Here is a 53,865-nt window from a genome sequence, read left to right on the forward strand (position 1 = left end):
TCAGCTTGGCCCCGTATTTGATGGCCTGCCCGCGGCGTTCGAAGCGCCAGACCATCGTATCGCGGGTGTCATCCAGAAAGGAAATGACATCGATGAATTCGCCCTTGAGGAAATCGAATACCATGGCAGTTCTCCGTTGTTTCCGGTCGGATCGTCACACCGGGAGGGGGTCAGCTTTCACCGCCCAGAAGGGCGCGTGCAAGGGATTCGACAATGGGCCGCGCCTCGGCTTCGGCCATGCCGGTGCGCAGGGCGGGGTTGTAGAGCATGCGCAGCATCAGTTCGTCCTGCCCCGTCAGCAGGGCGAATTCCTCGTCATCGTTGAAGATCGAGGGGCGCGCGCGCGGGCTGTCATTGGCAAGGCCCATGGCTTGCGCGATTTCTTCATGCATGCAGGACAGGCGCAACAGGTCGGGGTGTTCGGCCCGGATCACCGCAAAGGCGCGGGTGTAGCGGCCCGAATTGCCTTCGGACATGGCATAGACCAGACAATAGGTCGACAAGGGCATGTCGGTGATGCCCGCTACCTCTGCCCCGGAGAGGCCCGGCAGGGCGGCGGCGGCGGTGGGGCCAAGCGCGCGGCGTTCATCCTCGTTCACGATGTAGATAAAGAAGTTCGGGGCGGCATCGTTCAACGCGATCGGGTGCCCGGTCAGCCGGTTGAGGCGGGCAAGGTAGGACCGGACCCGCGCGGTATCGGTGGCGCGGGCGCTGGGGCTGACCGAGGCACCAAAGCGCAGCCCGACGCGCACCGGGGCTTCCCAGCGGCGCAACCGGCTGGGCGTTTCGCGCTGTACCGGGCCGCCGCTGCCGCGCACATATTCATCATAGAGCGCGATGCGGATGAAGTTTTCGGCCAGCATCCGGTCGGTGAAGGGCGTGTCGCGCCCGCCACCATCGGTGCGCAGCAAGCCGTTGGACAAGAGATCGGCCTGAACCCGGGCGAAATGCTGCCGCACGGCCTGACTGGCGGCCGAGGGTGCTGTTTGTGGCACGACCACCGCGGCCGGGCGTGCGGGTGCTGTGGGCGAGACGCGCGGGGCCTGCGGGCTGGCCACGCAGCCCACAAGCGCCAGACCGCACAGGGCGGAAACGGTCAGACGGAAAACGGCGGAAACGCGCATTGGGTGGGGCTTATCCTTGGGTCGGCGGAACGGGGCGGCGGGCAGAGGCCGAGGCAAGCGTATCGCGCAGGTCGGCCTCCATCTTCTGCAATTCGGCTTCGGCGGCGGCGCGGCGGGCCTTGCCTTCATCGGCGATCTGCAGACTGTCGTTTATGGTGGCGATCAGCTGATCATTGGCCCGCTTGACCGAGGCGATGTCGAAGACGCCACGCTCCATCTCTTCGCGCACGACGCGGTTGGTTTCGCGCAGGTTGTCGGCGTTTTTCGTCAACAACTCATTGGTCAGGTCATTGGCGCCGCGCACCGCATCAGCCGCCTCGCGCGAGCGCTGGATGGTGACGGCCTGTGCCAGCTGGGTTTCCCACAAAGGCACGGTGTTGACCAAGGTCGAGTTGATCTTGGTGACAAGCGATTTGTCGTTCTCCTGCACCAGCCGGATCGAGGGCAGCGACTGCATGGTGACCTGACGGGTGAGTTTCAGGTCATGCACCCGGCGTTCCAGATCATCGCGTGCGGCGCGCAGGTCGCGCAGGTCCTGCGCGGTCTTGACCTGATCATCCGGCGCGGCCGCGGCCAGCTCTGCCTCTTTGGCGGGGATGGCGGTGGTATCCATCTCGGCCAGCTTGGCTTCGCCCGCGGCAATGTAAAGCGCCAGTTCGTCGTAGAAGTTCAGCGTCTTTTCATAGAGCACATCCAGCGAGCGGATGTCTTTCAGAAGCGTATGTTCATGGCGCAACAGGTCTTCGGTGACCTTGTCGATCTGGCCCTGCACGGTTTCATAGCGCGACACGAATTTGGCAAAGGGAGCCGCGCGGCCCAGCAGCTTTTCCCACCAGCTGCGGTCGCGGCGCAGGTCCAGCTCTTCGGCCCCGAAGCCGCGGATGGTGGCCACGATCTGGCGCAGACTGTCGCCGGCCGGGCCGGCGTCCTTGCTTTTGACATCGGCCAGCATTTGCTGGGAAATCACCTGCAGCTCGGCCTGCGCCTTTGACCCGAACGAGAGGATCGACTGGGTGTTGTCCATCTCGAGCTCGGCCATGCGACTGCGGATTTCGGTCGCCTTGTCACCTGTGGCCTGGGTCAGCGGCACGATCTCGGTTCCCGGTTCGGGCAGGACAACGGCGGTGACTTCCTCGATCTGGGTCAGGGTCTGGGCGGCCTGTTCGCGGGTGGTGGTTTTCATGGCGCTACTCTCAATGGGGGGCGGAGAATGGGTTTGAACTATGGTCTGTCAGGCTTCGGTTTTCAGCCGGTCGCGGAGCACGGAAATTTCGACATCAAGATCGCTGCGGTTGTCGCTGAGCAAGCGGCGCGAGCGGTCGGCAAAAGTGGTTTCAAGGTCGTCCAGCAGGGCGAGGTAGTCGCTGCGGGCCTGCGTGTCGCGCGAGCGGGCATAAAGATCGGCAAACTTGACCGTCGCATCGCGGGCCCCCATCAGATAGACCGACAGGTACTTGCGGGCAGCGGTCAGGTCGCGCGGGTCATCCTCAACCGTGCGGAACAGCTGGCGCGCGGCGGCGGTGAAGCGGTCCACCCGCATCTCCAGCTGGCGATCAGAGGCGCGCAGGATGGCGTCGCGCATCGCGGCCAGATGCTTTTCCGCCTCATCCACGGCGCGGGCGACGCGGTCGGTCTGGAAGGTATCAATCCCCTCGCTGCCCTTGTCGCGCAGCGGGTCGGGACCAAAGGTGTTGAAATGCAGCGCCGCCCCGGCAAGCCCGAACAGGAGCGGGTAGAGCAGGCCCTCATGGGTCATCAATCCGCCGGCCACCAAGGCGGCGCCGGTCAGCACCGAGCCGAAGATCTTGCGGGGAAAGGCCGGACGGCGGGCGATCTTGCGCGTATCAAAGGCGGCATGGGCTTTGAGCCCTTCGCGGGTCAGGAAAGCGGCGGCAAGCATCAGGGCCGTTGCGGCCAAACCGAAGACCAGTTCGCGCGGCGCGCCGGTGAAGGCGGCAGGCAGGAACAGCAGGCCCGCGATGCCCATAAAGCGGGCGCGGCCTGCGCCCCGCAGCGGTTGCTTGCCGTCAAAAGGGTGGGCCGGAGGCTGAGTGCCCTTGGCATCAGGTGATGCCCCCGGGCTGAACCGCCCACCAAAACGCCGGGCCATCTAGAGCCCCCCGCCAAAGGCAACATAGCCCACAAGGCCGATCAGCAGAATGAAAGACAGGGTTTGCATCCCGTTTCCGGTCATATCAGCCTCATTCTGGCGGCAGCGGCACGGCGACGGGCGGGCCTGTTTGCTTAGTATAGGCGAAGGATCAATCGCTTGCCAGAGGTGACACGGGGGGGAGGGGTCTGAAGGCAATCCCCCGCCAGCGTCACTTCCGGCGGGGTGGAGGCTTCGGGCCGGGCCCGCGCGGGGTTGCGGGGCCTGCGTTGCGGGTGCTGGGCTTGGCCGCGGTCTTGGTGCGGCTGCGCGGTCTTGGGGCGGCCGTGTCGCCTTCGATCTGCAAGGGGGCAGGGCGGCGGGTGGATTTGGCCTCTGGCTTGGCGGCAGCTTTGGCTGCGGGCTTGGTCGCGGCACCCCAGCTGTCGGCCAATTGCCCCAGCGCCTTGCGGCCACGGGGGGAGGTCATGGTGCCGGGGGCTTTGGCCACTGCGGCGCTGCGGTTCTGTCTGCCTGTGGTGGTGCGGCCCGGCTTTGGGGGCTCGTCGCGCGCGGGCGCGGCCGCGCTGCGCACCGGGCGATCGCCGGGTGTGGCGCGGGCGGGGCGGGCACTGGCACCGCGCGCCGGGCGGTCATCATCGCCTGCGGTGCGGCTGGTGGTGCGGACTCGGGATTTGGCCTTGGTCGGGATCTCGGAGGCATCTTCGATCTGGCCTGACAGCAGGGCACCCAGCTGGTCGCGCAGGATGCGGGCCTTGATTTCCTCGACATCGCCCGGTTCCATTTCGTTCAGGCGGAACGGGCCATAGCTGACGCGGATCAGCCGGTTCACGGTCATACCGATGGCGAACATGGCGCGGCGGATTTCGCGGTTCTTGCCTTCGCGCAATCCGATGGTCAGCCAGGCATTGGCCCCCTGATGGCGGTCGATCTTGACCTCCATCGGCTGGAACCGTTCGCCATCGATGGTGATGCCTTTGCGCAGCGGCTCGATTTCAGGTTCGGTCGGGTTGCCCTTGACCCGCACCCGGTACTTGCGCAGCCAGCCGGTGGAGGGCAGTTCCAACTGGCGTTTGAGCGCGCCATCATTGGTGAGCAGAAGCAGGCCTTCGGAATTGAGGTCAAGCCGGCCGATCGACATGACGCGGGGCATGTCTTCGGGCAGGTTGTCGAAGACGGTGTCGCGGCCCTTTTCATCCGAGGCCGAGGTCACCAGACCTTCGGGCTTGTAGTAGAGCCACAGCCGCGCCGGTTCGGGCGCGCCGACCGGCTGGCCTGACACGGTGATGCGGTCGGCGGCGGTGACGTTCAGGGCTGCAGATGTGATGACCTTGCCGTTGACGGTGACTTCGCCCGCCTCGATCAGCCGTTCCGCCTCGCGCCGCGATGAAATGCCGGCGCGCGACAACACCTTGGCGATGCGTTCGCCTTGTGGTGCGGCGGCTTTGGGGGCCGCTTTCGGGCGGGCGGGCTTTTCATTTGCAGGCATGACTGTCATCCTTGGCTCCGGGTGGCCAGCCCCGGCGGCTGTCTGCCCCGGACCCCCGAGGATATTTAGAAACAGATGAAAGAGCAACGCGGGTTTATCTCCTTCATGGATCTGGCGCTGGAAGAAGCGCGGGCGGCGGCCTTGCGCGGCGAGGTTCCGGTGGGGGCGGTCTTGGTGGCGCCGGGTGGCAGGATAGTCGCGCAGGCCGGCAACCGCACGCGGGAATTGTGCGACCCCACGGCCCATGCCGAGGTGCTGGTGATCCGCGAGGCCTGCGGGCGGGTGGGGTCGGAGCGGCTGCTGGGGCATGATCTGTACGTGACGCTGGAACCCTGCCCGATGTGTGCGGCGGCGATCTCTGCCGCGCGGGTGGCGCGGCTGTATTACGGCGCGGCTGACCCGAAAAGCGGGGGTGTCGCGGTCGGGGCGCGGGTGTTTGCCCATCCGCAGTGCCATCACGTTCCCGAGGTTTATGACGGCATCGGGGCAGGGGAGTCTGAGGCGCTGCTGCGGTCGTTTTTCGCGGGCAGGCGGGGGTAGGTTCCCACTGTGTTACATTTTGAATAGTCTTTTTATAACAATGGCTTGATTTGTGATGTTAGGGATTTCTTTACACTTGCGGGCGCCCCTTGCCGGGCAGGCCCGTCTGGTGACGGGCCTGCGGGTGGGTCAGAACCGGATCGGCTCCATCACCTGGGGCTCGATCATCGACACGCCGGGGGGCAGACCGGCCTTGAGTTCGGACGCATCCTGGGCCAGCAGGCCGAAGGTCTTGTAATGGCAGGGGATCACTGTCTTGAAGTTGAAGTAGCGCCGCGCGGCATAGGCGGCGCGGGCCATATCCATGGTGTAATGCCCGCCGCAGGACAGGATGCCGATGGTCGGTTTGTGGTAATCGGCCATCCAGTCCATATCGGCCATGATATCGGTATCGCCCGACACATAGATGACCTGACCTTCGCCGGCGATCATGAAGCCGGCTTCCGACCCGCCAACAAGGGGCGTGTCGCCGGCAAAGTCGATGCTGGAGGAATGCGCGGCATTGACCATGGTGACCTTGGCCCCGTTCGCGTCAATCGTGCCGCCTTTGCCAAAGCCGATCACGGTTTTCGCGCCTTCGCGGGTCAGGTAATTGGCCAGTTCGTGAATGGCAGCAAGGGTGGCCCCGGTCTCTTGTGCAATCGCCACCGCGCTTGACGCATGGTCACCATGGGCATGGGTCAGGAAGATATGGGTGACGCCCGCCAGCGCATCGGCGCGCTTGTCTGCGGGGAACATCGGGTTGCCGTCCAGCCAGGGGTCGATCAGCAGGACCGCGTTTTCAATCTCGATCCGAAAGCCGGAATGGCCAAGCCAGGTGATATTCATGCAGATCTCCGATATTTTTTAGTGTCGGAGCTAAGTTAGCATGGCAGTGCGGATTTGGAATGGCCGTCTGCCTGCAAGAAAACCGGTATGACTGTGCAGGGCAGAACGCCACGGCCTGTTCGTGCGCCTCTGACGTGACGACAGTTTACTGCAGGGGCGCAAAGCGCGCACCGGGGATGGTTCCCGGAGCGCGCGTTTTTTGGGGGCAGATCAGGCTGCCTTGCGGCGACGACGCAGGGCCGCCAGACCGCCGATCCCCGCCAGCATGAGCCAGCCCGCTGCCGGAAGTGGCACGGCCGAGACATCACCGGTGACGAGCACCGAATAGCCGGTGGAACCGCCGTGGTCTTCGCGCAGGACCTGCAGATAGTTCATCCCCACGCCCAGGCTGCCAAGGTTCAGCACGAATTCATTCGCAGCCACACCGCCGGACCGCAGATGCCCGCCCTGGAACACCCCGTTGAGCCAGACGAACAGCCCGTTGTCGACCCCAAAGCTGGCGATGACATTGCTCAGACCGGTGGCCCCTGCATCAATCGCATAGATGATTGCGGTTTCGCTGTTGATGCTCCAGGTGCTGGGGATGTTCACCGGACCGCCAGACCAGGTGCCGCCGGGTGTCGTCGGCGTGGTCAGCCAGTTGCCAAGGGCTGCGCTTGTATTGACGATACCGTTGATCAGGGCTGCGTCACCGGGACCATAATCAACATTGGGATCGCCACAGCCTACGTTCGGGCAGGGAAAGGGCGCGCTGCCCACGTTCAGGTCGCCGATGCCACTGTTGTACAGCCCCTGCGTCGTCCCGTCGATGATGGTTGCTGCAAAGGCAGCACCGGATGACAGGCTGACAAGTGTTGCCACTGCCAGACCTGCAACAAAGTTTTTCATGAAATGTTCCTCCGTTCGTAACGACCTGCCTTTGACGTGCAGGACGAACGGATTATGGCATTTTTATGCCTTTTTCAGGGACAGAAAACCGCCGACGACCGGGGAATCGGCGCTCTTTGCAACTCCGGGTTGTTTTCTTTCTGTTCGATCATCCACGCGTCGGCGTCAGGCCATGCCAGACGGGCAGAACTGTTAGGAAAATGGAAACACTTGTTTGGTCGGATGTGGCGCGGCGCGAATCATCCCCACTGCGCCTGTCGGCTTGCAGTGAGCCGGCGGCACGGATAAACCCGGGCGCAGATCTGACGGAGCGCCAAATGTCCATTGATAGCGATACTGCCCGCAAGGTGGCGAAATTGTCCCGTATCCGGGTGGAAGAGGGCGATCTGCCCGAACTGGCCCAGAAGCTGTCGTCAATCCTTGGCTTCATGGAGCAGCTGAAGGATGTGGATGTCACGGGGGTGGAGCCGATGACAAGCGTCACGCCGATGCGGTTGAAGCGTCGGGCGGATGTGATCAGCGATGGCAACCAGCAGGCGGCCGTGCTGAAGAACGCGCCCGATGCGCGTGAGGGGTTCTTTGCGGTGCCGAAGGTGGTGGAATGAGCGCGGATATGAGCGGGGCCGCTTCGCGAGCCAATGGCTGGACAGTTGCAGAGGCGCGCGACGCGCTGCGCAAGGGTGAGGTGACGGCGGTCGATCTGACGATGGCTTGTCTGACGGCAATAGACGCCGGGGACGGGCTGAACGCGTTCGTGCACAAGACACCGGAGCTGGCGCTGGAGCAGGCGCGGGCGGCGGATGCGCGGCTTGCAGGCGGCGATGCGCCCGCCATGTGCGGCATTCCGGTTGGGGTGAAGGATCTGTTCGCGGTCAAGGGCGTGCCCACACAGGCCGGGTCGAACATTCTGCGCGGGTTCCGGCCCGAGTACGACTCGACCGTGACGGCAAAGCTGTGGGGGGCGGGGGCGGTCTGCCTTGGCAAGCTGAACATGGATGAATTCGCGATGGGGTCATCGAATGAATCCTCCTGCTATGGCCCGGCGGTGAACCCGTGGAAGGTTGATGACCGGCAGCTGACGCCGGGCGGGTCTTCGGGCGGGTCTGCGGCGGCCGTGGCGGCGGACCTGTGCCTTGCGGCGCTGGGCACCGATACCGGCGGGTCGATCCGCCAGCCGGCGGCGTTCTGCGGCATCACCGGGATCAAGCCGACCTATGGCCGTGTCTCGCGCTGGGGCATTGTGGCCTATGCCTCGAGTCTCGATCAGGCGGGGCCAATGACCCGCACGGTGCGCGATGCCGCGATCGTGCTGGAGGCCATGGCGGGGCATGACCCCAAGGATTCCACCAGTGCCGAGCTGGCCGTGCCCGATTTCGAGGCGGCACTTACCGGGGATATTCGTGGCAAAAAGATCGGCATTCCGCGCGAATACCGTCTGGATGGCATGCCGACCGAGATTGCCGCCCTCTGGGACCGTGGCATGGACATGATGCGCGATGCCGGGGCCGAGATCGTGGATATTTCCCTGCCGCATACGAAATATGCGCTGCCGACCTATTATGTGATCGCGCCTGCCGAGGCGTCGTCGAATTTGGCGCGCTATGACGGGGTGCGCTACGGCCACCGCGCCAAGCTGGCCCAGGGCGATGGCATCACCGAGATGTATGAAAAGACCCGCGCCGAAGGCTTTGGCCCCGAGGTGCAGCGCCGGATCATGGCAGGCACCTATGTGCTGTCGGCAGGATTTTATGACGCCTATTACAACCGGGCCCGCAAGGTGCGCGCGCTGATCAAGCGCGATTTCGAGCTGGCCTTTGCGGCGGGGATCGATGCGATCCTGGCCCCGGCCACGCCGTCTTCGGCCTTTGGTCTGGGCGAACAGGGCGGGGCGGACCCGGTGGAGATGTATCTCAACGATGTGTTCACCGTGACGCTGAACCTGGCGGGTCTGCCGGGGGTGGCGGTGCCGGTGGGGCTGGATGCCAAGGGGCTGCCGCTGGGTCTGCAACTGATCGGGCGGCCCTGGGAAGAGGCGGATCTGCTCAATCACGCCTATGTGCTGGAGCGGGCGGCGGGTTTTGTGGCCAAGCCTGGCAAATGGTGGTAATCGCCGCGTTTGAACTTCATCTTGGATCTGACTGATCATGCGTCTGTCGTTGCTTTTGCTCTTGCCTCTGACCCTTTCGGCCTGTGTCGGTGCTGTGCCCGACAGCGGGGCCGGGGTCGGGTTTCAGGATTACGAGTCTTATGTCCGTGACCGCGACGCGGCGGCCGGGCGGCCACAACCGATCGTGACGCCGGGGTTTTCGACGGACCAGATCGGGGCGGCGATTGACCGCGCCGATGGCCGTGGCGGTATTCTGCCCTCGGGCGGACCGGCAACGGGCCCTGCAACCGGGGCGGTGATCGGCGCGCCGCCGGTGGTCACGGGCGAGATCCGGCCGCGTGGCAATGCCCCTGCCGGTATCCGGGAAGAAACCGGCGAGGCGGCGCGGATCGCGACGCTGGGAGGCGGGGCGGGCGGCGGGGCGCAGATTTCGGACGAAAACGATTTTGATGCCGTGGCCAGCCGTGAGACCATCGAAAGCGACCGCGCCCGGATCGAACGCAATCGCGCCCAGTATCAGGTCATCCAGCCCGGCGCATTGCCGGTACGCACCGGCGAGCAAGGGCCCAATATCGTGGATTATGCGCTGGCCACCAGTCACCCGCGCGGCACGCAGCTCTACCGGCGCTCGGGCTTTGGCGCGGGCAATACGGCGGCAAAATGCGCGGCCTATGCCTCGCCCGATCTGGCGCAGCAGGCGTTTCTGGAACGCGGCGGGCCGGAACGTGACCGTCTGGGCCTCGACCCGGATGGCGACGGCTATGCCTGCACCTGGGACCCGAGCCCGTACCGGCTGCGGTGAGCGCCTTGCCGGGGCCGCCTGCGCCGATGCCCTCACCGAATTTCGGCGCGCGGCGGGGCGGGCTGCCCCCCTCATTGATCGTGATCCACTATACGGCGATGGAAAGCTGCGCTGCGGCGCGCGCGCGGCTGTGTGATCCACAGGCCGAGGTCTCGGCGCATTGGCTGATCTCGCGCGATGGCGCGGCAGAGGCGCTGGTGGATGAGGCCGAGCGGGCCTGGCATGCCGGTGCCGGCACATGGGCCGGCCGTTCGGATGTGAACAGCCAGTCCATCGGGATCGAATTGGACAATCGCGGCACGCATCCCTTCTCTGCGCCACAGATGGCTGCGCTCGAAGATCTGCTTGCCGGGATCATGGAGCGCTGGTCGATCCCGCCGCATCGGGTGATCGGGCATTCCGACATGGCACCCGACCGCAAATCCGACCCGGGCCCGCGCTTTGACTGGCGCCGGCTGGCCCGGCAGGGGCTGTCGGTCTGGCCAGAGCCGGATAAGGCGGTTCCGGCGCAGGATTTCTTGGAGCACGCCTGTCGCTTTGGCTATCCGCGCCTGAGCCCAGATCTGGTGTGTCGTGCCTTTCGCTGGCGCTTCCGGCCCGGCGTGACCGGCCCGGTGACCGGCACCGATGCCGGGATGGCCGCCGATCTTGCCAGACGCTTTGGCGTTGACGCCCCCGACGCAGAGGCGTAAGCCCCGGCTCGCGCGGATGGCTGGATGACCGCGAGGGTGCAACCCTTCGAGGAAAGTCCGGACTCCATGAAGCAAGGGTGCCGGGTAACCCCCGGCGGGGGCAACCCCAGGGAAAGCGCCACAGAGAAGAGACTTCCCTGCTGTCAGAGAAGGTCCGCCTTCGGCTTGGCAGGGAACAGGTGAAACGGTGGGGTAAAAGCCCACCGCGGGACTGGCAACAGGACCGGCACGGCAAGCCCCACCCGGAGCAATGCCGAATAGGGGCCTTGTGTGGAAAGGTCTGCGACGGCCAAGGGTGCAAGCCCGCGGCGACAGCAGAGACCTCCACAGGGACGCTTCAGCCCAGAGGCCCGGGTTGGCAGCTTGACTGCATCTGGCAACAGATGTGGCAGAGGAATGGTCATCCAGAGGCACCCATCGCAAGACAGGGGCTTTGGACAGAATCCGGCTTACAGGCCATCCGCGCGTTTCTTGCCAGCGGTGCAAGGGGGCTTTGCCCCCTCGGCTGCGCCTCACCCCCAGGATATTTGAGAACAGATAATGCTCATTTCCTGTTCTCAAATATCCCCGCCGGAGGCTCTGCCCGAGCCGGTTGCGGCGCAGCCGCAGAGGCGAGAAAGAAGCTTGCGCGCACAGCGCGCTCAATAAGATCAGGTTGCGCGGCGTTTGGCTGTTGACTCTGCGGCGCGCACGGGTAAAACGCGGGCTTCAAGGATTTCGCGGGGCAACGCTGTTTCCCCGATTCAGGAGAGACGACTATGGCCAAACCGGCGACGATCAAGATCCGTCTGAACTCGACGGCTGGCACCGGGCACTTCTATGTCACCAAGAAGAACGCCCGGACCATGACCGAAAAGATGACGGTCCGCAAATATGACCCTGTCAAGCGCGAGCATGTCGAGTACAAGGAAGGCAAGATCAAGTAAGATCCTGCTGACTTTCGTATGAGGGCCGCCTTTGGGCGGCCTTTTGCGTTTCATCCTGTTGGAGCTGGCCATGCAGCGGATCATGTCATGACGCGGATCATGATCGTCGGGCAGCCGGGGTCGGGGAAATCGACCCTCGCACGGGCCATGGGGCAAAAGACCGGCTTGCCGGTGGTGCATATTGACCACATCCACTGGATGCCGGGCTGGGTGGAGCGTCCGCGTGACGAGAAGACCCGGCTGTGTCACGCGGCGGAGGCGGGCGAGGCCTGGATCTTTGAGGGTGGGCATTCGGCGACCTGGAACAACCGGCTGGCGCGGGCAGAGATGCTGATCTGGCTGGATCTGCCACTCTGGCTGCGATTCGGCCGGGTGGTGTGGCGCACGCTGCGCTGGCAGGGGCGCAACCGCCCCGATCTGCCACCGGGCTGCCCGGAGGGGTTTCACCGTGAGACGCTGCCCTTCTGGCGCTTTATCTGGCGCACAAGGCACACGTCGCGGGCGGGGATTCAGCGGCTGTGGGACAGTGCCCCGGCAGAAAAGCAACGGCTGCGGCTGACCTCTGCGCTTGCGGTGCGGCGGTTTCTGCGCGGCTTTGGCGATCAGTCCGGTTTGCGGTAGGGCGAGTCTGCGGGCTGGCCCTGCAGGTCGGTATAGCGGCGCTGGAGCGGATTGCGGTTAAAGTGCAGCACGCGGTCATGGTCGGGGTAGGTGATCACGTCTGATGGGCCACGGGTGCCGATCACCAGATAGCGGGCCTCGGCGGTGCTGTGGTTGTGCAGGCAATGGCCCAGTGCCATGCCTGCCTTGAAGGTGGCGGTGTCGCCGGGGCGCAGGATTGTGGAGGTGTCGCCCTCCTGCAGCGTCACCTCGCCCGCCAGCATGTGGATCATTTCATCCTCGTTCGCGTGCCAGTGTTTGACCGAGGAGCCGGAGCCGGGTGGCAGGATCTCGATAAAGGCGCCGAACTGGGTCAGGCCGCCGGTGTCGGACAGCAGATGCGCGCGGTAGGGGCCAGTGGGAGAGTCGGTGCCGTCTGACTCGTCGGTCAGGGCGTCGGCGAGCGGGAAGTGGGGCATGGCGGTTCTCCTTTGCCGCGCAGGATGGCCGGAGCGCTGGCAAAAGAAAAGGGCCGCCCGGAGGCGGCCCTGTCGTGGTTCTGGTTTTATGTGCGATTACTCGCGGTTGCCCATGAAGGACAGCAGGAACATGAACATGTTGATGAAGTCGAGGTAGAGCCGCAAAGCGCCCATGATGGCGGATTTGCCGAGCCACTCTTCATCCATCGACGCCGCATGCTGGACATATTCGTTCTTGATGCTTTGCGTGTCATAGGCCGTCAGGCCGGCAAAGATCAGGATACCGATCACCGAGATGGCGAATTGCAGCGCCGAGGAGCCGAGGAAGATATTGACGATCGACGCGACAATCAGGCCGATCAGACCCATCATCAGGAAGGTGCCCATGCCCGACAGATCACGCTTGGTGGTGTAGCCGTAAAGCGACAGGCTGGCGAAGGCGATGGCGGTGGCGAAGAAGGTCTGCGCGATGGACACACCGGTGTAGACCGCAAAGATAAAGCTGATCGACAGGCCCATCAGTGCCGCGAAGGTGTAGAAGAACAGCTGTGCGGCAGCAGCCGACAGCTTGTTGATCATGGCGCTGAACGCAAAGACCATGATCAGCGGTGCGAACATCACGACCCATTTCAGCGGCGTGCCGAAGATGGCCGCCAGCATCGCATCATTGGTCCCCACAGCCCAGGCAACGCCACCCGTCAGCGCCATGCCAACGGACATCAGGCCGTAAACCTTGTTCATATGGGCGCGCAGGCCCTCGTCGATCTGGGCGGCGCGTACACCTGCGCCGGCTGTACGGATCGTTGTATAGTCAGCCATGTGAAAGCCTCCGAAAAATTACCCCGTGCCCCGCGCGGTTGATCCGCACAGGATTTATGGGGTCAATATCGGCAAGGCTTGGCTTGATTTCAAGGATTTCCGGTCTGCTGTGCCGCTTAAATTCTGACATTTGCGCGATACAGGCCGTTTTGGCCTGTATCCAGAAGGTGTCAGATCAGGGCAGCGCCCGGATCAGGCCAGGATGCGGCCGTTCCAATTGGCCGGAATGTCCCACATCGGGCGCTGTGCTTCGGACACGGCCTGATCGCGGGTGAGGCCGATGTCGGCAAGGGTGCGGTCATCGAGCCGGGCGAGGAACTGGCGCTGGCGCTGCGCGGCAAGGGCCGAGCGCACGAGCGTCCAAAGGCGCGGGGCGCTGCCAGCCGACTGCACGCGCCGGGTGGCAAGCGTGGCGGTGTGGAGCGAGGCAAACATGGTCTTTCCTTTCAGGGTCATCATCAACAGCAAGCGGGCGCGGCGCGCCTTCAAATTGCTTGCCTGATCTAGCCGAATCGCGGACATTAGGAAAGTGAATGCTTTTGAAGTCTCGTATCAGGAATTGTGATGTGGCGCGCAATCTGGACCTGACCGCCTTGCGGTCTTTCGTGGCGGTGGCTGATGCGGGCGGGGTGACGCGGGCCTCGGGGTTCCTGAACCTGACGCAATCGGCGGTGTCGATGCAGATCAAGCGGTTGGAGGAGATGCTGGGGGTCGAGGTGCTGGACCGGTCGGGCCGGCAGGTTGCGCTGACGGCGGCGGGGGAGCAGCTTTTGGGCTATGCCCGGCGGATGCTGGCGCTCAATGACGAGGTGATGGGGCGGCTGACCCGCGACCCGCATGAGGGCGAGGTGGTGCTGGGCGTGCCGCATGACATTGTCTATCCGGTGATCCCGCAGGTGCTGCAACATTTTGCCCGCAGCTATCCGCGGATGAAAGTGTCGCTGATTTCGTCCTTTACCCGGGTGCTGAAGGCGCAGTTCGGACGGGGGGAGTGTGACATCATCCTGACCACCGAAGACACGGTGGACGCGGGCGGCGTGACGCTGGCGGAATTGCCGCTGGTCTGGGTCGGCGCGCCGGGGGGTGTGGCGTGGAAGGGGCGGCCCTTGAAGCTGGCCTATGAGCATAACTGCATCTTCCGGCAAGGGGTGCAGGCGGCCTTGGACAAGGCCGGCGTGCCCTGGCAGATGGCGGTGGAAAGCGATAGCACCCGGACGATCGAGGCGAGCGTGAGTGCGGACCTTGCGGTGCACACCGTGCTCGCGGGGTCAGAACCGCCCTATGTGGAACGGATCAGCCATGGCGGTGCCTTGCCGGAGCTGAAACGGATGAAGGTGAACCTCTATGTTGCAGACCCGGCGCACAGTCCGGCGGTGCTGGAAATGGCAGCCATGATCCAGCGGGCCTATCTGTCGCGCGGGGTGGTGAAGGCGGCAGGCTGAGCGGTGGCTGGGGGCGAGCCCATGGTCTTCGGTCAAGTCAGGGGTGGGGCTGCGTCAGGCGATCTGCACCACAACCTTGCCGGTCGCCTTGCGGTCTTGCAGCAGGGCCAGGCCCTCGGGCGCGGCGTCGAGCGGCAGATGGTGGGAGATGTGGGGCCTCAGACCGCCTGAACCATACCAGCCCATCAGGGTGCCAAGGCTTTGCTGCACAAGATGGGGGGCGAAATCGACATAGGCACCCCACCAGAAGCCAATGACGGCGATATTCTTGACCAGCAGGAGATTGGCCGCGGGTTTGGGCACCTCGCCCCCCGCGAATCCGATGCACAACAGGCGTCCATCGGGTCGGGTGGCGCGCAAGGCCGCGTCAAACCCTGCCCCGCCAACGGTATCATAAACCACATCCACGCCGCCGAGCGCCTTGAGCCGGTCCTTCAGATCGGGCGCATCGCTGTCGATCAGGTGATCGGCCCCCGCGCCGCGCGCCACCGCCAGCTTGTCTGGCCCGCGTGCGGTGGCGATCACGCTGGCCCCCATGCGCTTGCCCACCTCGACCGCTGTCAGGCCGACGCCCCCCGCTGCTCCGGTGACCAGCAGCCTCTCTCCCGGTTGCAGGCGGGCCTTGTGCCAAAGCGCCAGATGAGAGGTGCCATAGGCGATCAGAAAGGCCGATGCGTGGTCATAAGGCATGGCATCGGGGATCGGGATGAGACGGTCGGTGGCAAAGACGCCATACTCGGCCAGCCCACCTTGCCCGGCATAGCAGGCAATGCGGGTGCCGGGGGCAGGGCCCTTTGTCTCTGGCCCCAGCGCCACGACCTCGCCGGCCAGTTCCAGGCCGGGGGTGAAGGGCAAGGATGGCTTGGACTGATAGGTGCCGGTCGCCATCAAAAGATCGGCGAAGTTCAGCGCGCAGGCATGGATTCGTACCAGCGCCTGCCCGACCGCCGGAACCGGGGTCGGCAGGGTGATCAGGCGGGCGGGGGTGGAAAGGCTGTCGATCTGCCAGGCGCGCATGCAGGGTGTCCCCATGGTTACGGGCTTAAGCTTAGTGCGGGGGCGCGGGCAGGGCCAGAGCGCAGACGGGCTGGACTGCGGGGAGCTGCGGCATCAGCCCGGACCTGCAAAACTGTTGTGTCAGGCGCAGAAAACCGCAAAACACGCTGTGCGCGAGTGTGTCTTGGGGTGATTCTTCCACAGGTAAGGCTGGAAAACTCCTGTCCGGTTTTGCAAGTGATCCTGTACAATCCCTGTCAGAAGGGTCTGACTGTGTAAGAATCTCACCAATATGGGACATATCCTTACTTTGGCGCGAGAGCTGATTATGTTAACGTAGGGGACTACAGGTTCGGAGATTTAAATGAAACACCCAGTCGACGCTCATGTTGGCAAGCGGATCCGCCATCGCCGTTGGATGGTGGGAATGACCCAGCAACAACTTGCGGACAAGGTCGGGATCAAATTCCAGCAGATCCAGAAGTATGAAACCGGCATGAACCGCGTCAGTGCGTCCCGTCTGTGGGACATTGCGGAAACGCTGGGTGTGCAGATTGCATTCTTTTTCGAAGGTCTGGCGGCAGAGGGTGATGCGCCGGTGGCGGCTGCCCCCAGTGATTTTCTTGCCGACAAGGAAGCGTTGGATCTGGTCCGATCCTATTACGCCATCCCCGAGGCACAGCGCCGCCGCCTGTTCGATCTGGCCCGCGTGCTGAGCGAAGCGGCCTGAATGCCGGGCGGGGCCTGCGGCCCTTGCCCCTTTCCGGATGGCCCATCCGGGTGAGTGACCTTGACCCCGGCTTCGGGCGGCGCTAGCGCTGCGCGGGACCGGGGGTGTTTGGCCCCTGCCGCAGGGGAACACCATGGCAGAGCGGATTGCAAACCTGACCGCTGAGATCCGTGCCGACGTGATGGCGACCGCGCATGCGCTTGCCGATGCCGCGCGCGAGGCAACGCTTTTGCATTTCCGCAAGCCCGGGTTGCTGGCCGACAGCAAGGAAACCGCGCGGTTTGATCCGGTGACAGTGGCCGACCGGCTGGCCGAAGAGCGGATGCGTGCGATTCTGGCGCAGCGCCGCCCGGATGATGCGGTGCTGGGCGAAGAATACGGGGCACGCGCCGGTACATCCGGATTGACCTGGGTGCTGGACCCGATTGACGGCACGCGCGGCTATTTGTCGGGCACGCCGACCTGGGGGGTGCTGATCTCGGTGGCGGATGACAGCGGACCGGTCTACGGGCTTATTGACCAGCCCTATATTCGTGAGCGGTTCGAGGGTGGCTTTGGTTTGGCGCGGGGTCTCGGACCCTCGGGGGAATTCTCGCTGGAATGCCGCGCGGCGCGGCCGCTGGCGCAGGCCATCCTGCTGTCGACCTTTCCCGAAGTCGGCACGGTGGCCGAACACGCCGCATTTCGCCGCGTGGCCGACCGGGTGCAGCTGGTGCGCTATGGCATGGATTGCTACGGCTATGCGCTGCTGGCGGCGGGGCAGGTGGATCTGGTGATCGAGGCCGGGTTGCAGGCCTATGACGTGCAGGCTCCGATTGCGGTGATCGAGGCGGCGGGGGGCGTGGTGACCGACTGGCAGGGCGGGCCGTGCCATCAGGGCGGGCAGGTGCTGGCGGCGGCGAACGCAGGCGTGCATGCCGAGGCGATGGCGCTGCTGAACGGTTGACTGGGGGCTGTCTGCCCCCAGACCCCCGAGGATATTTTTGAACAGATAATGTCAGGGTTGATTTGGCAGAGTCGGTTTTGCTAGCCTATTTTGGCGGTGACCGAGTCCTTTCCCCTTCTGTCGGCCCGCATCTGGTTCCACCGAAGGGGCGGAGGAACCTGTTTTGCGTGATATCCTGATCAAAAATGCTGATGTCGTGGTGACGATGGATGCCACCCGCCGCGAGGTGGCGGGAGCCGATGTTTTGCTGCGTGGGGGCGTGATCGCCGCTGTGGGGCAGGGGGTGCAGGCCCCGGGGGCCGAGGTGGTGGAGGCGCGCGGCTGTGTGGTGACGCCGGGGTTGGTGAACACTCATCACCATCTGTACCAGACCCTGACGCGGGCGGTGCCGGGCGGGCAGGATGCGCTGTTGTTCGGCTGGCTCAAGACGCTCTATCCGATCTGGGCGCGCTTTGGCCCCGAGGAGATGTTCGTATCGGCGCAAGCGGGGCTGGCCGAACTGGCGCTGACCGGCTGCAGCCTGTCGTCGGACCATCTGTATCTGTACCCCAATGGCGCGCGGCTGGAGGATACGATCGAGGCGGCGGCCACGATCGGCCTGCGCTTTCACCCCACGCGCGGCGCGATGAGCATCGGCGAGTCGGATGGCGGGTTGCCCCCCGATGCGCTGGTGGAAGCGGAAGATGCCATTTTGGAAGACATGATCCGGGTGGTGGATGCGTTCCACGATCCGGCGGAGGGCAGCATGTGCCGGGTGGGGCTGGCCCCCTGTTCGCCGTTTTCGGTCAGCCGGGATCTGATGCGGGAGGCGGCGACTCTTGCGCGCGACAAGGGGGTGATGCTGCACACCCATCTGGCCGAAAATGACGAGGATATCGCCTATTCGCTGGCAAAGTTCGGCATGCGCCCGGGGCAATATGCGCAGGATCTGGGCTGGACCGGCCCGGATGTCTGGCATGCGCATTGTGTCAAGCTGGAGGCGGGCGAGATTGACCTGTTTGCCCGCACGCGCACCGGTGTGGCGCATTGTCCCTGTTCCAACTGTCGGCTGGGCTCTGGCATCGCGCCGGTGCGGGCCATGCGCGATGGCGGGGTGCCGGTGGGGTTGGGCGTGGATGGATCGGCCAGCAATGACGCGGGGACCCTGATCGGCGAGGCGCGGCAATCGCTGTTGTTGCAGCGGGTGGCGCGCGGGGCCGATGCGATGAGCGCGCGCGAGGCATTGGAGATGGCCACGCTGGGCGGGGCACAGGTGCTGGGGCGGGCCGATTGCGGGTCTTTGCAGCCCGGCAAGCGGGCGGATGTGGCGATCTGGGACATGTCGGGGATCGAGGCGGCAGGGTCTTGGGACCCGGTCGCGGCGCTGGTGCTGTGCGGGCCGGGGCGGGTGCGCGATCTGTTTGTCGACGGGCGCAGGGTGGTTGCGGGCGGGCAGATGGTTACTGTAGACCTCCCCCTGATCGTCGAGCGGCAGACCGCTTTGGCGCGCAAGCTGAGGGGCTGACATGGCACATGATTTCGAGGCGCAACGGCGCGAGACCTTTGACAGTTTCGACGAGATGAAAAAGGCGGGTGCCACCTTGCCGCAGATGTCGCTGGTGGAATTCTATCTGCTGGCGGAAAGCGATGAAGCGAATTGGAAGGTTTGCGAAAAGGCCTTGCAGGCCAAGGGGTTTTCGACCCAACGCGATCAGGATGAAGACACGCTGATCGTAACCACCAAAACCCCGCTGCGCATCACGCCCGAGGTGCTGTGGGAGGAAGAGCGCAAGGTAAGCGAGATTGGCGTGGCCTATGATTTCCTGCCCGACGGGTGGGAATTCGGTTTCGACTGAGCCGGCAGCGCGCCTTGGCGGGGCCAGCCCTTGATCAGGCCCCGTGAACGCAGACCCCGGCCACCCATGTGGCGCGGATCGCGCGGTCATCGCCCATCATGATGGTCGGGAACATCGCCTGCCAGATGTCATCCGCGCGGCGGGTCGCTTGTGCGATGGCGGGGGTCGAGGCCAGGTCGACCACCACCAGATCCGCCTCCCTTCCGGGGGCAATGGTGCCGATCAGGTGGTCTGCATGCAGGGCGCGGGCCGAGCCTTGCGTGGCCAGCCACCACAGTTCTGCCGGGTGCAGGGCGCGACCTGCAAGCTGGCCCACCTCATAGGCTGCCGCCATGGTGCGCAGCATGGAAAAGGACGAGCCGCCCCCCGTATCGGTGGCCAGGCCGATGCGCTGACCCGCCGCTTTCAACCCGCCCATGTCGAACAGGCCCGAGCCGATGAAGGTGTTCGAGGTGGGGCAGTGGATCAGGCTGGCCCCGGCCTCTTTCAGGCGGGATTTTTCCCGTTCGGTCAGGTGGATCGCATGGCCATAAATGGCGCCTTCGCGCAAAAGGCCCTGCGTTTCATAGGTATCCAGGTAATCACGCGATTGGGGAAACAGATCCTTCACCCAGGCGATTTCATCGGTCTGTTCCGACAGATGGGTCTGCATCAGGCAGTCCGGGTGCTCCTGCCACAATGTCCCAAGCGCCTGCAGCTGCTCCGGGGTGGAGGTCGGCGAGAACCGCGGGGTGATGACATAGGAGGCGCGGCCCAGGTCGTGCCATTTGTGCAGCAAGGCCTTGCTGTCATCATAGGCCGATTGTGCCGTGTCACGCAGACCTTCGGGCGCGTTGCGGTCCATGCAGGTTTTGCCCGCCCAGACCCGCTGATTGCGGGTTGCTGCTGCGGTGAAAAAGGCATCGACGCTTTCGGGGTGGATCGTGCAATAGGAACAGACCGAGGTGGTTCCGTTCGAAATGGTAAGGTCGAAGTAGCGGTTTGCCACCTCTTGCGCATAGGAGAGGTTCGAAAACCGCATTTCTTCGGGGAAGGTATAGCTGTTCAGCCAATCAATCAGCCGCTTGCCCCAGGAGGCGATGATCGCGGTTTGCGGGTAGTGCACATGGGCATCGACGAAACCGGCGCTGATCAGGCTGGTGCCGTAATCGGTGACACGCGCCTGCGTGTGCTGGCGGCGCAAGCGCTCGGCAGAGCCCGTGGCAGTGATCTTGCCGTGCTCGATCACCAGCGCCTCATCGACGCGGGCGGCACTGATCCCCTGGTCGAACGGGTCGGCGGTGAAATGCAGCACCTGGCCCAGCAACAGATCGGTCATTGATATCCCCTTGTGATGCGGCCAGCCTATCGCCTTTCTGGCCTTGGGTAAATTTGCGAGACCCCCCTGTTTGCCGGAAACAGCTTTCGCTAGTGTTGGGGTAATCGGACGGGGGTGGCATGGCAGATGACGGGCGCGAGGACGATGGAACGGTTCTGGATGCGCGCCGCATGGCCCGCATTCTGGACTGTGTCGAGGGTGGTGATACCCCAGAGCTGACCCGTCTGCTGGAGCCGCTGCATGCGGCCGATGTCGCCGACCTTCTGGAACAGATCGGGGCCGAGCAGCGCCGCAAGCTGCTGGCGATGTGGTCCGGCGAAATTGACGGCGACATCTTGTCGGAAATCTCGGATTCGATCCGCGAGGAGGTGATCGAATCGCTGCCACCCGACGTGGTGGCCGAAGCGATGCGCGATCTGGATACCGACGATGTGGTCGATATCCTTGAGGACCTGGAAGAGCCTGCACAAGCGGCGATCCTGTCGACGCTGGAGTCGGCGGACCGTCTGGCGGTGGAGCAGGCCCTGGCCTATCCGGAATATTCCGCCGGGCGCCTGATGCAGCGCGAGGTGGTCACTGCGCCCGAGCATTGGACCGTGGGCGAGATGATTGACCATCTGCGCAGCGTCGACTGGCTGCCGGACCAGTTCTACCATGTCATCCTGGTCGATCCGCGGATCAAGCCGGTCTCTTATGTAACGCTGGGGCGGCTGCTGTCCGCGCGGCGGGATGTGGCGCTGAAGTCGATTGTCGAGGACAGTTTCCGGGTGATCGAAGCGGGCGAGCCCGAGGCGGATGTGGCCTATCTGTTCAACCAGTACCATCTGATCTCTTGCCCGGTGGTGGATGTGCATGGGCGTCTGGTGGGGGTGATCACCATTGATGACGCGATGAACGTGCTGGATGAGGAACATCAGGAAGACATGCTGCGGATGGCCGGTGTGGATGATGAAGCCACGCTGGCCGATACCGTGTGGGAGGCGACGAAGGGCCGCGCGCTGTGGCTGTTTGTCAACCTGCTGACCGCCATTCTGGCCTCGGTGGTGATCAGCGCCTTTGCCGAGACGATCGAGCAGATGGTGGCCCTGGCCGTGCTGATGCCGATTGTGGCCAGCATGGGCGGCAATGCCGGCACCCAGTCGATGACGGTGGCGGTGCGCGCGCTTGCCACCCGCGACCTGACGCCGCGCAATGCGGCCCGGGTGATCCGGCGCGAAGTGGCGGTGGGTGCGATCAATGGCGCGGTGTTCGGGCTGCTGATGGCGCTGGTGGCGGGGGTGTGGTTCGGCGTGCCGATGCTGGCGGCGGTGATTGGTCTTGCCATGGTGCTGACGCTGGTGGCAGCCGCCTTTGGCGGCATCGCGATTCCGATGGCGCTGGAGCGGGCAGGGATAGACCCGGCCCTGGCCTCCGGCCCGTTTGTGACCACGGTGACCGATGTGGTCGGGTTCTTTGCCTTTCTGGGGTTGGCGTCATGGATGTTGTTGTGAAAGCGGCGGCGCGGCAGACCGCCTTTGCCGCGCGCAAGGCGGCCTTTGCTGCGGGCCAAGGTCAGGCGGCGGAACTGTTGGCCGATGTGCTGGCCGCGCACGGGGGCGCGGCCCTGGCAGGTTACATGCCGATGCGCACCGAGATTGACCCGCTGCCCGCGATGGCGGCGCATCAGGGGCCGGTCGGGGTGCCGGTGATCATCGGCAAGGCGATGCCGCTGCGGTTTCGCGAATGGTCACCGGGCAGTGCCATGGTGGCGGGGGAATTCGGTGCCCTGATCCCTCAGGAAGGCGGGTGGCTGGAGCCTGCGGTGCTGATCGTGCCACTCTTGGCATTTGACGCACGCGGCTACCGGCTGGGCTATGGCGGCGGCTTTTATGACCGCACATTGGAAGGCCTGCGCGCGCGCGGGCCGGTGCTGGCGATAGGCTTTGCCTTTGCCGCACAAGAGGTGGACAGGGTGCCGATTGACGCCACCGATCAGCGGCTGGACATGATTGTGACCGATCAGGGGGTGCGGCGGTTCTGACCGCTACTTGGCGATCTTCTCGTCGCGCACGAACATGTTGCCCCAGGCGCGGTCGATCAGATCGGGGCGCATCTGATAGGGGATGCCCTCGAACTCGCAGATCGCGATCATCTGGTCGATCAGGAAGGTCGGCTGGTAATTGGCAAAATTGTTCTGGATTGTCGGGTATTTGGTCTTGAGCATGTGAATCAGCGTGGCTTCATCCAGCGGCATCTTCTTCTTGCGTGCGACCATGGCGAAGATCTTGAGGAACATTTCCTGATTGGGACCATCGACCTTGATCTTGAAGAAGATCCGGCGCAGGGCGGCTCCGTCGAAAATCTCGTTCGGGTGGAAGTTGGTGGAAAAGATCACCAGCGTGTCAAACGGCACGGTGAACTTCTCGCCCGATTGCAGCGACAGGATATCGCGCGCCTCTTCCAGCGGCACGATCCAGCGGTTGACCAGCTTTTGCGGCGGCTCTGCCTGGCGGCCAAGGTCGTCGACGATGAAGATGCCGCCAGAGGCCTTGAGCTGCAGCGGGGCCTGATAGGTGCGGGCCACGGGGTTGTATTTCAGATCCAGCATGTCGAGCGTGAGTTCACCCCCGGTGATCACCGTCGGGCGTTCGCAATAGACATAGCGGGTATCGAACCGACCCGAGGTGCGGCGCAAGGAATTGGGGTCATCGATGGATTCCTCGGCAGCCGAATGGACGATGGGGTCATAAACGGTGATGACCTGCCCGGAATATTCGATGGCGCGCGGGATGTAGATCTTGTCGCCCATGGCGGCGCGGATGCCGTTGGAGATCGAGGATTTGCCGTTGCCGGGTGGCCCATACAGCAGGATCGACCGGCCAGAGGTGATGGCGGGGCCAAGGTTGCCCAAAAGGTCAGGCGGCAGGATCAGGTGGCCCATGGCCCCCATCAACTGATCGCGTGTCAGGCGGATATCGCGCACCGACTGGCGCTTCATCTGTTCGGCGTAAGTGGCCAGCGGCACCGGCAGCGCGCCGTAATATTCGGATTGCGACAGCGCATCCAGCGCGCGGGCCCGGCCCGCTTCGGTCAACTGATAACCCATTTCATTGCCAGAGGTGGCATGCAGGGTGCCCGTCGCCTCCAGCAGTTTCTGGCCGCGCGCGATGTCGACCAATTCCTGCGTCAAGGGCGGCGACAGGGCGATGACGCGACTGATGTCCGACACCAGATCAATGTTCATCCGGAAGATGGTCTTGAGCAGAATATCCCGCATCATCACCATCGACAGCCCGGTTTGGGCCAGCGCCTTGGGTGCGGGCGGGGCCGTGACAGAGGGGGCAGTCACGGGCGGGGTGATCGGCATGTTCATGCGCAGACACTCGGGTTCAAGGGCAGGGCGGGGCGGCTTGCACGGCAAATCGCCCCCTGGCTGAAGCCTGCTCTAGGATGCGCCCGCAATTGTGAGCAAAAGATGGAAAATCAGTGTCCCGGCAAGGGCGAGGCCCATCGGAAAGTCGCGGCTGGTCCAGCTGATCCAGTCGGGAGTGGCCCTGCGGACAAAGCCGATGCGTCGGATGATCCGGTGCACGACAAAGGCACCGATCAGGCAGGTTGCGGCCAGAAGGAACACATAGCGCCAGTCGGCCCCGACAAAGAAGGGTGCCATGGCGGTGGCGAATTTGGCGTCTCCGCCGCCGACAAGGCGCAAGGCGTTGGCCAGAAAACCGATCACCAGCGTGATGGCGGCAAGCACCCAGCCCCAAGCCCAGGATTGCAGCGGGAAGCCGGACAGAGCCACGACCGCCAGACCCACCACAAGCCAGACTGCCAGCAGGGCGATCATGGTCTTGTTGGGGATCTTCATCAGCTTCATGTCTGACCAGGCCACCCATCCGCCGATGAACAGGGCAAAGGGCAAAAAGGCAAGGGCGGCAGGGGCCGTCAGCGGGGCAAGGGTCGGAAACATGCCTCAGGCCTCAAGTGCAGCCAGCGCGCGGGCGGCGGTTTCAAAGTGCTGCGGATGGGTTTCCACCGCTTCGCGCAACAACTGCCGGCCGGTGCTGACATCGCCTTGCTTGATGGCGGTCAGCGCCATGGTGTAGAGCAGTTCCGCCTTTTCAGCCTGGCTCATCTTGACCACGGGCAATTCGTATTTGCGCTGCGCGCCGCGGGCCAGCACCAGATTATTCTTGGTGGTAAAGGTGTTGGGGTCAAAGGTCAGGGCCTGCACGAACAGCCGCTCGGCGCCTGGCGCATCGCCGCGCGTCAGCTTGGAAAAGCCCCAGTTGTTCAGCACGCCCGACGGTTTGGTGGTCAGCCCGGCGGCGATTTCATAAAAGCTGTCGGCCTTGGCCCAGTTCTTCTTGCTGTCGGCGATCATCGCTTCCAGCCGGTAGCGTTCAAAGGTCTCATGGGTGGGCGGAACCTTGTTCAGTTCGGCCTCTGCTGCGGGCCATTCATTGGCACGGATCAGGGCATCGGCCAGCGAGACGCGGTCCTCATTGGTGACTTCCGGATGCGCGGTCACGCTGCGCCAGGCACCTGCCGCCTCGGTCGGGCGTCCGGCCCGCACCAGCGATTTGGCAAGGCCGCGTTTCAGATCGATCCGGTCGGGGTTCTGCTCGGCGGTGCGCTGGAAATAGGCCACGGCTTCTTCGGGGTCGCCCACGGTCAGCATGATGTCGGACAGGTTGGACTCGTCGATGACGTTCACGTCCTTCAACGCGCGCTGCACTTCGGCATCGGGGGATTTCTGGCACGCACTCAGGGCAACCGCGCCCGAAAGGCACAGTGCCGCAACGATCGGTCGGCGCATTTATGCGTCCTCTTTGACTGCTCCGGCCCTTGGCCCGCTACAGTTCGGACAGCAACTCATAGGTGCTGTAGCCGCGCCGAACGAGGGTGAACCGTGATGTTTCCTCGGGCTCAGCATACATGGCATCTTCACTTTTTGCGATGGCACGCATCAGGTTTTCGCGGATCATGTCCGTTTGGCCACTATCTGCGGCAAAGGCGCGCTGGAAGAACAGCCGCGCCTCGCCGTAATTGCCGCGTTCCATCAGCACGACGCCAAGATTGTTCAGCGCCGGCACAAAATCCGGCTCTTCGACCACGGCTTTGCGCAACAGGTCTTCGGACTGGTTCAACCGGCCAAGGTGCAGGTTGGCAGAGCCAAGGGCCGACAGGACATCGGCGGTGAAGCCCTGTTCGCCCGCCGCGCGCAGATAGGCCTTGAGTGCGAGGTCATATTCCTGCGCCGCCATCAGCCGATGGCCGACAATCAGCCCGTCGACGGATTGCTCATTCGGATCGACGCCGAAGCCCATATCGCGCGCGCCAAACAGCCCACCCCCGCCTGTTGTGCCACAGGCGGCAATGGCAAGGGTCAGCGCCAGTGCAGCGCCTGCAGATAAACGGATGCGCGAAATATCAACCTCCACCCCCCATCTTGCCGGCAAAGCCTGCCAAAGACGGTCCGATCAGGATAACCAGAAGCGGCGGCAGGGTGAAGAGCATTGTGCCCAGCGTCAACTTGGTGGGGATTGTGTTGGCCTTTTCCTCGGCGCGCATGATGCGTTTGTCACGCATTTCCGCCGAATAGACCCGCAACGCATCGGCGATAGAGGTGCCGAAGCTGGCCGACTGGATCAGTGTGGTGACGAAAGAGGTGATGTCGGGCAGGCCCACACGCTCGGACATGTCGCGCAGAACGGCGATGCGTTCCTTGCCGGCCTTGACCTCTTGCGCCACCGTTTCAAATTCCTCGGCCAGGGCAGGGTATCCGTTGCGGGCCTCATTGCCCACACGGATGATCGACTGATCCAGCGATTGCCCGGCCTCGACACAGACCAGCATCATGTCCAGCGCGTCGGGGAAACCTTCGGTGATCTGCTGCTGGCGTTCGGCAATGCGCCGGGTGATCCAGTAGACCGGGGCGTAATAGCCGACGGCGGCAGGCAGGATGGTGTAGAGCACCATGGTCTGGGTGGTCAGTTCGGTCTGGGCCGATTTGAGCAGGCTGTACAGCAGGCCCAGCACCAGAATGCCGATCCCCATTGCAAACTGTGAAAAGTGGAAGATCCGCACGGCCCCCTTGCCGCGATAGCCCGCGCGCAGAAGTTTCAGCCGTGTGGCGGAGAGTTCCTCGGCGCTTTGCGGCTCCAGGTAGGTGGCGAAACGCTCCAGCTTGTCGGCCTTGGACGGGCCGCCCCGGCGCAGCTTTTCCACCGTGTCCGTCGCCTTGCCGGTGCGCAGGGCGCGAATATTGTCCAGCGGATCTTTCTTCTTTTGCAGCAGTGTCGGCAGCGCCACGATGATCAGCAAAAGCCCGACGCCGCCAAGCGCCAGCAGCGGCCCCATCGGACCCAGAAGATCGGTCAGCAGGGTGTTGATTTGAGAGAATATCTGCATCTGCAGCCCCTAGACTTTGATGGTCGTCATAATCTTCATGTAGAAGACGTTGATGGTCAGCATGACGCCGACAAAGATTCCCGCCGGTACAAAGGCCGCAGTATCCTTGACCTCTGCGTAGTAATTCGGGTCGACCATGTTGATCGCAACCAGCGCCCCCAGCGGGAAGGCAGACAGGAACGTGCCAGACCATTTCGCTTCGGCGGTGATGGCCTTGACGCGGCGGAACAGCTTGTAACGCGCCCGCACCACCTTTCCCAGCCCTTCGAGGATTTCGGCCAGGTTGCCGCCCGCCTGCTGCTGGATCGCGACGGCGACGGCAAGGAACCGCAGATCCTGATTGTCCATCCGCTCGGCAAAGGCCTTGAGGCTGTCGGCAACATTGCGGCCATAGGCGGCTTCGTCCGCGATCATGCCGAATTCGGTGCCAAGCGGATCCGAGACCTCTTTTGCCACGATCCCGATGGCCGAGGCAAAGGGGTGACCGACGCGCAGGGACCGGACCATCAGCTCGATCGCTTCGGCCAGCTGTTCCTCCATCTTGGCGATGCGTGTCTTGGCCTTCTTGTTGACCCAGAAATATACCCCGCCCACGCCCATGATCACCGCAATGGCAATGCGGATCGGGGTATCAACGGCGGTGCCGACGGTCAGCCCGGCAAAGGCAAAGACCGTGACCAGCGCCATGATGCCGATCAGTTGTTTGGGGGAGAAGGCGATATTGGCCTTTTGCGCCTTGTCGGCCAACAGGGAATAAAGCGGAATGCCGCGCGACGACATGTGCTGGCTCATCTCCTTGCGGAGCTGTTCCAGAACCTGTTCGCGGTTGCTGTTTTTCTGCATCAAGGCCAGACGGCGGCTGACCCGGCTGTCCATGCTGATGGATTTGCCGAAAACGGTCAGATACAGGCCTTCGACCAGCACCACGACCGCGACGAAGATCAGAATATAGATCAGGGGTGCTGCTGAAATTTCCATGGTGCGGCCCCTCAGCCAATCGGTTCATAGATGGACGCGGGCAGATCATAGCCCCATTGCCGGAAACGGTCGGAATAGGCCGAGCGGATGCCGGTGGCGTTGAACCGGCCGATGATCTTGCCATTGCCCTCGACGCCCAGCCGTTCGTAGCGGAAGATTTCCTGCATCGAGATGACCTCGCCTTCCATGCCGGTGATTTCGGTGATGCTGACCATGCGGCGCGAGCCGTCCTGCAGGCGGCTGGCCTGCACGATCAGGTTCACAGCCGAAGAGATCTGGCTGCGCATCGCCTTGATCGGCATGTCGATGCCAGACATCGCGATCATGTTTTCCAACCGGCTGATGCCGTCGCGGGCCGAGTTGGCGTGGATGGTGGTCATCGATCCGTCGTGGCCGGTGTTCATGGCCTGCAGCATGTCGATGACTTCTTCACCCCGCGTTTCCCCCACGATGATCCGGTCAGGCCGCATCCGCAGCGCGTTGCGCAGACAGTCGCGTTGGGTCACCGCGCCCTTGCCCTCGACATTGGGCGGGCGGCTTTCCATACGGCCGACATGGACCTGTTGCAACTGAAGTTCGGCGGTGTCTTCGATGGTCAGGATGCGCTCGGAATTGTCGATGAAGGAGGACAGCGCGTTGAGCGTGGTGGTCTTGCCCGACCCTGTCCCGCCCGAGACGATCACATTCAGCCGGGTTGCCACGGCCGCCTGCAGATAGGCGGCCATTTCCTCGGTAAAGGCCCCGAAACGCACCAGATCGGCGATGCCCAGCTTGTCTTTCTTGAATTTGCGGATCGACACCAGCGACCCGTCCACCGCGACCGGCGGCACCATGCAGTTGAACCGGGATCCATCGGCAAGGCGGGCGTCGCAATAGGGGTTGGATTCATCTACCCGACGGCCCACGGCGGATACGATCTTGTCGATGATCCGCAGAAGGTGGCGCTCATCTTTGAAGGTGATGTCGGTCAGGGACAGCTTGCCGCCGCGTTCCACAAAGATGCGCTTGGGGCCGTTGACCAGAATATCGTTGACGGTATCGTCTTTCAGCAAGGCTTCCAGCGGGCCAAGGCCCATGACCTCGTCATATAGTTCCTGATGCAGCACCTGGCGGTCCTGCGTGTTCAGCGCCACGCTCATTTCGTCCAGCGCTTCGGCGGTGATCGAGGCAATTTCCAGTTTCAGGCTGGCTTCGGACGCCTTTTCCAGCGCCGACAGATTCAGGTTGTCCAGCAGACGCTTGTGAAGCTCGACCTTGAGCTCCATGATCTTGTCTTTGCGCTTCTTTTCCTTGTCGGATGCCATCGTTTCGGCAGCCGTTTTCGGGGGCGGAGCCGAAGCCATCGGGCGCGCAGAGAGCGTGACCGGCTTGGGCGCCGGTGCGGCAGGTGGGGCCACCGGGCCCGATGATGTGACGGGCTTCAGCCCGGTGGGTGCCGGGCCGCTCTCGGGCTTCTTGAATCGCGAAAACATCGGTATGCCCCCTTGGCCCGATCAGGCCTTGCCAGACTCCACGCCCTTGTTCAGGTCGTGCAGCGACTTGGCGAGTTTCTGGATTTCCTTGCGCAGCGGGTTCTTTGCCGCGGTCTCTGCAAGCGGCAGGCCGTGATCATTGGCCTGCGTGACCTGCACACTGCCATCGGGCAGTTGCAGTTCGATTGTGATATCAAGGCTTTCCGCCATGCGCTTGACCCGGCTTTTGCCCGACAGATCGGTGAACTTCGGCGCGCGGTTCAGCACGTAGCGCAGCTTTTCATGCGGCAGGGCTTCGGCCTTCAGCGCGCGGATCAGGCGCAGGATGTTCTGGGCTGAGCGCAGGTCAAGTTCCAGCAGCGCGAAATAGACATGGGCGCGGGTCAGGATGGCTTCGGTCCAGACCACGATGGTCTTGGGCATGTCGATGATGACATAGTCAAAATTGGCCGCCGCCATGTCAACGATCCGGCCGATGTCTTCGGGCCCGATGATATCGAGCGGCAACATGTCGGCCGGCGCGGTAAAGACGTGCAGGCGGTCGTTGAAGGTCAGCATCGACTGCAGGAACGTGTCGCTGTCGACGCTGGCGGTATCGGACAACACTTCGAACACGATTTCCTTGCGTGGCAGGTCCAGATAGGTGGCGGCCGACCCATATTGGAAATCGAAATCCAGCAGGCAGACGCGGGGCGCGTCGGTTTTCGACAGGCTTGCCAGTTCCCATGCAAGGTTGACGGCAAATGTTGACGCGCCGGTACCGCCCGCCAGGCCGTGAACCGGCAGCACCACGCCTTCGCGGTCACCCTTGGCCTTGAATTTCGGCGTCTGGACCACTTCGGGCTCGGGGTCTGGCACAAGCGATATGGTTGGCGCAGCACTGGGGGTAGCGGTGACCGGCACCGGGACGGCGGCCTGCCGCAGACGTTCGATGGCATCCTGCAACGCGCCGTCTGGCAGCGGATAGGGCAGGAAATCATCGCCCCCCAGACGCAGCAGCTGATGCAGCACCATGGGGCCGATCTGATCGGCGATCAGCAGCACCTTGATATTCTGAGCCTTTGCCGTCTGAACGATCTCGGCAATACGGGCCAGGTCAGCCTCGTCTTCGGCGTCGACGGCGATGGCCACGAACTCCAGCGTGCCTGCTTCCGGCTGAGCCATGAATTGTACGGCATCTTCAAACGACAGATCGCCCCAGCTTTCGCCAAGGGCATTTTCCATGTCATCGATCAGCAGTTCGAAATTCTGCACGTCCCGCGATATGGTGCAGGCCTTGATCGGTGCGGGATCTGGTTGAAGGGTTGCCACGCTGGTCATCTCGCCTCTTGTCCTTCCCGAAGACGGAGCCGGTGCAGGGCGTGCCCAGAGGCGACATCAACCCAGATCTGCTCCGGAGCCGTGCAGGCCATCGCCCGCGACTGTTTCCATTGTCTCTAGGAATGCTAGAGAATGGTGGCAGGAATGGGGCTAAAAGATCGTGATTCTTTGATATTTGGGAGGACGGCAGCACAGAAATCTGCATGACCCCCGGTCCATAAAAAAAGGAGGCCTGGTTTGGCCCCCTTTTTCACTGTTTTCTGCCGTGCAACAGTGCGCTGATGGCGCACCCGCCGGCTTTGGTGACAGGTCATTGGCCCGGATCGACCTGGGTGCGCACCTGCGTGGTTGGGGCGATCGGCCGGACCGCACTTGCGACGTATTCGCGGAAGATGACTTCGGCATATTTTCCGTTGAGCGGCGCGCTCCGGCCTCTGTGGAACCCGGCCACTTCGGTCACCGTGCGGCGGTTCGCCTCTTCGGGGCCTTGGGTGGCAACGACCGGACGGGTCTTGCCATAAGACACCAAAGCCTCCAGCCGCTGGGGGCTTATGCCCTGACTGGCGAAGAATGCCACCACAGCTTGTGCGCGGCGCTTGCCAAGGGCCTGATTGTAGCTGTTCGACCCAACCAGATCGGTGTGGCCATAGACCGAAAACCGCAGTTCGGGGAACTGGCGGATCCAGTCGGCCTGACGGGCCAGCACCTGCCGCGCTTCGGGCGTCAGCTGGGCGCTGTTGAAGGCGAAGGTAACCGTGCTGGGCACTTCTGCCCGGAACCGGACGTTGAGTTGCTGGGTCGCGTTGATTTCGCCCGACATGATGGCGGCGTTGTTGCGGGTGACAGAGCCATAGCCGCCCTCGTCGATCTCATACCCCAACTGCCGGTCAAAGGCCGGAGAGGATGTGCAGGCGGCCAATCCGGTGACCAGCAAGAGGCTGAGCATGGCGGTGGAGAGTCTGAGCATCGGCCTTACTCCATCACATAGCCATAGGAGGTGCTGAAATCTTGCCGCGCCACCTCACCTGCGGCACCGCGCTGCGGCCCGACAACCGACCCGTTCAGGAAAAATTCCCGCTCTGTCGGCAGGCGGACGCGATCTGTCGGCAGGGCATAGACATCACCGCGGGTCGGCGTCACCAGATGCGGGGTGATGATGATCACCAGTTCCGACTGGTTGCGCTGATAATCCGAGCTGCGGAACAGCGCTCCAAGGATCGGCACATCACCGATCCAGGGCAACTGGTTGTTCAGGTTGCGGAAATCGTCCTGCAACAGACCGGCGATCGCGAAACTTTCGCCGTCGCGCATTTCCACTGTTGTCGATGTCTCGCGGCGTTTGAAGGCATTGATCGAGAAACCGCCCGATTCGATCGAGATGGTGGTGTCGATGGATGAAACGGCGGCATTGAGCTGCAGGTTGATGATATCGCCATCTACAACCGTGGGCGTAAAGCTCAGCTCGACGCCGAACGGCTTGTACTCCACCGCCACGCCATCGTCGCTCAGCACCGGGATGGGATATTCGCCGCCGCCCAGGAACCGTGCCTCTTGCCCCGAAAGGGCGGTCAGGTTCGGTTCGGCCAGCGTGCGCACGACGCCTTTCGACTCCAGCGCCTCCAACAGCACGGCAAATTGGACCGAGCCGGCATTGAAGCCAATGTTGAGTGCGCCCCGCGTGCCCGGAGCGGTGGTGATCGGACCGCCGATGCTGTTGCCCGGCGAAAGGAAAGTGCCGGTTTCGCCGGCGCTGATGTTGCGGCCACCGTTCTGCGCGGCCAGTGACACCCCGAGGTTCTTTGAAACCGAGCGCTGCATTTCGGCAAAGCGGACCTTGAGCATCACCTGCTGGGTGCCGCCCACGCTCATCAGGTTGGACACGCGTTCGGGCGCATAGCGGTTGGCCAGATCCAACGCGCGGTCAAGTTTGGCGGTCGATGACACCACGCCGGACAGCACGATGCCGTCATTGGCGGTGCGCACCTCGATCGGCTCGCCGGGCAGAATCTGCTGCAGGCGTTCCTTGAACTCGGCAATATCGGGGGTGACATGCACATCGACGTTGGAAATCAGCCGCCCGTCAGGGGCCAGCAGCGTCAGCGTGGTGCGGCCCGGCGTCTTGCCCAGCACATAGATCGAGCGGTCCGACAGGGTGGAGATATCGGCAATGCCGGGGTTGGCGATGGAGAGTTCGGCAAAGGGCGTGTCGCTTTCAACCACCACGGCACGGTTCATCGGCACCTGCAGCGGTTGCGAAACAGAGCCACGCATCACGCGCAGCGTTTCTGCCGAAGCGGCACCCGTCAGCACGGTGGTGGACAAGGCCGCAGCCATCAGGCCCGCCCTTAAAAGGATACTCATGCTCATGTGACCTGCCCTTTCGATCACGCCTCTTTCCGGGTCTTTTCGCCCGTATTTTTAACGAAGATGCCTGCAAAGCCGTTTTTTTGCAAGAATCAAACGCTTATTGGTCAAAGCTTATGTGGATAAGGTGCAACAGGGCGCAACAGATCGGCCAAAGTGACAGGACAGCCACCAGATAAGGTGCTGCCCATAGTCAGAGCCGGTGTCAGTTCGTGCAGGGAATCGGCACCTCGACCCGTTCACTGCCGCTGCGTTGGATGACCGTGCAGACCTTTTCTGCCTCGACCTGGACCACTTCCTGGTTTTGAATGTTCAGCAACTCGCGGCTGTTGATCTCGATGGTTTCGGTGACGCTGTCATCGCCGGAGCCGACCAGAGACAGGGCCAGACGTCCCGTCGCCTGGGCCTGTGCCAGACGGGCGACCTGTGACGGTGTGGCGGCCACAGTGACTGTGCGGGCAACCGTTGCCCCGGCACTGGCATCAGCCTGCTGGTCCACTGCGATGATCCGGGTAGAACTTTCGATCAGCCGGGTGATTTCACCCCCCGTGCCGTCGACGGCCCCTGTCCAGTAGACATCCACCCGGTCGCCGGGCTGCACAAAGCCAGACACGCCCGATGACACATCGACATTGATGGCAAAGGCGCGCATGCCCTTGGCAATCTGGCCGGTCAGGCCAGCCCCCTTGCCGGGGTCTGTGACCTTGGAGGTGAGGATCGGTTCAAACTTGTCCATCTGGCGCAGAATATAGCGGCGATCCTCGACCCCGGCGGGGAACAACACGGCCTCATCGCTGAACACGCCTTCGGGAAGCGAGTTTTGGGGCCAATAGACCAGCTGCACGTCTTCGGGCGTCAGCTCTTCCCCGTAATTCTTGGTCTTGGTGACCACATAGACCTGAACAATCGGGCCGACCTTGGCCCGCAGCTCGCGTTCCTGTTCCAGCTGCGTCTGCGTCTGGCCGATGTAACCTTTCGCCAGATAGACGGCACTGCCCGCGAGGGCGACCCCTGCCACAAGCACCAGTCCGAACATGCCGCGCATTCAAATACCCTTTCCAGCGATAAGCGGGGGTGCAGACTGCGCCGCCGCTCCGTGTTCCTGGCGCTTTATGGCCGCGCCTGTGCCTCAGTGATGAACGACACGATCGTCGAACCGACCGCTGCAAAAATCTGCGGCGTCATAAGCGTGGCGATCGTCAGCGCAAGACCGGCAACAGCAACGGTCAAAACCACCCAATCGACGGTCACCGCACCGGTTTCGTCGGTCCAGAACCGGATCAGGCGGCGAGAGTGCGGGATCGAGAGAGATCTCATGATACTGGCCCCTTGTTGAGGTGTCCAAGTTGTAAGGTCATGCACTGCTGCCGACCCGCAATGTGTCTGAGGGTCTTGGGACACCTGCCCAAATCCGCAACGCACATCGCAGACGAGAAAGGGCGCGGACCGGAACACCGGTCCGCGCCCTGAGGCTCAACCGGACAACGAAAGGTTGTCCCGCTCAGCTCTTATGGTGCGGGCGTACGGGTTGCCGCGGTGGTGATGTCGGTAGCGATCACGCCACCAGCGGTGCTGATTGGCTCACGGAGCTGGTTGATCACCAGCAGGCCCAGGCCCACGACGGCGGCGGTCAGAACGACCCAGTCAACGGTCACTGCGCCGGATTCGTCATTTGCGAAGTTCTTGATCATGTTCAGCATGGTGGTTCTCTCTTTTCAGTGTTGCTTTGGTTGGTTGCACCGCGCGGCGTCTTTGTCGGTCTGGCCTCTGTTCCGTTCCGTCTTCCGTTCGGTATGACCCTGTTTTGATCTGCAACGGTGGCAACATCTGGGCAGGTATCGGGTGTTTTTCGGATTCGCGGCGATTTCCATAATTTTTTTGTCAAGCCTATGAAATAGGACAATTTTATTTTTTGCCTTGAAGGATCTCTTCCTCTGATTGTCCGGCAATTGCGGCAAATTCGCCAGATTTGCGGATGGATTTCTGCCAATGGATGGTCTGACAGGCGAAGTCGTGTCACTCTGGGACCAACAAAAACAACAGACAGGCATCGAGCAGCGATGCGATTCATGGCAGGACTATTGGCTGCGGGCCTGGGTCTGGCGCCCATCATGGGTGTGGCACAGGGATTGAGCGGCGAACGCGACTTCTCGTTCAAGCGGGTCAAGGTCGGCGAAGCGGTGGGCAAGGGCCGGATCGTGCAGATCGACCCGGTAGAGCAGGCGCGGCTGCTGGCGCTTGCGCCCAAGGTGGTTCCCCGCACGCCGACAGCCGAGGCGGATACGGGGGCGGCCCCGGTCTCGCCCGGAGCGCTGACACAGATTGCGCCGCGCGGGGCAAGCTATGACTGGTTCTGGCAGACCGTGCCCACCAGCCGGGCGGCGGTGGCAGATCGTTTCCCGCTGGCGATGGCCACCCTGTCGAGGGGGCCGCAGGGCAGTGCGGTGACCGCCCCCCGCCTGCAGCACATGCAGGGCATTGCCGCACAATATGGCAAGCACATCCTGTCAGCCACCATCGGCACCGAAGTGTCGCCCGCGCTGGTGCTGGCGGTGATCGGGGTGGAAAGTGCAGGCCGCGCCGATGCGGTGTCTTCTGCCGGGGCGCAGGGGCTGATGCAGCTGATCCCGGCGACGGCGACGCGGTTCGGGGTGGCGGATTCAACCGATCCCGCCCAGAACATCAAGGGGGGGGTGGCCTATCTGGACTGGCTGCTGAAAGAGTTCAACCGCGACCCGCTGATGGTGCTGGCCGCCTATAACGCGGGCGAAGGCGCGGTGCGGGCCAATGACGGCGTGCCGCCCTATGCCGAAACGCGCGACTATGTGCCCAAGGTGCTGGCGGCCTGGCAGGTGTCACAAGGGCTGTGCCTGACGCCGCCGGAGCTGGTGACCGACCCTTGCGTGTTCAAGGTGATCTCGGCGGGCGGTTGAGGGCGCGCCTGGGGCTGATGCTGAAAGGGGGGGCTCGCCCCCCCTCGGCGCTTCGCGCCTCACCCCCCGAGGATATTTTTGAACAGATAATGGGCTCAGGCCGCGAAGACATCGGCCCATTCGGGGTGTTTGCGGCGCTGTGCGTTCACGAAGGGGCAGAGTGGCACGATCTTGATGCCGCGGGCACGGGCGTCATTTACCATATACTCCACAAGCGCCACACCCGCCCCGGTGCCGCGCAGGGCATCGGGGACGCCGGTATGATCGGCAATGATCAGGCTGGGGGTGGTGACCGAGAAGGTGATCTCTGCCTCTGCCCCCTCCTGGCGCAGCACATAGCGGCCCTTGGAGCCGTGATCTTCGCGGCGGAAGCGAGGGTCAGTTGACAAGGGTGGCTTCCGTCGCGGCGCGCAGGTCGGCCTCAGAGACGCCATCGGCAAGTTCCACCAGTTTCAGGCCGCCCGGGACGACGTCTAGCACGCCAAGATTGGTGATGATGCGGTCGACCACTGCCTTGCCGGTCAGGGGAAGTGTGCAGGATTTCAGCACCTTGGACTCGCCATGCTTGGACGTGTGGTCCATGACCACGACAACGCGGCCCACGCCGGCGACAAGGTCCATCGCCCCGCCCATGCCCTTGACCAGCTTGCCCGGGATCATCCAGTTGGCCAGATCGCCGTTTTCCGCCACTTCCATGGCACCCAGGATTGCCATGGCGATCTTGCCGCCGCGGATCATGGCGAAGGACTGGGCCGAGTCGAAAAAGGCGGTCTGCGGCAGTTCGGTGATGGTCTGCTTGCCGGCGTTGATCAGGTCGGCATCCTCTTCGCCTTCAAAGGGGAAGGGGCCCATGCCGAGCATGCCGTTTTCCGATTGCAGGGTGACGTTGACGCCTGCGGGGATGTAATTCGACACCAGCGTCGGGATGCCGATGCCGAGGTTGACGTACCAGCCATCCTGAAGTTCCTGTGCCGCGCGGGCGGCCATCTGGTTTCGGTCCCACATTACACGGATTCCTTTTTGCGGACAGTGCGTTGTTCGATGCGTTTTTCGTGCTGGCCCTGGATGATGCGGTGCACATAGATGCCGGGCAGGTGGATGTGGTCCGGGTCAAGTGCGCCCAGCGGCACGATTTCTTCGACTTCCACCACGCAGATCTTGCCGCAGGTGGCGGCAGGCGGGTTGAAGTTGCGGGCGGTCTTGCGGAAGATCAGGTTGCCGGACGGGTCGGCTTTCCATGCCTTGACGATGGACAGGTCGGCGACGATGCCGCGTTCCATGATGTAGTCCTGACCGTCAAAATTCATCACCGGCTTGCCTTCGGCAATCACCGTGCCGACGCCGGTCTTGGTGTAGAACCCTGGGATGCCCGCCCCGCCGGCGCGCATGCGTTCGGCCAGCGTGCCTTGCGGATTGAACTCCAGCTCCAGCTCTCCGCTCAGATATTGTCGCATGAATTCAGCGTTTTCGCCGACGTAGGAGCTGATCATCTTCTTGACCTGACGGGTTTCCAGCAGCAGGCCAAGGCCAAAGCCATCGACGCCTGCGTTGTTGGAGGCGACGGTCAGATCCTTGGTGCCTGCGTCCCGAATCGCGGCGATCAGCAGTTCGGGGATGCCGCACAGGCCAAAGCCCCCCGCCGCAATGAGCATTCCGTCAAACAGCACCCCGTCGAGTGCCGATCTGGCATCTGGATAGACCTTTTGCATGCTGACCCTTCCCGCAAAATTGGTGCTGTCATAAAGCGGGGGAACCGGGGCGGTGTCAATTGCCGCAGGGCAGCGAAAAGCGGATGCGGTCTGGCAAGCGGGTTTCGCCTTGCCCCCCCTTTCCCCTGCCGCCCGCTGCGTTATGCTGGTGCGGCGCTGCCCGCGTGGTGAAATGGTAGACACATGAGACTTAAAATCTCCCGATCGCAAGGTCGTGCCGGTTCAAGTCCGGCCGCGGGCACCAGCGTTTCAGGGCTGCGAAGGCGGGCCGGGGGGTGGAGGGCGGAAATCGTCACAAGCCGCTGAAATGACATGAAATTTCAGGTATGATTTGCATCTGGTCCACGTCTGGTTTGGGTATGGTTTACGTCATGACGTGTGTGCGGTGATGCCGGGGCCTTGCAGGTCTGATCCGGGGGCAGCGGGCACCGTCAGATCGGGCCTTCCTTGACCGATTCCATCGCCACATAGGTTGAGGTGTTCGCCACATGCGGCAGGGCCGAGATGCGTTCTGCCAGCACGCGGCGGTAGGCCTGAATATCGGCCGTGCGCACCTTGAGCAGATAGTCGAAGCGGCTGGCGATCATGTGGCATTGTTCGACCTCGGGCAGCAGCATCACCGCCTTGTTGAAGGCTTGCAGCGCGGCTTCGCGGGTGTCGGACAGTTTGACCTCGACAAAGGCGACATGGGCTTGCCCCATCTTGATCGGGTCCAGCCCCGCGCGGTAGCCGGTGATCACGCCCGCCTCTTCCAGCCGTTTCATCCTTGCTTGCGTCGGGCTTTTGGACAGGCCGATGCGGCGGGCGAGTTCGACGGCGCTGATCCGGCCCTCGGATGACAGGATGCGCAGGATGGCATGGTCGAAGCGGTCCAGAGGGGCTTGGTCAGAGTGCATGGGGCTTTCCCTGATTTGCGGGCGGAATGGCTGTGCCAATCATCATAATCGGGACAACAGCCTTTGGGTAGCGCGGTATGATCGGCCAAACAGGAGATGCCAGATGCCGCGCGATTCCCACACCTCCCCCCTTGAGATCATTCGGAATGAGGCGTTGCGGGATGAGGCAGCGCTGGTCCGCGCGCTGAGTGCCGAGGCCGGTCTGTCGCCAGAGGCGCGGGCGGCGATATCGGCGGAGGGGGCCGATCTGGTGACCCGCATCCGCCGCAGCGCCAAGCCCGGGCTGATGGAGGTGTTTCTGGCCGAATACGGGCTGTCCACCGATGAGGGCATCGCGCTGATGTGTCTGGCCGAGGCGCTGCTGCGGGTGCCCGATGCCGAGACCATGGATGCGCTGATCGAGGACAAGATCGCGCCGAGCGACTGGGGGCGGCATCTGGGGCGGTCGGCGTCCAGTCTGGTGAACGCGTCCACATGGGCCTTGATGCTGACCGGCAAGGTGCTGGAAGAGCGCGAGCCGGGGGTGGCGGGGCATCTGCGCGCGGCGGTGAAGCGTCTGGGTGAGCCGGTGATACGGCGCGCGGTGGCGCAGGCGATGAAGGAGATGGGCCGCAATTTCGTGCTGGGCGAGACGATCGAGCGGGCGATGGACCGGGCGCGCGAGCTGGAGGGCAAGGGCTATACCTACAGCTATGACATGCTGGGGGAGGCGGCGCGGACCGAAGCCGATGCGCGGCGCTATCATCTGGCTTATTCGAAGGCGATTTCCGCCATTGCCGGGGCGGCCAAGGGCCATGACATCCGCGCCAATCCGGGGATTTCGGTGAAGCTGTCGGCGCTGCATCCGCGCTATGAGGTGGCCAAGCGGGGCCGGGTCATGGCGGAGCTGGTGCCACGGGTGCGCGCCTTGGCCGGGTTGGCGCGGGCGGCGGGGCTGGGCTTCAACATCGACGCGGAAGAGGCCGACCGGCTGGAGCTGTCGCTGGAGGTGATCGAGGCGGTGCTGGAAGATCCGGCGCTGGCGGGCTGGGACGGGTTTGGCGTGGTGGTGCAGGCTTATGGCCGGCGCGCGGGGGCGGTGATCGACTGGCTGCATGACACGGCGCAGCGCTTGGACCGCAAGCTGATGGTGCGCCTGGTGAAGGGCGCCTATTGGGACGCCGAGGTGAAGCGGGCGCAGGTGCTGGGGCTGGAGAGCTTTCCGGTGTTTACCCGGAAAGAGGCAACGGACGTGTCCTACATCGCCAATGCCCGCAAGCTCTTGGGGATGACCGGGCGGATCTATCCGCAATTTGCCACGCATAACGCGCATACGGTGGCGGCGGTGCTGCATATGGCGGGGGAGATGGGCGTGGAGGCGATGGGCTATGAGTTCCAGCGCCTGCATGGCATGGGCGAACGGCTGCATGACATTGTGCTGACCGGGCGGGGCACGCGCTGCCGGATCTATGCACCGGTGGGGGCGCATCGGGATTTGCTGGCTTACCTCGTGCGGCGCTTGTTGGAGAACGGGGCGAACAGCAGTTTCGTCAACCAGATTGTCGATGAGGAGGTGCCGCCCGCGCGGGTGGCGGCCTGTCCGCTGACGGCTGCCGAGGGGCTGAGCCTGCCCAACAAGGCGCTGCTGACCGGGCCCGGGTTGTTCGGCTCGCGGCGCAATGCACGCGGCTTTGATCTGACGGCGGCGCCCGATCTGGCGGCGATCGGGGCGGCGCGGGCACCGTACAAGGAGGCGCTGTTCGAGGCGGGGCCGACGCTGGCGGGCCGCGCGGCAGGCGGGCTGCGGCAGGAGGTGGTCAATCCGGCGACGGGGGCGCGGGTGGGGTTTGTGACTCAGGCGGGCGCGCCGGATGTGGAGACCGCGCTGCGGCTGGCCGAGCCTTGGGCGGCAGATCCGCAGGTGCGGGCAGAGGTGCTGCGCCGGGCGGCGGATCTGTATGAGGCAGAGTTCGGGGCGATTTTTGCGCTGCTGGCGCGCGAGGCCGGCAAGACGCAGGCCGATGCGGTGGCGGAACTGCGGGAGGCGGTGGATTTCCTGCGCTATTACGCCGATGGGGCCGGGGCCTTGGCGCATGGCGCGCGGGGCGTGTTTGCCTGCATCAGCCCGTGGAATTTTCCGCTGGCGATTTTCACCGGGCAGATTGCGGCGGCGCTGGCGGCGGGCAATGCGGTGCTGGCCAAACCGGCCGAGCAGACTCCGCTGATTGCAGGCTTTGCGGTGGGGCTGTTGCACAAGGCCGGGGTGCCGGTGAGTGCCTTGCAGCTGCTGCCCGGCGATGGCGCGGTGGGCGCTATGCTGACGCGGGATGCGCGGGTGGCGGGGGTGGCCTTTACCGGCGGCACCGATACGGCGCTGAAGATCCGGGCCAGCATGGCCGAGCATCTGGACCCGGGCGCGCCGCTGATTGCCGAGACGGGGGGCTTGAACGCGATGCTGGTGGACAGCACGGCGCTGCCCGAACAGGCGGTGCGCGACATTCTGGCGTCAAGCTTCCAGTCGGCGGGGCAGAGATGCTCGGCCTTGCGCTGCCTTTATGTGCAGGAGGATATCGCGGAGACGGTGCTGGAGATGCTGTTTGGCGCGATGGAGGATCTGGCCTTGGGCGATCCGTGGGATCTGGCGACCGATGTGGGGCCGGTGATTGATGGGCAGGCGCAGGCGGGGATTGTGGAGTATGTGGGCCGCGCGCGGGCCGAGGGACGGGTGTTGAAGGAGATCGGGGCGCCCAAGAGTGGCACCTTTGTCGGGCCGGTGGTGATCAAGGTGCCGGGGATTGCGGCGATGCCGCGTGAGATCTTTGGCCCGGTGCTGCATGTGGCAACCTTCCGGGCGGCGGATCTGGACAAGGTGACAGATGCGGTGAATGCCACCGGCTATGGGCTGACCTTCGGCTTGCACACGCGGATCGACGACCGGGTGCAGCAGATGCTGGGGGCGCTGCGGGTGGGCAATATCTATGTCAACCGCAACCAGATTGGCGCGGTGGTGGGCAGCCAGCCCTTTGGCGGCGAAGGGCTGTCGGGCACCGGACCCAAGGCGGGCGGGCCGCATTACCTGCACCGGTTTACGGCGGCCCCCGCCCCGCTGGCGGGCGAGACGGGCGGCGCGGCGGTGGTCACGACGGGCGCAGAGCTGCGCGCGGCGCTGGGCGCGCCCCGGGCCGTGCCTGCGCCGGTGACGCTTGATCTGCCGGGGCCGACGGGGGAGTCGAACCGGCTGACCTGCGTGGCGCGCGCGCCGGTGCTGTGCCTTGGGCCGACGGCGGCGCAGGCGATGGCGCAGGCGACCGCGGTGCGGGCGCTGGGCGGCGTGGCGGTGGAGGTGCCGGGGTTGGACCCGGCCGCGCTGACCGGGGTGGAGGGGGTCTCGGGCGCGATCTGGTGGGGGGATGCCGGCGTGGCGCGCGCCTGCGCCCGGGCGCTGGCCGCACGGCCCGGCCCGATTCTGCCGCTGATCACCGGCCGGCCCGATGTGGGGCATGTGGTGCTGGAGCGGCATGCCTGTATCGACACCACGGCCTCGGGCGGCAATGCGCAGCTGCTGGCAGAGGTCGCGGGCTGAGGCGGCGGATCTGACGGAGCGGCTGCGCCGCCTTGTCTTTGCCTCGTCGCGCGGCTGCGCCGCGTCTCCTCAGGCGGCGCTGCCTGCGCGATGCGTCTTTGGCACAGGTGCTGCATGGTGCGGGGCTGCGGATCTGTCGCGGCTGCGCGGGCTTGACGGGGGCGGGGCGATGGGAAAGGTTGTCGCCCATGTTTCCCATCCGCGATCACAACCCGTCAGGGCGCTGGCCCTATGTCACCTATGTGCTGATCGCTGCGAATGTGGCGGTTTTCGCGCTGGTCAACCTGAGCCTGGACGAGCGGGATCTGGCCTATTTCTTCTATGACTGGGGGTTCGTGCCGCGGTTCGTGACCGAAGGCCTGAGCCTGCAGGGCGTGGTCACCCATATGTTCCTGCATGGCGGCTGGATGCATCTTCTGGGCAACATGTTGTTCTTGTTCATCTTCGGGGACAATCTGGAAGATGAGATGGGCCATGCCGGCTTTGCGCTGTTTTATGCCCTGTCCGGGCTGGCGGCGGTTGCGCTGCAATATGGGGCGGACCCGGGGTCGGACATTCCGATGGTGGGCGCGTCGGGGGCGATTGCCGGGGTGATGGGGGGATATCTGCTGCTGTTTCCCAAGGCGCGGGTGGATGTGCTGATCATCATCGTGATCTTTTTCCGCATCGTGCCGATTCCGGCCTGGCTGGTGCTGGGGCTGTGGTTCGGGCTGCAGCTGGTCAATGGGGCGATGACCCCGCTGGACGGCGGCGGCGTGGCCTATTGGGCGCATGTGGGGGGCTTTGTGGCCGGGGGGCTGTTGACGCTGCCGGTCTGGCTGCGGCGCGGCGGCTTTGGCTTCTGGAGCCGCACCCATGGCGTGCCGCCGCACCCCGAGGCGCGCTATGCGCGCTCGCGGGTGCCGCAGGTGCCACGCAGGCCGCGGTAGCGGCCGCGCGGGCCCGGCGTCGGCCGTCAGCTGTCAGCTGTCGTTGCGGATGATCTTGCGGAACGATTCGAACAGCGCCTCGTTGCCGGCGATCAGACTGCCGTCTTCGAGCGGGTCCTGGGTTTCGCGGATGCCGGTGACCATGCCGCCAGCCTCTTTGACCAGGAGGATGCCGCCGGCCACGTCCCAGGGCTGCAATTCGCGTTCCCAATACCCGTCAAACCGGCCTGCGGCGACATAGGCGAGGTCAAGCGCGGCGGACCCCCAGCGGCGGACCCCGGCGCAGGCGGGCATCAGGCGGGCCAGATCCTGCAGGGTGGCGGGCAGGGTTTTCTTGGCGCCAAAGGGCACGCCGGTGGCAAATACCGCCTCGGACATGCTGCGGCGGCCCGAGACGCGGATGCGGCGGCTGTCGTTGAGCCAGGCGCCCGAGCCTTTTTCGGCCCAGAACATTTCATCCTTGGCGGCGTCATAGACCACCGAAGACACGATCTCGCCCTTGTGTTCCAGACCGATGGACACCGACCAATGCGGCATGCCGTGCAGGAAGTTGGTGGTGCCATCCAATGGGTCGACGATCCAGCGGCGGGTGGGATCTGCCCCGGCGCTGGCCCCGGTTTCCTCCCCCAGCCAGCCATAGGTGGGGCGGGCCCCCATCAGGTCTTCCTTGATCATCCGCTCGGCCTCGCGGTCGGCTTTGGAGACAAAGTCGCCCGGGCCTTTGGTGGAAACCTGAAGGTTTTCAACCTCGCGGAAGTCTTTGACCAGCGAGCGACCCGCACGGCGCGCGGCCTTGATCATCAGGTTGAGGTTGGCGCTGCCTTGCATCGTGGGACTCCGGGTAGGTTCAAACGCCTGCGTATAGGGCGGTCGGCCGCGCAAGGAAAGGGGGCGTGCTGCGGGCGGCCCCAAATAGCCGGGGCAATGTGGAAAGGTGGCGTGACGAATCGTTAGTAAACTGTTATCAACTTTCCGTGCGCTTCCGATTTTTTTCCTTTTACCGTGATGTGAGGTTAACAAGTATGAAGAAAATTAAGTCTGTACTCGCCGCACTTTGCCTTGCAGGTTTGCCTGCCATGACGAGCGCGGCCACCGTTGACGTTGTCGAGGCACCGTCGGGGTTTTTCGTTCCCGATCCTTCGCTCGTGTATTCAGGCACATATTGGCGTGGCGCTGACCAGGATTGGTCCTGGACCCATGGTGCCATTGCGGCGGGCTTTACCACGGCCTCGCTGTTGATCAGCGCCTTTGATGTCGACTTCGAATTTGGCGAGTTCGATGAGATCTTTGCCATGGATGACGGCGTCTGGGTGTCGCTTGGGCTTCTTGCCGGCGCAAGTGACGTTTTTGCCTTCACCGAGTTTGATCTGGCGTCCAACTTCTTTGATGATATCGCAGAAGGGCTGAATGTCCGGATCGATATTGATACAGGCAATTCGGGCTGGTTGGTGACGCTTAGCAAATCGGTGATCACCACCGATGGCGCGGCCCCTCCGCCGCCTGATCCGGGCGTTGTGCCTCTGCCGGCTGCGGGTTGGTTGATGCTTGCGGGTCTGGGTGGGCTTGCGGCCGTGCGGCGGCGCAAATCGGTCTGACCTGACCCGGTTACAGGGTAAAGCTGCAAAGCCCGGCGCGGATGTGCCGGGCTTTGTCTTGTGCGGGACCGGGATCAGCCGCGTTGCAGCTTGACCGGTTCGGAGCGGCCCAGTTTCAGGAAATGCGCCATGAAAGGCTTGGCGGCATCCTCATCGCGGGTGGCTGCGAACAGGCGTTTGGTCACGGTCTGGGGGCCGAGCGGGCGGGTGACGTAATCGGCGTTGCTTTTGATGTCGCGCAGCACCCAGTCGGGCAAGACCGACACGCCGCGGTTGGAGCCGACGAGCATCAGGATAACCGCCGTCAGTTCCACCGGGCGCTGGCCGCGGGGTTCGACCTTGGCGGGGGTCAGCAGTTCGGTGAAGACATCGAGCTTGTCGCGGCCCACCGGATAGGTGATCAGCACCTGATCGCGGAAATCCTCGGCCGCGATGAAGGGTTTGGCGGCGAGCGGGTTCTGGGCGGAGGCGAGGAACACCGGGTGGTAGTCGAACAGCGGGTTGTAGGTCAGGCCGGCCAAGGGTTCGGGGTTCGAGGTGATGACCAGATCGACCTCTTCGCGCAAAAGCGCGGGAAAACTGTCAAAGGCCAGCCCGGCGCGGATGTCAACGTCGACTTCCGGCCAGGCCTGACGGAACTGTTCAAGCACCGGGAACAGCCAGTCGAAACAGGCGTGGCACTGGATGGCGATGTGCAGCCGCCCGGTCTTGCCAGAGCGGAGCGCGCGGAACTCTTCTTCCATCAGCTCGATTTCCGGCAAGATGCGGTCGGCGGCGCGCAACATCCGCACGCCTGCCGCTGACAGGCGCATGGGTTTGGACCGGCGCACGAACAGCTCCATCCCGGCCTGATCTTCCAGATTGGCGACCTGATGCGACAGGGCGGACTGGGTCATGTTGAGCAGATCGGCGGCCCGGGCGAGCCCGCCGGCCTGATGGATGGCGCGGATGGTGCGCAGGTGGCGAAGTTCGATGTACATGAGGGGAACCACATGATGATGGTGAAGTTTATGAATTTGTCTCACATCGCCGAATCTGCGACAAGAGGGCATCACAAGGAGAAGACCATGGCCACGCCGCGCATCTCGTTCGAGTTTTTCCCGCCCCAGACGCTGGACGCATCGTTCCGTCTTTGGGAAACCGTGCAGGCGCTGGCCCCGATGCAACCGGAGTTCGTGTCGGTGACCTATGGCGCGGGCGGCACGACGCGCAAGCTGACACATGAGGCGGTGACGGCGATCGGCAAGAATTACGGGCTGAACGTGGCGGCGCATCTGACCTGCGTGGATGCGACGCGGGCCGAGACGCTGGAGATTGCGGCGGCCTATGCCGAGGCGGGCGTGACCGAGATCGTGGCGCTGCGTGGCGATGCGCCCAAAGGGGCGGAGCGGTTTACCGCGCATCCCGATGGGTTTGCGTCGTCAGTGGAGCTGATCGAGGCGCTTGCCGCCACCGGGAAATTCAAGCTGCGCGTTGGGGCCTATCCGGAGCCGCACCCGGATGCGGCCGACAGCCTTGCCGATGTGCGCTGGCTCAAGCGCAAGATCGATGCGGGGGCGACCAGCGCCATTACCCAGTTTTTCTTTGATGCCGATACGTTCTTTCGCTTCCGCGATCTGTGCGTGAAGGAGGGGATCACGGCATCGATCATTCCGGGCATCCTGCCGATCACCAGCTGGGCGGGGGCGAAGAAATTCGCGCAGCGCTGCGGATCAGAGGTGCCGGCGCGGCTGGATGAGGCGTTCACCACTGCGGCGCGGGACGGGCGCGAGGAGTTGTATGCGCTGGCCCATTGCACCCAGCTTTGCGACAACCTGCTGCAAGGCGGGGTTGAGGATCTGCACTTTTACACCCTGAACCGCCCGCACCTGACCCGCGAAGTGGTGCGCGCCTTGGGAATCCAGCAGGACGTGGTTCTGGAAAAGGTTGCCTGAGCACAGGCTGACGGCGTCTCCCTGAGGCCCTTGCCCCTTGCGGCATGGGCCTCTTTTTTTGCTGTGGGGGCCGCCCTGTTGGCACAGGTTGCAGAGCCGCCTGTGCAAATGCGGGTTTCCTGTCGCGCGCGGCATGGATAGCATGGTGTCCATTGCAAAGAGGACATCATGGCCCAGTCTGACCCCACCAAGCCCATCTTTATTCTGAACGGACCTAACCTGAACCTGCTGGGGATGCGCCAGCCCGAGATTTACGGGCGCGAGACGCTGGCGGATGTGGCGGCGGGCTGTGCGGCGCTGGCGGCGGAATTGGGGCTGGGGGTGCGCTTTCACCAGTCCAACCATGAGGGCGTTCTGATCGACTGGATTCACGAGGCGCGGGGGGCGGGCGCGGGGGTGATCATCAACCCCGGCGCATTCACCCATACATCGGTGGCCATTCTGGACGCGCTGAACGCTTTTGACGGGCCGGTGCTGGAGGTGCATATCTCGAATGTGCACAAGCGCGAGGCGTTCCGGCATCATTCCTATGTGTCCTTGCGGGCGGATGGGGTGATCGCGGGGTTCGGGACGGAAGGGTATCTGCTGGCCTTGCGGCGGATGCGGACTTTGGTCTTGACCTGAGCCCGGTCGCAGGCGGACCGGGGCGGATGCCTCTGGCGGGCGTATTTGATCAGGATGACGGCAGCGTGTTTCGTTGGCATGACGCGGCGCGCCTGATCGGGCCGGAGGGCGAGCAGGTTTCACGCGCGGGGGTGTTTGCACCGGTGCTGGCAGACCGGCCGGGGGGCGCGGCCTTGGCGGCGGCTTTGGCGGGGCAGGGGCGTGGGTTTCGCATCGGCGGCGCGGGCGCGGTCGAGGCCGGGCCGGGCCAGTTCGAGACGCTGACCGGGGGGTCTTTGGGCGGGGCGCGGCGCGTGCTGCGCAGCCAGGCGTCCTGGCTGGCGAGTTTCGCGGTGAATGCGGCGATGTTCCGGATTGGTCCGGGGGTGCGGGTGGCGGTGCCGGGGCGCTTGTCGCAGTCGCTGGCGCTCTATGCCGCGCTGGAGGGGCTGGCGCTGGGGGCGGAGGTCCATCTGCTGGATGGGCTGCGCTGGGATCGGATGGCGGAGATGGTGGCGGCGCGTGGCATCGGCGTGATCTATGCCACACCGGTGCATGTTGCGCAGATGCTGGCCTGCGGGGTGGCGTGGCCCGATCTGCGGCTGGTGCTGGTGGGAGGGGCCAAGCTGGAACCGGGCTTGCGCGCGGCGTTGAAGGCGGTGGCCCCGGGGGCAGAGGTGCGGGAGTTTTACGGGGCGGCGGAGGCGAGTTTCATCTCGCTGTCCGGGCCGGAAGATGCGGCGGAGACGGTGGGGCGGCCCTATCCGGGGGTGGACCTGCGGATCTGCGATGCGGCGGGCCGTGATCTGCCGGAGGGGGCTGTGGGAGAGGTCTGGCTGCGCAGCCCATATGTCTTTGAGCGCTATGCCGGGGACGATCCCGGATCGGCGCGTTGGCGGGGCGGCTGGCTCTGCGTGGGCGAGATGGCGGCGCTGACCCCTGCCGGGCTGGTGTTGCGCGGGCGGGCCGGGCGGATGGTGACGGTCGCGGGGCAGAATGTGTTTCCCGAAGAGATCGAGCGGTTTCTGGCGGGCCTGCCGGGGGTGGAGCGGGCGGCGGTGCTGGCCCGGGCGGAGGCGGTGCGCGGGCATGTGCTGATGGCGGTGCTGAGCGGAGATCCTGCGCGGGAGGGCGAGATCATGGCAGAGGCGCGGGCGCGGCTGGGGGCTATGGTCGCCCCGCGCGGGGTGATCTGGCGGCAGGACTGGCCGGTGCTGGCGTCGGGCAAGACCGATCTTGGGCTTTTGCAGCGCGAGGTGGACGCGTGGCGGTGATCCTGTCGGCGCGGCGCACGGGGATCGTGCCCAAGGGCGGGGCCTTTGCGCGGCTGTCGCTGGAGGAGCTGGCGGTGCCGGTGCTGCGCGCCTGTCTGGCGGATGCGGGGCGCGGGGCGGTGGATGAGGTGATCTGCGCCAATGCCATCGGGCCCGGGGGCAATCCGGCGCGGCGGATTGCGCTGGCGGCGGGATTGCCCGAACGGATCGCGGGGCTGACGATCGACCGGCAATGCGCGGGGGGGCTTGATGCGGTGCTGCTGGCGGCGGCGCTGGTGGATGCGGGCCATGCCGATCTTGTGCTGGCGGGCGGGGTGGAGAGTTTCTCGCGCCGGCCGTTGCGGTTTGTGACCGACCCGGAGGGCGGCCCGCCGGTGGAATATGACGAGGCGCCGTTCACGCCCTGGCCCGGGCGCAATCCCCGCATGGCAGAGGCGGCGGCGGATCTGGCGGTGATCTGCGGCTATGACCGCGCCGCGCAGGAGGCTTGGGCGGTGCAGAGCCATGCCAAGGCGCTTGCCGTGGCGGACTGGCCCGAGATTGTGCCCTTGGCGGGCGTGTCGCGCGATGTGTTTGCGCGGCGGCTGACTTTGGGCCTGCTGGCGCGGGCCCCGGTGGTGGCGGGCAGCATCACCCGGGCCACGGCGGCGGTGGCGGCGGATGGGGCGGCCTTTTGTCTGGTGGCGGCGGATCGCTTTGGCTCGGCCGGGGCCTTGCGGGTGTTGGGCGGGCGGACGCTGGGGGCGGACCCGGAGCAGCCGGGGCTTGCCCCGGTGCCGGCGATTGCGGCGGCGCTGGCGAAAGCGGGGCTGTCAGCGGCGGATGTAACGCAAGCCGAGGTAATGGAAGCCTATGCCGCGCAGGCGATGGCCTGTGTGGCGCGGGCCGGGCTGGACCCGCTGCGCGTCAACCTACAGGGCGGTGCCTTGGCGCGGGGACACCCGATTGGGGCCTCTGGCGCGGTGCTGGCGGTGCGGCTGTTTCATGGCCTGCGCGCCGGGGTTGGCCTTGCGGCGATTGCCTCGGCTGGCGGGATTGGCTCCGCGCTGCTGGTGCAGCGCTGAGCCGCGACGGCTCAGGCGCGGGCCAGCAGCGCGGCGGGGCGGGCGCGGGCGATGGATTGGGTGACAAGGCCGGTCAGCACCGCCTTGATCACATCGCCGGGCAGGAAGGCGAGGGCCAGGATCGAGGCTTCGGCAAAGGTCTTGTTCAGGACGATGGCCATGCCGGTGATGCCACACAGATACATCACGCCGATGCCGCCGATGACCCCGCCTGCCGTTGCCGCCCAGAACGGCGGCAGGGTGGTGCGCTCCATGATCCAGCCTGCAACAAAGGCGGCAAGGGGGAAGCCGACAAGAAAGCCCGCCGAGGGGCCGACAAAGACGCCAAGGCCACCGCGTCCGCCCGACAAGAGCGGCAGGCCGAGGGCGACGAGCAGCAGGAACAGCAAGACCGCCAGCAGGCCGCGTCTGGCCCCCAGCACGGTGCCGCAGAGCATGATGCCCAGCGTTTGCGCCGTGATCGGCACGGCACCGGCCAGATAGAGCGGCGGCACAAGGCCCAGCACGGCGATCAGGGCGGCGAACAGGGCGATATGGGTCAGGCTGCGTTCCATCGGGTCCTCGGTGTTTTGCAGCGTCTTACCCCGTGCCCCCCCGGGCGCGCAAGGCTGCCGCGACCTGTTCGGCATCATCAAGGGCGGCAAGGGCAGCGGGGGCGGCCAGCCGCCAGCCGGGCTTGCGGGGGGAGCGGGCGCGCCAGGCCTGGGACAGCAGGGCCGTGCGGTCCGACAGCACCGGGATGAAGCGGATCACCAGCGCGATGGCCAGCGCCAGCCTGCGCGGCGGCAGGAGGGGCGCCAGCGGGCGGGCGAGGCGTTCGAGCACGGTGATCATATCGGACAGGCGGGTGGTCATAGTGACGAGGTTGGCCGCCGCGACGGCCGCCGTCATCCGCAGCAGGATCACCGCGCCTGCCGTAAGATCGTCCTGCCACAGATGCCACAGGGTGATCAGACCCACGAAGGGCCAGAGCGGGCGCAGCATGCGCGCGCCATGGCGGGCAAAGCGCAGGCCGCCGGTCAGGGAAAGGGCGATGAGGGCGACAAGCGCGAGGCTGAGCGCAAGGGGGGTGGAGAGCTGGAACAGCACAAGGGTGAACAGGGCCAGGGCGGCCAGCTTGACCCCTGCCGGGATGCGGTGGAGCGGCGTTTCAACCGGCGAGGTCAGCGTCAGCATCAAGGCCCCCCAGGCGCTGCATCTCGGCGTCAAACTGCGGCAACACGCGCGCGGGCGGGCCATCGGCGGCGATGGTGCCACCGTCGAGCCAGATCACCCGGTCAAAGCCGGACAGGCTGGCCGGGTCGTGGGTGATGGTGATCAGCCGTTGCGGCAGGGTGGCAAGGCGGCGCACAAGCCGGGTTTGCGTGGGCAGGTCCAGACCGGCGAAAGGTTCGTCAAGCAATAGGGTGCGGGGCTGCATCAACAGGACCGATTGCAGGCAGAGCCATTGGCGCTGACCCTGTGACAGGCTGGTGACCGAGGCCCCCAGCCAATGGCTGCGACCATGCTGTGCCAGATGGGCGGTGACACGCGCCTGTGCCTGGGCTTTTGGCATGCCCATCTGGACCAGGCCGAAGGCAAGTTCTTCATCGACTGTGGGAAACAGGATCTGGTGGTCGGGGTTCTGGAACAGGATGCCCAGATGGGCCAGCATGGCCTTGCGGTCGCGGGCGGGGTCGCAGCCTTCTACCCTTACGGTGCCGCTGTCTGGCGTGATCAGACCGGCGATCAGCCGCAACAGGGTGGATTTGCCCGAACCGTTGCGCCCAAGGATGCCGATGCGCTGTTCGCACAGGTGCAGCGACAGGTCATGCAGCACCGCGCACCCCGAGAGCGTGACAGCGGCACCGGCCAGCGTGATGCCGGCCATGGCGGCGTCTTGTGGGGGCAGGGCTGAAGCTTGGGTCATCGGGGGGCCTTGGCTGCGCGTGGCCCCGGTCATACCGGCAGAGTGGCGCGGTGGAAAGCCCGGCGCTGCGCCAGAAGTGTCTGCTGCGGGCGGGACAGAAAAAGGCGGCACCGGGGGTCCGGTGCCGCCCTTTTCAACCCCATGCCGGATCAGGCCGGCACAGGTGTCAGATCAGCAGGCCGCGATGAAGCGGTTGCCATTCTGGTCGCGGTAGTAGCACTGGCCACGCTGGGGAGCCGGGCCGATCAGGGTGGATGCGGCCACGCCGACAGCGGCACCGATCAGCGCACCCTGGGTGCTGTCCGTCACTGCGGCACCGACGGCTGCGCCGCCCAATGCGCCGAGGGCGGCGTTCTGGTCGGTGGTCTGGCAAGCGGCCAGCGACAGGGCAAGGGCGGACATAAGGGCAAATTTTTTCATGAGGCAGCCTCGTTGGGTTGATTGCACGTCTCTATGCCTCACAACGCGCCGGGTCTGGATAAAGTTCCAGTCTTTCCGCGATGATGCGGATATTTCTGCGCGGCGGCGATCTAGGCCGCGCCGGCAAGCGCCGTGTCGAGTTCCCGCCCCAGGGCATCCAGGGCGGGCAGCAATTCTTGCTGTACGGCCTGGGTCTGCGCCGCGCCGGACAGGTCGCAGACCTGCTTGCACAGGTCTTCGACCCGTTGTGCCTGACTGCCAAGCGTGGCAAAGCCAAAGCTTGCCGCCGTCCCCGAGATCTTGTGCGCGACCTTGCAGATTTCGCGGGCGGCGGTCGCCGGGTCATCACCCGCTTCCAGTGCGCCCCGCTCGATATCAATCTCGATCTGCCGCGACGCGGTCATGTCGAGAAATTGCGGCAGCAGTGCGCGCGCCCAGGAATCTGCCGATTGTGTCATTGCTCTGTGCCTTACCCTGCCAGAAACTGAAGCTGATAGGTCGATTGTCCGCGCACCGAGGCCCGGGCACGGCCCAGCATTGTCTTGACGGCCGAGGTCGAGAACAGGCCCGAATGCACCGTGGCCCCGACCCGGGCCTCCAGCATCGGCAGGCCGAGGCTTTCATAGACAGCGTCATAGGCCATCAGTTCTGCGGCCAGTTCATGTTCGATTTCCTGCGTGTCGAGCGGCTGTGACCGGTTGAGGATGCAGACAAACTCGGCACTGCCGGCATAGGCCAGCAGAAAGCTCTGACGCTTCATGCAGGCGGCAATGGCCGACCCGACATCGGCCATGCAGTCCAGAAATTCCATCCGGTTCAGGCGGCGAAACAGGCTGGCCCCGCCGACAACCTGAAAGGCCACGGCAGTATGGCTGTGCAGCTTCAGACGGCTGAGGGTCAGCAGGTGGTTTTCCAGCGCGAGATATTCGATCAGCGAGCCGCATTTGGGCAAGGCGACCGGCTCTTCAAAGGCAAAGCGCATGCCCGGCACATCGTCCATCGACTCCATGGCGAATTGCAGCGACCGGGCCAGGTTGTGTTCCTGCACAAGGCGGTCGAGCATGCCCAGCCGGGCCTGCAACTCGATCCGGTTGATCGGTTTGGTCAGATAGTCGGTGGCCCCGACGGCAAAGGCCTGATCGACATAATCGCGCCCGACCATGGTGGTGACCATCATGATCGGGGTGGTGCTGTGATGGGCCATGGCGCGGATGTGCTGGCAGGCCTCGATCCCGTCCATTTCCGGCATCTGGATATCGAGCAGAATCGCATCAAAATGCTCATGCGGGTTGGACAGGCAGGTGAGCGCTTCTGCAGCAGAGGTGACGCAGACGGGGGGCTGATATCCAAGCTGGCTCATCATCTTCGTCAGAACATAATGAAACGCCGGATCATCATCCACTGCAAGATAACGCATATTGCCCATCGTTATTACCACCTTTGGCTACTCTTTTCACCTAAGCGGGTCTTTGAGGCATAAATTGGGCGGAATTTAAGTATTTCTTAATGATTAGAAACGGATTGAGACCCAATCAGCGGGTCACGACGCGCCCGGCAGACGGCCCAAGAGCCGCAGAACGGTGGTGCGGAACACATCGCTCTGGATCGGTTTCGGGATCATCGCATCGGCCTGATCGCCGACGCCCGGGGTGCTGGCATGGTCGATGTCGGCGGTGAACTGGATCATCGGGGTCAGCGTGTTGATGGTGCTGGCGGCCTTGAGATGCCGGATCACCCGGTCACCGGTGATCAGGGGCATGTGGCGGTCAAAGATCATCAGATCAAACCGCTGCGAGATTGCGGTTTCCAGCGCGGCCTTGCCATCGGCGGCGATCACAA

59 protein-coding genes, 1 tRNA gene, 1 other RNA gene and 1 pseudogene (2 of these 62 only partly in view) are annotated in these 53,865 nt (G+C 64.4%); 24 read left to right on the forward strand and 38 right to left on the reverse strand.

Annotation, left to right across the window (positions count from 1 at the left end; translation table 11 throughout):
* The 5 genes from CXR43_RS03620 to CXR43_RS03640 all read right to left on the reverse strand — a co-directional run.
* On the reverse strand, window positions 1–124 hold the start of the coding sequence (locus CXR43_RS03620; RefSeq protein ID WP_103332637.1) for an SPFH domain-containing protein. 980 nt of this gene lie to the left of the window's left edge; the window shows 124 of its 1,104 coding nt (coding positions 1–124); it begins with the start codon at window positions 122–124; its stop codon lies beyond the left edge, outside the window.
* Window positions 125–170: 46 nt separating this feature from the next.
* Entirely contained in the window at window positions 171–1,124 is a 954-nt protein-coding gene (locus CXR43_RS03625) for a DUF2927 domain-containing protein (protein WP_103332638.1), read from the reverse strand.
* 10 nt (window positions 1,125–1,134) lie between these two features.
* A complete protein-coding gene (locus CXR43_RS03630; RefSeq protein WP_103332639.1) occupies window positions 1,135–2,307 on the reverse strand; it encodes a toxic anion resistance protein in 1,173 nt (390 codons plus the stop codon).
* Window positions 2,308–2,355: 48 nt separating this feature from the next.
* On the reverse strand, window positions 2,356–3,234 hold the full coding sequence (locus tag CXR43_RS03635; protein WP_103332640.1) for a 5-bromo-4-chloroindolyl phosphate hydrolysis family protein: 879 nt from the start codon (window positions 3,232–3,234) through the stop codon (window positions 2,356–2,358).
* A 211-nt stretch (window positions 3,235–3,445) separates the two neighbouring features.
* Window positions 3,446–4,723: a pseudouridine synthase gene (locus CXR43_RS03640; RefSeq protein ID WP_103332641.1), complete on the reverse strand. Its 1,278-nt coding sequence runs from the start codon at window positions 4,721–4,723 to the stop codon at window positions 3,446–3,448.
* A 75-nt stretch (window positions 4,724–4,798) separates the two neighbouring features.
* On the opposite strand from CXR43_RS03640, the gene CXR43_RS03645 reads away from it, so the two are divergent.
* A complete protein-coding gene (locus CXR43_RS03645; protein WP_103332642.1) occupies window positions 4,799–5,263 on the forward strand; it encodes a nucleoside deaminase in 465 nt (154 codons plus the stop codon).
* A 129-nt stretch (window positions 5,264–5,392) separates the two neighbouring features.
* Here the strand turns inward: CXR43_RS03645 and CXR43_RS03650 are convergent, their stop codons facing one another.
* Both CXR43_RS03650 and CXR43_RS03655 read right to left on the reverse strand, forming a co-directional pair.
* The gene (locus CXR43_RS03650) at window positions 5,393–6,091 is read right to left on the reverse strand and encodes a metal-dependent hydrolase (RefSeq protein ID WP_103332643.1); all 699 of its coding nucleotides are present in this window, start codon (window positions 6,089–6,091) and stop codon (window positions 5,393–5,395) included.
* A 210-nt stretch (window positions 6,092–6,301) separates the two neighbouring features.
* Complete coding sequence (locus CXR43_RS03655) at window positions 6,302–6,979, reverse strand: VPLPA-CTERM sorting domain-containing protein (RefSeq protein WP_103332644.1); 678 nt, start codon at window positions 6,977–6,979, stop codon at window positions 6,302–6,304.
* A gap of 317 nt (window positions 6,980–7,296) precedes the next feature.
* Here CXR43_RS03655 and gatC point away from each other — a divergent pair, with 317 nt between their 5' ends.
* From gatC to CXR43_RS03690, 7 genes are all read left to right on the forward strand, one after another.
* Window positions 7,297–7,584, forward strand: a complete 288-nt coding sequence (gatC, locus tag CXR43_RS03660) for an Asp-tRNA(Asn)/Glu-tRNA(Gln) amidotransferase subunit GatC (protein ID WP_103332811.1) — start codon at window positions 7,297–7,299, stop codon at window positions 7,582–7,584.
* On the forward strand, window positions 7,581–9,086 hold the full coding sequence (gene gatA, locus CXR43_RS03665; RefSeq protein WP_246831263.1) for an Asp-tRNA(Asn)/Glu-tRNA(Gln) amidotransferase subunit GatA: 1,506 nt from the start codon (window positions 7,581–7,583) through the stop codon (window positions 9,084–9,086). The genes gatC and gatA overlap by 4 nt, the downstream gene beginning before the upstream one ends.
* A gap of 37 nt (window positions 9,087–9,123) precedes the next feature.
* On the forward strand, window positions 9,124–9,888 hold the full coding sequence (locus tag CXR43_RS03670; protein WP_103332646.1) for a hypothetical protein: 765 nt from the start codon (window positions 9,124–9,126) through the stop codon (window positions 9,886–9,888).
* Window positions 9,889–9,914: 26 nt separating this feature from the next.
* Window positions 9,915–10,580 carry an N-acetylmuramoyl-L-alanine amidase gene (locus CXR43_RS03675; RefSeq protein WP_103332647.1) on the forward strand — a complete coding sequence of 222 codons (666 nt, stop codon included), beginning with the start codon at window positions 9,915–9,917 and terminating at the stop codon, window positions 10,578–10,580.
* Window positions 10,581–10,592: 12 nt separating this feature from the next.
* Window positions 10,593–11,048: RNase P RNA component class A (gene rnpB / locus CXR43_RS03680), an RNA gene on the forward strand.
* A gap of 290 nt (window positions 11,049–11,338) precedes the next feature.
* The gene (gene rpmG / locus CXR43_RS03685) at window positions 11,339–11,506 is read left to right on the forward strand and encodes a 50S ribosomal protein L33 (protein ID WP_100197186.1); all 168 of its coding nucleotides are present in this window, start codon (window positions 11,339–11,341) and stop codon (window positions 11,504–11,506) included.
* 87 nt (window positions 11,507–11,593) lie between these two features.
* Window positions 11,594–12,127 carry an AAA family ATPase gene (locus CXR43_RS03690; RefSeq protein WP_103332648.1) on the forward strand — a complete coding sequence of 178 codons (534 nt, stop codon included), beginning with the start codon at window positions 11,594–11,596 and terminating at the stop codon, window positions 12,125–12,127.
* Here CXR43_RS03690 and CXR43_RS03695 read toward each other — a convergent pair.
* The 3 genes from CXR43_RS03695 to CXR43_RS03705 form a co-directional block, all read right to left on the reverse strand.
* Window positions 12,109–12,585: a cupin domain-containing protein gene (locus CXR43_RS03695; protein ID WP_103332649.1), complete on the reverse strand. Its 477-nt coding sequence runs from the start codon at window positions 12,583–12,585 to the stop codon at window positions 12,109–12,111. The genes CXR43_RS03690 and CXR43_RS03695 overlap by 19 nt on opposite strands.
* 96 nt (window positions 12,586–12,681) lie before the next feature.
* Entirely contained in the window at window positions 12,682–13,404 is a 723-nt protein-coding gene (locus CXR43_RS03700; protein WP_103332650.1) for a Bax inhibitor-1/YccA family protein, read from the reverse strand.
* Window positions 13,405–13,596: 192 nt separating this feature from the next.
* Window positions 13,597–13,839, reverse strand: a complete 243-nt coding sequence (locus tag CXR43_RS03705) for a DUF1127 domain-containing protein (RefSeq protein WP_103332812.1) — start codon at window positions 13,837–13,839, stop codon at window positions 13,597–13,599.
* Between the two features lie 131 nt (window positions 13,840–13,970).
* On the opposite strand from CXR43_RS03705, the gene CXR43_RS03710 reads away from it, so the two are divergent.
* The gene (locus CXR43_RS03710) at window positions 13,971–14,846 is read left to right on the forward strand and encodes a LysR family transcriptional regulator (protein ID WP_103332651.1); all 876 of its coding nucleotides are present in this window, start codon (window positions 13,971–13,973) and stop codon (window positions 14,844–14,846) included.
* A 54-nt stretch (window positions 14,847–14,900) separates the two neighbouring features.
* Here the strand turns inward: CXR43_RS03710 and CXR43_RS03715 are convergent, their stop codons facing one another.
* Window positions 14,901–15,863, reverse strand: a complete 963-nt coding sequence (locus CXR43_RS03715; protein WP_103332813.1) for an NADPH:quinone oxidoreductase family protein — start codon at window positions 15,861–15,863, stop codon at window positions 14,901–14,903.
* 343 nt (window positions 15,864–16,206) lie between these two features.
* Here CXR43_RS03715 and CXR43_RS03720 point away from each other — a divergent pair, with 343 nt between their 5' ends.
* The 4 genes from CXR43_RS03720 (at window position 16,207) to CXR43_RS03735 (ending at window position 19,353) form a co-directional block, all read left to right on the forward strand.
* A complete protein-coding gene (locus CXR43_RS03720) occupies window positions 16,207–16,572 on the forward strand; it encodes a helix-turn-helix domain-containing protein (protein WP_103332652.1) in 366 nt (121 codons plus the stop codon).
* Window positions 16,573–16,705: 133 nt separating this feature from the next.
* Window positions 16,706–17,518, forward strand: a complete 813-nt coding sequence (locus CXR43_RS03725) for an inositol monophosphatase family protein (RefSeq protein ID WP_103332653.1) — start codon at window positions 16,706–16,708, stop codon at window positions 17,516–17,518.
* A gap of 163 nt (window positions 17,519–17,681) precedes the next feature.
* The gene (locus CXR43_RS03730) at window positions 17,682–19,022 is read left to right on the forward strand and encodes an 8-oxoguanine deaminase (protein WP_103332654.1); all 1,341 of its coding nucleotides are present in this window, start codon (window positions 17,682–17,684) and stop codon (window positions 19,020–19,022) included.
* A 1-nt stretch (window position 19,023) separates the two neighbouring features.
* On the forward strand, window positions 19,024–19,353 hold the full coding sequence (locus CXR43_RS03735; RefSeq protein WP_103332655.1) for a ribonuclease E inhibitor RraB: 330 nt from the start codon (window positions 19,024–19,026) through the stop codon (window positions 19,351–19,353).
* Between the two features lie 34 nt (window positions 19,354–19,387).
* Here the strand turns inward: CXR43_RS03735 and guaD are convergent, their stop codons facing one another.
* Entirely contained in the window at window positions 19,388–20,671 is a 1,284-nt protein-coding gene (gene guaD, locus CXR43_RS03740) for a guanine deaminase (RefSeq protein ID WP_103332656.1), read from the reverse strand.
* A gap of 119 nt (window positions 20,672–20,790) precedes the next feature.
* On the opposite strand from guaD, the gene mgtE reads away from it, so the two are divergent.
* Together mgtE and CXR43_RS03750 are read left to right on the forward strand one after the other, a co-directional pair.
* Complete coding sequence (gene mgtE / locus CXR43_RS03745; protein WP_103332657.1) at window positions 20,791–22,161, forward strand: magnesium transporter; 1,371 nt, start codon at window positions 20,791–20,793, stop codon at window positions 22,159–22,161.
* Window positions 22,146–22,691 (forward strand): 5-formyltetrahydrofolate cyclo-ligase, encoded by a 546-nt coding sequence (locus tag CXR43_RS03750; RefSeq protein ID WP_103332658.1) that lies wholly within the window; start codon window positions 22,146–22,148, stop codon window positions 22,689–22,691. Before mgtE ends, CXR43_RS03750 begins: the two co-directional genes overlap by 16 nt.
* A gap of 3 nt (window positions 22,692–22,694) precedes the next feature.
* Here CXR43_RS03750 and CXR43_RS03755 read toward each other — a convergent pair whose 3' ends face one another.
* From CXR43_RS03755 to CXR43_RS03815, 13 genes and pseudogenes are all read right to left on the reverse strand, one after another.
* Complete coding sequence (locus CXR43_RS03755) at window positions 22,695–24,023, reverse strand: DUF8689 domain-containing protein (protein ID WP_168219733.1); 1,329 nt, start codon at window positions 24,021–24,023, stop codon at window positions 22,695–22,697.
* A 72-nt stretch (window positions 24,024–24,095) separates the two neighbouring features.
* A pseudogene (locus CXR43_RS03760) lies at window positions 24,096–24,578 on the reverse strand (prepilin peptidase); the annotation flags it as partial.
* A 45-nt stretch (window positions 24,579–24,623) separates the two neighbouring features.
* Window positions 24,624–25,469, reverse strand: a complete 846-nt coding sequence (locus tag CXR43_RS03765; protein WP_103332660.1) for a tetratricopeptide repeat protein — start codon at window positions 25,467–25,469, stop codon at window positions 24,624–24,626.
* 37 nt (window positions 25,470–25,506) lie between these two features.
* Window positions 25,507–26,094, reverse strand: coding sequence for a tetratricopeptide repeat protein (locus CXR43_RS03770; protein ID WP_435530780.1), 588 nt, complete (start codon window positions 26,092–26,094; stop codon window positions 25,507–25,509).
* Window positions 26,084–27,064 carry a type II secretion system F family protein gene (locus CXR43_RS03775; RefSeq protein WP_103332661.1) on the reverse strand — a complete coding sequence of 327 codons (981 nt, stop codon included), beginning with the start codon at window positions 27,062–27,064 and terminating at the stop codon, window positions 26,084–26,086. Before CXR43_RS03775 ends, CXR43_RS03770 begins: the two co-directional genes overlap by 11 nt.
* A gap of 9 nt (window positions 27,065–27,073) precedes the next feature.
* Window positions 27,074–28,042: a type II secretion system F family protein gene (locus tag CXR43_RS03780; protein ID WP_103332662.1), complete on the reverse strand. Its 969-nt coding sequence runs from the start codon at window positions 28,040–28,042 to the stop codon at window positions 27,074–27,076.
* 11 nt (window positions 28,043–28,053) lie between these two features.
* On the reverse strand, window positions 28,054–29,514 hold the full coding sequence (locus CXR43_RS03785) for a TadA family conjugal transfer-associated ATPase (protein ID WP_103332663.1): 1,461 nt from the start codon (window positions 29,512–29,514) through the stop codon (window positions 28,054–28,056).
* A gap of 21 nt (window positions 29,515–29,535) precedes the next feature.
* Window positions 29,536–30,834: an AAA family ATPase gene (locus CXR43_RS03790; RefSeq protein ID WP_103332664.1), complete on the reverse strand. Its 1,299-nt coding sequence runs from the start codon at window positions 30,832–30,834 to the stop codon at window positions 29,536–29,538.
* A 310-nt stretch (window positions 30,835–31,144) separates the two neighbouring features.
* Window positions 31,145–31,801 (reverse strand): OmpA family protein, encoded by a 657-nt coding sequence (locus CXR43_RS03795; RefSeq protein WP_103332665.1) that lies wholly within the window; start codon window positions 31,799–31,801, stop codon window positions 31,145–31,147.
* 5 nt (window positions 31,802–31,806) lie between these two features.
* On the reverse strand, window positions 31,807–33,201 hold the full coding sequence (locus tag CXR43_RS03800) for a type II and III secretion system protein family protein (protein ID WP_103332816.1): 1,395 nt from the start codon (window positions 33,199–33,201) through the stop codon (window positions 31,807–31,809).
* Between the two features lie 202 nt (window positions 33,202–33,403).
* Entirely contained in the window at window positions 33,404–34,243 is an 840-nt protein-coding gene (cpaB, locus tag CXR43_RS03805) for a Flp pilus assembly protein CpaB (RefSeq protein ID WP_103332666.1), read from the reverse strand.
* Window positions 34,244–34,308: 65 nt separating this feature from the next.
* A complete protein-coding gene (locus tag CXR43_RS03810; RefSeq protein WP_103332667.1) occupies window positions 34,309–34,515 on the reverse strand; it encodes a pilus assembly protein in 207 nt (68 codons plus the stop codon).
* A gap of 191 nt (window positions 34,516–34,706) precedes the next feature.
* On the reverse strand, window positions 34,707–34,898 hold the full coding sequence (locus CXR43_RS03815; RefSeq protein WP_103332668.1) for a Flp family type IVb pilin: 192 nt from the start codon (window positions 34,896–34,898) through the stop codon (window positions 34,707–34,709).
* 360 nt (window positions 34,899–35,258) lie between these two features.
* Between CXR43_RS03815 and CXR43_RS03820 the strand changes: the two genes are divergently transcribed.
* Window positions 35,259–36,131, forward strand: a complete 873-nt coding sequence (locus CXR43_RS03820) for a lytic transglycosylase domain-containing protein (protein WP_103332669.1) — start codon at window positions 35,259–35,261, stop codon at window positions 36,129–36,131.
* Between the two features lie 95 nt (window positions 36,132–36,226).
* On the opposite strand, the gene CXR43_RS03825 is transcribed toward CXR43_RS03820, so the two are convergent.
* Genes CXR43_RS03825 through CXR43_RS03835 form a run of 3 tightly spaced genes read right to left on the reverse strand, consistent with a single transcriptional unit; the run spans window position 36,227 to window position 37,840 of the window.
* Window positions 36,227–36,520 (reverse strand): GNAT family N-acetyltransferase, encoded by a 294-nt coding sequence (locus tag CXR43_RS03825; RefSeq protein WP_246831264.1) that lies wholly within the window; start codon window positions 36,518–36,520, stop codon window positions 36,227–36,229.
* The gene (locus CXR43_RS03830; protein WP_103332671.1) at window positions 36,510–37,136 is read right to left on the reverse strand and encodes a 3-oxoacid CoA-transferase subunit B; all 627 of its coding nucleotides are present in this window, start codon (window positions 37,134–37,136) and stop codon (window positions 36,510–36,512) included. Before CXR43_RS03830 ends, CXR43_RS03825 begins: the two co-directional genes overlap by 11 nt.
* Window positions 37,136–37,840, reverse strand: a complete 705-nt coding sequence (locus tag CXR43_RS03835; RefSeq protein ID WP_103332672.1) for a CoA transferase subunit A — start codon at window positions 37,838–37,840, stop codon at window positions 37,136–37,138. The genes CXR43_RS03830 and CXR43_RS03835 overlap by 1 nt, the downstream gene beginning before the upstream one ends.
* A gap of 158 nt (window positions 37,841–37,998) precedes the next feature.
* Between CXR43_RS03835 and CXR43_RS03840 the strand changes: the two genes are divergently transcribed.
* Window positions 37,999–38,084, forward strand: a tRNA-Leu gene (locus tag CXR43_RS03840).
* Window positions 38,085–38,271: 187 nt separating this feature from the next.
* Here CXR43_RS03840 and CXR43_RS03845 read toward each other — a convergent pair.
* On the reverse strand, window positions 38,272–38,736 hold the full coding sequence (locus CXR43_RS03845) for an Lrp/AsnC family transcriptional regulator (RefSeq protein ID WP_103332673.1): 465 nt from the start codon (window positions 38,734–38,736) through the stop codon (window positions 38,272–38,274).
* Between the two features lie 103 nt (window positions 38,737–38,839).
* Here CXR43_RS03845 and putA point away from each other — a divergent pair, with 103 nt between their 5' ends.
* Window positions 38,840–42,298, forward strand: a complete 3,459-nt coding sequence (putA, locus tag CXR43_RS03850; protein WP_103332674.1) for a bifunctional proline dehydrogenase/L-glutamate gamma-semialdehyde dehydrogenase PutA — start codon at window positions 38,840–38,842, stop codon at window positions 42,296–42,298.
* A gap of 188 nt (window positions 42,299–42,486) precedes the next feature.
* Window positions 42,487–43,227, forward strand: coding sequence for a rhomboid family intramembrane serine protease (locus CXR43_RS03855; protein ID WP_103332675.1), 741 nt, complete (start codon window positions 42,487–42,489; stop codon window positions 43,225–43,227).
* Between the two features lie 33 nt (window positions 43,228–43,260).
* On the opposite strand, the gene CXR43_RS03860 is transcribed toward CXR43_RS03855, so the two are convergent.
* Window positions 43,261–44,055, reverse strand: coding sequence for an inositol monophosphatase family protein (locus tag CXR43_RS03860; protein WP_103332676.1), 795 nt, complete (start codon window positions 44,053–44,055; stop codon window positions 43,261–43,263).
* A gap of 248 nt (window positions 44,056–44,303) precedes the next feature.
* Here CXR43_RS03860 and CXR43_RS18025 point away from each other — a divergent pair, with 248 nt between their 5' ends.
* Complete coding sequence (locus CXR43_RS18025) at window positions 44,304–44,822, forward strand: VPLPA-CTERM sorting domain-containing protein (protein ID WP_246831265.1); 519 nt, start codon at window positions 44,304–44,306, stop codon at window positions 44,820–44,822.
* Between the two features lie 74 nt (window positions 44,823–44,896).
* On the opposite strand, the gene CXR43_RS03870 is transcribed toward CXR43_RS18025, so the two are convergent.
* Window positions 44,897–45,802, reverse strand: coding sequence for a LysR family transcriptional regulator (locus CXR43_RS03870; protein WP_103332677.1), 906 nt, complete (start codon window positions 45,800–45,802; stop codon window positions 44,897–44,899).
* A gap of 87 nt (window positions 45,803–45,889) precedes the next feature.
* Between CXR43_RS03870 and metF the strand changes: the two genes are divergently transcribed.
* From metF to CXR43_RS03890, 4 genes are all read left to right on the forward strand, one after another.
* Window positions 45,890–46,756, forward strand: a complete 867-nt coding sequence (metF, locus tag CXR43_RS03875) for a methylenetetrahydrofolate reductase [NAD(P)H] (protein WP_103332817.1) — start codon at window positions 45,890–45,892, stop codon at window positions 46,754–46,756.
* A gap of 168 nt (window positions 46,757–46,924) precedes the next feature.
* Complete coding sequence (aroQ, locus tag CXR43_RS03880) at window positions 46,925–47,380, forward strand: type II 3-dehydroquinate dehydratase (protein ID WP_103332678.1); 456 nt, start codon at window positions 46,925–46,927, stop codon at window positions 47,378–47,380.
* Between the two features lie 26 nt (window positions 47,381–47,406).
* The gene (locus CXR43_RS03885) at window positions 47,407–48,633 is read left to right on the forward strand and encodes a class I adenylate-forming enzyme family protein (protein WP_103332679.1); all 1,227 of its coding nucleotides are present in this window, start codon (window positions 47,407–47,409) and stop codon (window positions 48,631–48,633) included.
* Window positions 48,624–49,697: a thiolase family protein gene (locus tag CXR43_RS03890; RefSeq protein ID WP_103332680.1), complete on the forward strand. Its 1,074-nt coding sequence runs from the start codon at window positions 48,624–48,626 to the stop codon at window positions 49,695–49,697. The genes CXR43_RS03885 and CXR43_RS03890 overlap by 10 nt, the downstream gene beginning before the upstream one ends.
* Window positions 49,698–49,708: 11 nt before the next feature.
* Here the strand turns inward: CXR43_RS03890 and CXR43_RS03895 are convergent, their stop codons facing one another.
* The 7 genes from CXR43_RS03895 to CXR43_RS03925 all read right to left on the reverse strand — a co-directional run.
* The gene (locus CXR43_RS03895; RefSeq protein ID WP_103332681.1) at window positions 49,709–50,251 is read right to left on the reverse strand and encodes a biotin transporter BioY; all 543 of its coding nucleotides are present in this window, start codon (window positions 50,249–50,251) and stop codon (window positions 49,709–49,711) included.
* Between the two features lie 25 nt (window positions 50,252–50,276).
* On the reverse strand, window positions 50,277–50,873 hold the full coding sequence (locus CXR43_RS03900) for an energy-coupling factor transporter transmembrane component T family protein (RefSeq protein WP_103332682.1): 597 nt from the start codon (window positions 50,871–50,873) through the stop codon (window positions 50,277–50,279).
* Window positions 50,848–51,606: an energy-coupling factor ABC transporter ATP-binding protein gene (locus CXR43_RS03905; RefSeq protein WP_435530781.1), complete on the reverse strand. Its 759-nt coding sequence runs from the start codon at window positions 51,604–51,606 to the stop codon at window positions 50,848–50,850. Before CXR43_RS03905 ends, CXR43_RS03900 begins: the two co-directional genes overlap by 26 nt.
* Before the next feature lie 171 nt (window positions 51,607–51,777).
* Window positions 51,778–52,026 carry a YMGG-like glycine zipper-containing protein gene (locus tag CXR43_RS03910; RefSeq protein ID WP_103332683.1) on the reverse strand — a complete coding sequence of 83 codons (249 nt, stop codon included), beginning with the start codon at window positions 52,024–52,026 and terminating at the stop codon, window positions 51,778–51,780.
* A gap of 110 nt (window positions 52,027–52,136) precedes the next feature.
* Window positions 52,137–52,484: an Hpt domain-containing protein gene (locus CXR43_RS03915; RefSeq protein ID WP_103332684.1), complete on the reverse strand. Its 348-nt coding sequence runs from the start codon at window positions 52,482–52,484 to the stop codon at window positions 52,137–52,139.
* Between the two features lie 11 nt (window positions 52,485–52,495).
* Window positions 52,496–53,443, reverse strand: coding sequence for a response regulator (locus CXR43_RS03920; protein WP_168219734.1), 948 nt, complete (start codon window positions 53,441–53,443; stop codon window positions 52,496–52,498).
* Between the two features lie 123 nt (window positions 53,444–53,566).
* Window positions 53,567–53,865 carry the 3' portion of a response regulator gene (locus CXR43_RS03925; RefSeq protein ID WP_168219735.1) on the reverse strand. It continues 112 nt past the right edge of the window, so 299 of the gene's 411 nt are visible here — the last part of the coding sequence; its start codon lies beyond the right edge, outside the window — the gene reads right to left on this strand; its stop codon occupies window positions 53,567–53,569.

Source organism: Pseudotabrizicola formosa, from assembly GCF_002900965.1.
In the GTDB taxonomy this organism is placed as follows: Bacteria; Pseudomonadota; Alphaproteobacteria; order Rhodobacterales; family Rhodobacteraceae; genus Pseudotabrizicola; species Pseudotabrizicola formosa.

Bases quoted from the DNA above. Each gene is read 5' to 3' on its own strand.
- aroQ (WP_103332678.1), top strand. From the start codon at position 46,925: ATGGCCCAGTCTGACCCCACCAAGCCCATCTTTATTCTGAACGGACCT.
- CXR43_RS03835 (WP_103332672.1), bottom strand. From the start codon at position 37,840: ATGCAAAAGGTCTATCCAGATGCCAGATCGGCACTCGACGGGGTGCTG.
- CXR43_RS03765 (WP_103332660.1), bottom strand. From the start codon at position 25,469: ATGCGCCGACCGATCGTTGCGGCACTGTGCCTTTCGGGCGCGGTTGCC.
- CXR43_RS03910 (WP_103332683.1), bottom strand. From the start codon at position 52,026: ATGAAAAAATTTGCCCTTATGTCCGCCCTTGCCCTGTCGCTGGCCGCT.
- CXR43_RS03675 (WP_103332647.1), top strand. From the start codon at position 9,915: ATGCCCTCACCGAATTTCGGCGCGCGGCGGGGCGGGCTGCCCCCCTCA.
- CXR43_RS03720 (WP_103332652.1), top strand. From the start codon at position 16,207: ATGAAACACCCAGTCGACGCTCATGTTGGCAAGCGGATCCGCCATCGC.
- CXR43_RS03635 (WP_103332640.1), bottom strand. From the start codon at position 3,234: ATGGCCCGGCGTTTTGGTGGGCGGTTCAGCCCGGGGGCATCACCTGAT.
- CXR43_RS03795 (WP_103332665.1), bottom strand. From the start codon at position 31,801: ATGCTCAGACTCTCCACCGCCATGCTCAGCCTCTTGCTGGTCACCGGA.
- CXR43_RS03775 (WP_103332661.1), bottom strand. From the start codon at position 27,064: ATGCAGATATTCTCTCAAATCAACACCCTGCTGACCGATCTTCTGGGT.
- rpmG (WP_100197186.1), top strand. From the start codon at position 11,339: ATGGCCAAACCGGCGACGATCAAGATCCGTCTGAACTCGACGGCTGGC.
- CXR43_RS03700 (WP_103332650.1), bottom strand. From the start codon at position 13,404: ATGGCTGACTATACAACGATCCGTACAGCCGGCGCAGGTGTACGCGCC.
- cpaB (WP_103332666.1), bottom strand. From the start codon at position 34,243: ATGCGCGGCATGTTCGGACTGGTGCTTGTGGCAGGGGTCGCCCTCGCG.
- CXR43_RS03650 (WP_103332643.1), bottom strand. From the start codon at position 6,091: ATGAATATCACCTGGCTTGGCCATTCCGGCTTTCGGATCGAGATTGAA.
- CXR43_RS03815 (WP_103332668.1), bottom strand. From the start codon at position 34,898: ATGCTGAACATGATCAAGAACTTCGCAAATGACGAATCCGGCGCAGTG.
- CXR43_RS03870 (WP_103332677.1), bottom strand. From the start codon at position 45,802: ATGTACATCGAACTTCGCCACCTGCGCACCATCCGCGCCATCCATCAG.
- CXR43_RS03670 (WP_103332646.1), top strand. From the start codon at position 9,124: ATGCGTCTGTCGTTGCTTTTGCTCTTGCCTCTGACCCTTTCGGCCTGT.
- CXR43_RS03885 (WP_103332679.1), top strand. From the start codon at position 47,407: ATGCCTCTGGCGGGCGTATTTGATCAGGATGACGGCAGCGTGTTTCGT.
- CXR43_RS03755 (WP_168219733.1), bottom strand. From the start codon at position 24,023: ATGAACATGCCGATCACCCCGCCCGTGACTGCCCCCTCTGTCACGGCC.
- CXR43_RS03750 (WP_103332658.1), top strand. From the start codon at position 22,146: ATGGATGTTGTTGTGAAAGCGGCGGCGCGGCAGACCGCCTTTGCCGCG.
- CXR43_RS03845 (WP_103332673.1), bottom strand. From the start codon at position 38,736: ATGCACTCTGACCAAGCCCCTCTGGACCGCTTCGACCATGCCATCCTG.
- CXR43_RS03785 (WP_103332663.1), bottom strand. From the start codon at position 29,514: ATGTTTTCGCGATTCAAGAAGCCCGAGAGCGGCCCGGCACCCACCGGG.
- CXR43_RS03860 (WP_103332676.1), bottom strand. From the start codon at position 44,055: ATGCAAGGCAGCGCCAACCTCAACCTGATGATCAAGGCCGCGCGCCGT.
- CXR43_RS03690 (WP_103332648.1), top strand. From the start codon at position 11,594: ATGACGCGGATCATGATCGTCGGGCAGCCGGGGTCGGGGAAATCGACC.
- CXR43_RS03820 (WP_103332669.1), top strand. From the start codon at position 35,259: ATGCGATTCATGGCAGGACTATTGGCTGCGGGCCTGGGTCTGGCGCCC.
- CXR43_RS03900 (WP_103332682.1), bottom strand. From the start codon at position 50,873: ATGCTGACGCTGACCTCGCCGGTTGAAACGCCGCTCCACCGCATCCCG.
- CXR43_RS03855 (WP_103332675.1), top strand. From the start codon at position 42,487: ATGTTTCCCATCCGCGATCACAACCCGTCAGGGCGCTGGCCCTATGTC.
- CXR43_RS03905 (WP_435530781.1), bottom strand. From the start codon at position 51,606: ATGACCCAAGCTTCAGCCCTGCCCCCACAAGACGCCGCCATGGCCGGC.
- metF (WP_103332817.1), top strand. From the start codon at position 45,890: ATGGCCACGCCGCGCATCTCGTTCGAGTTTTTCCCGCCCCAGACGCTG.
- mgtE (WP_103332657.1), top strand. From the start codon at position 20,791: ATGGCAGATGACGGGCGCGAGGACGATGGAACGGTTCTGGATGCGCGC.
- CXR43_RS03790 (WP_103332664.1), bottom strand. From the start codon at position 30,834: ATGACCAGCGTGGCAACCCTTCAACCAGATCCCGCACCGATCAAGGCC.
- CXR43_RS03645 (WP_103332642.1), top strand. From the start codon at position 4,799: ATGAAAGAGCAACGCGGGTTTATCTCCTTCATGGATCTGGCGCTGGAA.
- gatC (WP_103332811.1), top strand. From the start codon at position 7,297: ATGTCCATTGATAGCGATACTGCCCGCAAGGTGGCGAAATTGTCCCGT.
- CXR43_RS03715 (WP_103332813.1), bottom strand. From the start codon at position 15,863: ATGCGCGCCTGGCAGATCGACAGCCTTTCCACCCCCGCCCGCCTGATC.
- CXR43_RS03725 (WP_103332653.1), top strand. From the start codon at position 16,706: ATGGCAGAGCGGATTGCAAACCTGACCGCTGAGATCCGTGCCGACGTG.
- CXR43_RS03780 (WP_103332662.1), bottom strand. From the start codon at position 28,042: ATGGAAATTTCAGCAGCACCCCTGATCTATATTCTGATCTTCGTCGCG.
- gatA (WP_246831263.1), top strand. From the start codon at position 7,581: ATGAGCGCGGATATGAGCGGGGCCGCTTCGCGAGCCAATGGCTGGACA.
- guaD (WP_103332656.1), bottom strand. From the start codon at position 20,671: ATGACCGATCTGTTGCTGGGCCAGGTGCTGCATTTCACCGCCGACCCG.
- CXR43_RS03920 (WP_168219734.1), bottom strand. From the start codon at position 53,443: ATGCGTTATCTTGCAGTGGATGATGATCCGGCGTTTCATTATGTTCTG.
- CXR43_RS03695 (WP_103332649.1), bottom strand. From the start codon at position 12,585: ATGCCCCACTTCCCGCTCGCCGACGCCCTGACCGACGAGTCAGACGGC.
- CXR43_RS03830 (WP_103332671.1), bottom strand. From the start codon at position 37,136: ATGTGGGACCGAAACCAGATGGCCGCCCGCGCGGCACAGGAACTTCAG.
- CXR43_RS03655 (WP_103332644.1), bottom strand. From the start codon at position 6,979: ATGAAAAACTTTGTTGCAGGTCTGGCAGTGGCAACACTTGTCAGCCTG.
- CXR43_RS03705 (WP_103332812.1), bottom strand. From the start codon at position 13,839: ATGTTTGCCTCGCTCCACACCGCCACGCTTGCCACCCGGCGCGTGCAG.
- CXR43_RS03640 (WP_103332641.1), bottom strand. From the start codon at position 4,723: ATGCCTGCAAATGAAAAGCCCGCCCGCCCGAAAGCGGCCCCCAAAGCC.
- CXR43_RS03915 (WP_103332684.1), bottom strand. From the start codon at position 52,484: ATGACACAATCGGCAGATTCCTGGGCGCGCGCACTGCTGCCGCAATTT.
- putA (WP_103332674.1), top strand. From the start codon at position 38,840: ATGCCGCGCGATTCCCACACCTCCCCCCTTGAGATCATTCGGAATGAG.
- CXR43_RS03630 (WP_103332639.1), bottom strand. From the start codon at position 2,307: ATGAAAACCACCACCCGCGAACAGGCCGCCCAGACCCTGACCCAGATC.
- CXR43_RS03800 (WP_103332816.1), bottom strand. From the start codon at position 33,201: ATGAGCATGAGTATCCTTTTAAGGGCGGGCCTGATGGCTGCGGCCTTG.
- CXR43_RS03810 (WP_103332667.1), bottom strand. From the start codon at position 34,515: ATGAGATCTCTCTCGATCCCGCACTCTCGCCGCCTGATCCGGTTCTGG.
- CXR43_RS18025 (WP_246831265.1), top strand. From the start codon at position 44,304: ATGACGAGCGCGGCCACCGTTGACGTTGTCGAGGCACCGTCGGGGTTT.
- CXR43_RS03625 (WP_103332638.1), bottom strand. From the start codon at position 1,124: ATGCGCGTTTCCGCCGTTTTCCGTCTGACCGTTTCCGCCCTGTGCGGT.
- CXR43_RS03895 (WP_103332681.1), bottom strand. From the start codon at position 50,251: ATGGAACGCAGCCTGACCCATATCGCCCTGTTCGCCGCCCTGATCGCC.
- CXR43_RS03735 (WP_103332655.1), top strand. From the start codon at position 19,024: ATGGCACATGATTTCGAGGCGCAACGGCGCGAGACCTTTGACAGTTTC.